This window comes from Nocardia yamanashiensis NBRC 100130, assembly GCF_001613325.1.
Lineage (GTDB): Bacteria > Actinomycetota > Actinomycetes > Mycobacteriales > Mycobacteriaceae > Nocardia > Nocardia yamanashiensis.
This window is the reverse complement of record NZ_BDCD01000011.1, coordinates 340,966-397,944: the sequence shown is the minus strand read 5'-3', so window position 1 is coordinate 397,944 and position 56,979 is coordinate 340,966. Positions and strand designations below refer to the sequence as shown.

Here is a 56,979-nt window from a genome sequence, read left to right as displayed (position 1 = left end):
GACCTCATCGCCTCCGGCCGGTCCGAGGACGCGGCGGCCAGCGCCCTGGATCACGTCGTCGCCGGACGCGAAATGAGCATCGCCCTCGCCGAAACCTGGTCCACCGGCGATCTCGATCCGGAGGCCATCGCCAAGGGCAGGCGACGGCGGCGTCCCGAAACCCCTTCCCCGACAGTCCATTCGGCCACCGAATAGGCCGGATCATTCACCCAGCACGGTGATATCGGCGCGTTCGCGGCACACTTCGCGAATGGCGCGCAGTCCCGCGGCGATCACCGGATGGCCGCCCGACCCACGCCGCACCACGGTCAGATGGCGGCGCACCGGCACGTGGTCCCCGTGCAGCGGTACCCGCACGACCGCGAAATCCGCTGGGAGATAGGCCAGCCGGGAGATCAGGCTGACTCCGAACCCGTGCGCGACCATGGCGGCCACGCCGATGAAATCCACCGACCGGCCGGTTATGCGGGGCGTGAATCCGGCGGCGGCGCACGCGGCCGTCACCACCCGGTGGTGGGTGATCCGCTCCGGACCGCTGATCCACCCCTCCAGCGACGCATCGGCGAGCGTCACACCGGCCCGGCTCGCCAGTGGATGACCGGCCGGGACGAGCAGATCCTGCGGTTCGTCCAGCAGCGGAAGTTGCTCGAACCGCACATCATCGGGCGACGGCGACCCGGGCGCGGGCAGCACCACGCCGATATCGCTGTCCCCCGCGAGCAGCAGATCGAAACAGTGACGGCTCTCGTCCTCCACGAGTTCCACCGTGAGCAGCGGATTCCCATCGCGCAGCCGCGCGGCGGCGGACACCACCAGGGCGGCCAGCGCCGTCGGCATGGCGCTGATCCGCAAGGTCCCGGCCATCCCCGCCCGATAGCCGGCGAGCTCGGCCCGCGCCCGTTCCGATTGCGCGGCCAGCAGATCCGCGTGCCGGAGCAGCGCGTGCGCGGCCGCGGTCAGCCGCACCCGCCGCCCGACCGGAATCAGCAACTCGACATCGAGTTCCTGGGCCAGCCCGCGCAATTGCTGCGAGACCGTCGACGGCGTCAGATGCAGCACCCCGGCCGCCGCCGTCACGGTCCCGTACTCGCGGAGTACCCGCAGCGTCTGCAAACGCGGATCGATCATGTGGAGATTCCGAACGATTCTCTCCGGGATTATTCGATGGACCCAGCCTAGCCGTCCGGCGAAGACTACGAATATGCCCGGAACCCAACCCCTTTGCCCGAACTGCGGCTGGCCCGCCGACGAACCGTTCGAGACGCTCTCCCGCCACCGCACCTCGGAGGGCACGGTCATCTACCACCGCTGCGCCTGCGGCGCCATCCGAATCCGATTGACCCCGAACAGGTTCCAGGGCGACGCCGGCGACCTCTCGGCGGCGACGCGGAAACCGCGCGGGTGAACCGGCGCTCAGGAGCCCGGATCGGATTCCGGTGCGGCGGGCGGCTCGCTGCGGCGGACGAGGCGCAGGGTGGCCGCGCCGACCCGGTCGATCTCGTTCTGCTGCCGCCGCTTCCGCGCTTCGGTCCGCACCAGCGCGGCCTCGCTGCGATCGAGGCGGGCGGCGCTGGCGACCAGGGCCTCGCGCGCGCGGGCGATCGCTTCCTGTGAGCGCTGCCCGGTCGTCGGAACGACGACACCGGCCACCCGGGCCTGGTGGTCCAGCCGCTGTTCCCGGTCGTTCAGTTGCAGCTCGCGGTCGTCGGCATCGGCCTCGCGGCGATCGGCCGCCCGTTCCCGGGTACTCGCGGCGATATCGCGGTTGTCGGCGATCCGCTCGCGCGCGTCGGCCTCGGCCTCGCGCAGATCGGCCAGTTCCTCGCGGGCGTCGGCATCGGACGCGCGCAGCTCGAACCGTACTTCCCGTTCGTCGGCCGCGGCCTCGCGCAGCGCCAGCGCCGTCTCACGCCGCCCCAGCTCGTCGATCCGGCGCGCGAACCGGCCTCGGGGTCCCCCGTCGTGATCTTCCGACCGCTCGGCATCCATAGTTCATGATTGCACTCCGCGCCGGTGCCGGGCCACGCTCGCAGCCGGGGGCAGAGCGCTGCCGAAGCGAACGGGGCGGCCCGTCGTACGGACCGCCCCGGTTCGAATCGCCTACTGCTTGGGGAACTTCAGCTTCGACAGGTCGAAACCTTCCAGCCCCGGCGGGAGTTCGTTGAGACCCGCGGGCAGATTCGAGATATCGGGCATACCGGCCGGCATACCGCCGGGGAGCCCGGGCATCCCCGGGAAACCGCCGCGCATCTTCGGCGGGGTCGGCCCGCGCCCGCCCTTCTTGCCCTTCTTGCCTTTGCCCTTGCCCTTGTTGGCGCGCGCGCCAGGCATGCCGAACTGGCGGCTCATCATGCCCATCATCTTCTTGGCTTCGAAGAAGCGGTCGACAAGCTGATTGACGTCGGTGACGCTGACGCCGGAGCCATTGGCGATGCGCAGGCGGCGGGAAGCGTTGATGATCTTGGGGTTATCGCGCTCGGCGGGCGTCATACCGCGGATGATGGCCTGCACCCGGTCCAGCTGCTTGTCGTCGACCTGGGCCAGCACGTCCTTCATCTGGCCCGCGCCCGGCAGCATGCCGAGCAGATTGCCGATGGGACCCATCTTGCGAATCGCCAGCATCTGCTCGAGGAAGTCCTCGAGGGTGAGCTCGCCGGAGCCGATCTTGCGGGCGGCTTCCTCGGCCTGCTTGGCGTCGTAGACCTGCTCGGCCTGCTCGATCAGGGTGAGCAGATCGCCCATGCCGAGGATGCGCGAGGCCATGCGGTCGGGATGGAAGACGTCGAAGTCTTCCAGCTTCTCGCCGGTGGACGCGAAAAGGATGGGCTGGCCGGTGATCTCACGCACCGACAGCGCCGCGCCACCGCGGGCATCGCCGTCGAGCTTGGTGAGCACGACGCCGGTGAAGCCGACGCCGTCGCGGAACGCCTCGGCGGTGGAGACCGCGTCCTGGCCGATCATGGCGTCGAGGACGAACAGGGTCTCGTCGGGGTTGACGGCATCGCGGATGCCCGCGGCCTGCGCCATCAGTTCGGCGTCGATGCCCAAGCGGCCGGCGGTGTCGACGATGACCACGTCGTACTGCTTCTGCTTGGCCTCTTCGATACCGGCGCGCGCCACATCGACCGGATCGGACGCGGAGATGCCGAGCGGATTGTCGCCGCCGCCGATGGAAGTGCCGGGGTGCGGGGCGAAAACGGGCACGCCCGCACGCTCACCGACCACCTGCAGCTGGGTGACCGCGCCGGGACGCTGCAGGTCACATGCGACGAGCAGCGGCGTATGCCCTTGCCCCTTCAGCCATTTCGCGAGCTTGCCCGCGAGCGTGGTCTTACCGGCGCCCTGCAGACCGGCCAGCATGATGACGGTCGGCGGGTTCTTGGCGTACTGCAGCCGCCGCGTCTCGCCACCGAGAATCGTGACCAGCTCGTCGTTGACGATCTTGACGACCTGCTGCGCCGGATTCAGCGCCTGGGAGACCTCGGCGCCCTTGGCGCGGTCCTTGACGCGGGCGATGAAACTGCGCACCACGGGCAGCGCCACGTCGGCTTCGAGCAGGGCGAGCCGGATCTCACGGGCGGTGGCATCGATATCCGCCGGTGACAGGCGTCCCTTCCCGCGCAGATCCTTGAGGGCACCGGCCAACCGGTCGGAAAGGGATTCGAACACCGATGCTCCTACATCTCGAGGGACGTCACTCGAGATACCAGGGTAGTGGGCCGCGCGAGTCGATGGCACGCCGACCACCGTCACCTGCGGCCGAGCGGTTCATTCCAGGCGGGGACCGGGCCGGGCGGCGGGCCGGCGCAGATCGTGCTGTTCGGTCTGCACCATCCAGACGGCTTCGCGTGCGGTGAGCCCGAGTTCGAGGGCGAGACCGTCCAATACGGCCCATTCGACATCGGTCGGCGGCGCGCCCGCGACGGTCGAGGCGATGGTCATGGCGGTCACCGCCTGCTGACCCGACAGGGTGCGGCCCGGCAGCCAGGACACCACCCACCGGTCGCCGCCGACGCAGCGGGCGATGTGCTGAGTCAGATCGCTCGTCATCATGGACGCGGATACGACTTCGATTGCCACCGACTGCTCCCCTCATGCTCGCGACCACTCTTATTTTTCGGGCCGTTGCAGGCCCAATCGCGAATACTAGGGTGTGATGCCAATCACTTGACCGGTATTTCAGCAAATTGCTCGCAACGATCGGATTAACTGGCAAACACATGGTTTGCCAGTTAATCCAGCTTCATGGCGACCGGTCAGAAAACCGTGGTCTAACCGATTTCTGTGTCCGATTCGGGCGTTTTCTTCGGTTGTTGCGGAGGCACCACCGCGAGCACCGCCGCCGCGATTTCGGCTCGCCTTTCCGGCGTGTCGGCGGCCCCGAGATCGAGGCAGAAAGTGTCCATGACGGCCGTGCCCAAGGTGACGACTTTCGCCCAGCACACATTCGCGCCGGATTCGGCGAGCGCGGCGGCCAGCCGGGACAGCAAACCGATCCGGTCCTCGGCGCGCAATTCCAGCAGCACCCGGCCGGGTTCGCTGGTCTCGGACCAGAGCACCCGCGGCTGCGCCCGCGCGTACGGACTGGGCTGAGCGCCGCCCTGTTCGCGTTCCTTGCGCGCCAGCACCGAGACCAGATCCAGATCGCCATTGATGGCCCGGATCAATTCCTGCCGCAGCAACCCCGGATCGGGCGGATTTCCGAAGCGCGGCGCGACCACGAAGGTATCGATGGCCGAGTCCCCGACACTCGCCAGATCCGCGGAAAGCACGCGCAGCGAATGCAGCGCGAGCACACCGGCCGCATCGGAAAGCAGGCCCGGATTGTCCGGCGCGACAATGGTGACCACGTGGTTGTAACGCCCCTCCCCGGGTTTCAACTCCACGTGCACGCCGCCGTTTTCCGCCCGCTCGCGTAATTCGTCCGGAATCGGTTCGGGTTCGGGCAATTCGTCACCGGCCATGGTGATCCGGCAGCGCCGCACCAGATCTCCGATGAGCGAGGCTTTCCAGTCGTTCCAGACGCCGGGCCCGGTGGCCAGGGAATCGGCTTCGGCGAGCGCGTGCAGCAGATCCAGCAATTGCGCGTCGCCGTCCAGGGCCTCGACCACCATTTTCACGGTGTCGTTATCGGTGATGTCGCGGCGGGTGGCGGTATCGGGCAGCAGCAGATGCTGGCGCACCATCGTGGACAGGGTCTGCACGTCCGAGGGCCACAGCCCGAGCCGGCGCCCGATGGACACCGCGAGTTCCGCGCCCACCACGCTGTGATCCTCGGTGCGCCCCTTGCCGATATCGTGCAGCAGCGCGCCCAGCAGCAGCAGATCCGGGCGGGCGACCCGGGTGGACAGCGCGCTGGCCTGCGCCACGGTCTCCATGAGATGGCGGTCCACGGTCCAGGTGTGCATGGCGTCGCGCGGCGGAAGATCGCGCACCACACCCCATTCCGGGAACAGCCGCCCCCACAGCCCGGTGCGATCCAGGGCTTCGATGGCGTCGATGGTGCCGCGGCCCGCGCCCAGCAGGACCAGCAGGTCGTTGAGGGCGTCCTTGGGCCACGGCTCGCGTAGTTCCGGCGCGTCCTCCGAGAGCCGGTTCAAAGTCGTTGCCGACATGGGCAATCCGGTCTGCGCCGAGGCCGCGGCCACCCGCAGGATCAAGCCCGGGTCGCGCTGCGGGCGGGCATCCCTCGCGAGCACCACCTCGCCGGCATGTTCGACCACCCCCTCATCGAGTGGTCGCCGTACCGGCATGCGGCGCAAGCGCGCGAGCCCGCGCCGCGGCAGCGCGTTGGCGGCGGTCCGCAGACCGACGTCGGTGGAGTAGCTGACCGTGCGCGCCGCATCGCTGAGCGTGCGCGCCAGGTCGAACCGATCTCCCAGGCGCAGGGCCGCCCCGATCTCGTCGGCGTCCTGCGCGCGCAACTGATCGCGGGCCCGGCCCGCGACCCGATGCAATTCGGTGCGCACGTCCAGCAGGCGGCGATGCGCCAGCTTCAGCCCGCCGCCGGGCACATCCGGACCGAGCCCCGGCATGGCGTCGGTCAGTTGTGCGATGGCGAGGGCATCCAGCAGCTGGATGTCGCGCAGTCCGCCGCGCCCGTTCTTGAGATCGGGCTCGGCGCGGTGGGCGACGTCTCCGCTACGCCGCCACCGGGTTTCGGTCTGCGCGATGAGCGCGTCGAACCGGGAGCGGATCCCGGTCCGCCAGTCCCGCCGCACCCCGGAGACGAGGAGATTGCTCAGTCCCTCGTCGCCGACGATGTGCCGGGCCTCGAGCATGCCCAGCGCGGCGGTCAGATCGTCCGCGGCGACGCGCAGCGCCTGGGGCACCGTGCGCACGCTGTGGTCGAGCTTGATGTGGGCGTCCCACAGCGGATACCAGAGCTGATCGGCGACCTCGGCGACCCGTTTCGGATCGACGTCGTCGTAGAGCAGCACCAGATCCAGATCGGAGTAGGGCAGCATCTCCCGGCGGCCCAGACCGCCGACCGCCACGATGGCCAGGCCGCTGTCGGCGGTGATGCCGACCTCGTGTCCCTTGGTGGTGAGCCACAATTCGTAGAGATCCACCATGGCCTGGCGTAGCGCCTCGGTGTCGAGCCGGGCGCCGCGGCCGTTGCCGCCGATCCCGCCCGCTTCCTCGAGCAGCTGGTTGCGGGCCCGGATCAGATCCGAAGCTCCGTTGGAGACTTTCGCGCCGTTGGCGACTTTGTCGTCGCGTTCTTGCTGGAAACCCACAACCCACCTCTGTGTTTGATTTGCCCTCCGCTTCGCTCCGGGCGGGTTCGCGGCCTCTATGTCCCGTTCTTCCCTCCCTCCGCTCCTCCGCTTCGCTCCCCCGCTCCACTCAGTCCAGAACGGGACGGCCGCGAACCTTTGGGGTTTCTCGAAACCGAGCGGCAAATGTATTTACTTGTCAGCGAGACTGCGACGGCCCCGCCCCATCCGGTTTTGCGTGTCCGGCGGGAGCGGGGCCGCCGCTCGATCGATCCTCTTTAGAGGGCGTCGGACCCACGTTCACCGGTGCGAACCCGGATGACGGCTTCGACCGGGGTGACCCAGACCTTGCCGTCGCCGATCTTGCCGGTGCGCGCGGCCTCGACGATCACCTCGACGACCTTCTCGACGGAGGCGTCGTCCACGACCACCTCGACCCGGACCTTCGGGACGAAGTCGACCGAGTACTCGGCGCCGCGGTAGACCTCGGTGTGGCCCTTCTGGCGTCCGTAACCCTGGACCTCGCTGACGGTCATGCCGAGCACGCCCGCCTGCTCCAGCCCGGACTTGACGTCCTCGAGCGTGAACGGTTTGACGATTGCAGTAACCAGTTTCATGCGTCATGCCTCCTTGACGGCGGCGGTGCGCGCCGCACCACCCACAGCAGCGAAATCGTATGCCGATTCCGCGTGCTCGGACTCGTCCATCCCCACGAACTCCGCTTCTTCGTCCGCGCGCAGCCCGATGGTGAACTTGATGGCGAGGGCGATGATCAGGGTCGCGATGCCCGAGAAGGCAAGTACCGCACCGGCTCCCACCGCCTGCTTGATCAGCTGATCGAAGCCGCCACCGTAGAACAGGCCCTTGACCGCCGCCGGGGCCTCCGGCGCGGCGACCAGGCCGACCATCAGGGTGCCCGCGATACCGCCGACGAGGTGCACGCCGACCACGTCGAGCGAATCGTCGAAGCCGAACTTGAACTTGAGGCCGACCGCCAGGGCGCACAGCACACCCGCGACCACGCCGATGGCCAGCGCGCCGACCACGTTCACCGAGGAGCAGGACGGGGTGATGGCGACCAGACCGGCCACGATGCCCGAGGCGGCGCCGAGGGAGGTGGCGTGTCCGTCGCGGATCTTCTCGACCAGCAGCCAGGCCAGCATGGCGGCGCCGGTGGCGATGGTGGTGGTGATGAAGGTGGCGCCCGCGATGCCGTTGGAGCCGACCGCGGAACCGGCGTTGAAGCCGTACCAGCCGAACCACAGCAGACCGGCGCCGAGCATCACGAACGGCAGGTTGTGCGGGCGCATCGGGGTGGTCGGCCAGCCCTTGCGCTTGCCGAGCACGATGGCCAGGACCAGGCCGGCGATACCGGCGTTGATGTGGACCGCGGTACCACCCGCGAAGTCGATGGCCTTGAGCTTGTTGGCGATCCAGCCGCCGTGCTCGCCGGTGATGCCGTCGAAGGCGAAGACCCAGTGCGCGACCGGGAAGTAGACCACGGTGACCCACACGGCCGCGAAGAGCAGCCAGGAGCCGAACTTCAGGCGGTCGGCGACCGCACCCGAGATGAGGGCGACCGTGATGATCGCGAACATGAGCTGGAAGGCCACGAAGACCGTGGCGGGAATGGTTCCGGCCAGCGGGATTTCGACCTTGACCGAAGCGTCGGCTGCGCTGGTCAGGTAGGTACCGCCGAACAGGTCCTTCAGTCCGAAGTACTGCGCGGGATCACCGAACAGGTTCGACTTGTCGTCGCCGAACGCCATGGAGAAGCCGTACAGCACCCAGATGACCGTGACCACGCCCATGGAGGCAATGCTCATCATGATCATGTTCAGCACGTTCTTCGAGCGGACCATGCCGCCGTAGAAGAATGCCAAACCCGGTGTCATCAAAAGCACGAGTGCTGAACTGGCCAGCATCCATGCGGTGTCTCCGGCGTCGGGTGCGCCGATTACGGGGAACGCCACCTCAATTTCCTCCTCATCTCGGGCTCCGCCTTACCGGCGATAACGAGCCTGCAATGAGGTTCCTCAGTCGGTGTTTCATCCGTGAGCCTGCGGCGTTTCACCTAGGTGAACGGATGAGATTGCACTGTTGCAGTCACGTTTCCGAACCCGCACCGATGTTTCGTCCATGTTGTGAGGTAGATCTTGTTCACCCGTATTCAAGCAGGTGAGAGGCGATTATCCGAGGAGGGCGTCGACGAACGCGCCGGGCTCGAACGGAGCTAGATCATCCGCGCCCTCGCCCAAACCGACCAGTTTTACGGGAACGCCGAGCTGCTCCTGGACCTGAAACACGATGCCGCCCTTGGCGGTACCGTCCAGCTTCGTCAGAGCAACACCGGTGATATCGACGACGTCCGCGAATACCTTGGCCTGCATCAGACCGTTCTGTCCAACCGTGGCGTCCAGCACCAGGATGACCTCGTCGACCGGAGCCTTCTTCTCCACCACGCGCTTCACCTTGCCGAGCTCGTCCATCAGGCCGGTCTTGGTGTGCAGGCGGCCGGCGGTGTCCACCAGCACCACGTCCACGCCGCGATCGATGCCGGCGCTCACCGCGTCGAACGCGACGGCGGCCGGATCCGCGCCTTCCTTGCCGCGCACGGTCTCCGCGCCGACCCGCTCGCCCCAGGTCTGCAGCTGATCGGCGGCCGCGGCACGGAAAGTGTCGGCGGCGCCGAGCAGCACGCGGCGGCCGTCGGCGACCAGCACGCGCGCCAATTTGCCGGTGGTGGTGGTCTTTCCGGTGCCGTTCACCCCGACAACCAGGGTCACCGACGGGCGGTCCTGATGCGGGAGCACGCGGATGGAGCGGTCCAGTTCGGGGCGCAGGGCCTCGATCAGCACGTCGCGCAGGACTTCTCGCGCCTCCGCGGCGGTGCGGACGCTGCGGGCGGCCATCTCCTCGCGCAGGCGCTCGACCACGGCGGCGGTGGAGGCGGTGCCGAGATCGGCCATGACGAGGGTGTCCTCGATCTCCTCCCACGAGTCCTCGTCCAGATCGCCACCGCCGAGCAGGCCCAGCAGGGACTTGCCGACGGCGTTCTGGGAACGGGACAGGCGGCCGCGCAGACGGGTCAGGCGGCCGGTGGTGGGGTCGATCTCGGGAACCACCGGGGCGGGGGCGACCTCGGCCGGAGCTGCGGTCTCGGCCGGAGCCGGAGCGGCCTCGGCGGGCGCGATGGTGGCCGCGGCCGCGGATTCCTCGGCGGACGGCACGGTTTCGGCGGGCGCGGGTTCGGCGGGCGCGACCGGGGCTTCCGGCGCGACGACCTCCTCGATCACGACCGCTTCGGCCACGACCTCCCCGGCCGGGGTCTCGACGACGACTTCCTCGACCGTGACTTCCTCGACCACGGGGGCCGGTGCGGCTTCGCCTGTGACTGCGGCCGCGTCCGCCTCGACCGGCGGGCGCTCGGGCCCGAGTTCCGGTTCGGGCAGGCGGACGTCGTGAATGCTGCGCTTGCCGGAGTCGCGCGGGACGGCCGCGTCGTCGCCGACGTGCGGCTGGCCCTCGTCGTCGGTGCGCTCGACGGGCACCGGCTCGGGCTTCGGCTTGGGTTTGGGCAGCGTGGCGGCCCCGCCGCCCTCGCTGAAGCTGAATCCCCCGCCCGCCGTATACCCGCCCGACCGGTCGGTGAGTTCCGGCTGCTCGGGAGCGGCCGGGGTGAGCGAGATACGGCGGCGCTTGTACAGGACGAATCCGGATACGAACGCCACCAGCAGCACCGCGGCGATCGCGGCGATGAGGATCCAAGCTTGTGCAGTCACGTGCCCCATCCTTTCAGAACCCTCCGAGTTGCCGGTTTCACACACCTACCGACGAGTTTCGGAGCAGTGTCGTCTAACACACATCGGGTACGCATAGGCTATGGACACGCCGGAGCAAGCCGACTCATTCGGGACAACGACCGACCGGTTTGCTCAACATCGCACCACAGTGCGGAAGGAGCGGCGAATGCGACACCGAGACAATAGGATCGGCGACGTGACCGATCGAAATGTGCTTGGGGGACCGCTGGAGGAGTGTGGCACCGATCCTCTCACCGGCTTCTACCGGGACGGATGCTGCAGCACCGGCCCCGAAGATCTTGGCAGCCACACCGTGTGCACCGTCGTCACGGCGGAATTCCTGGAGCATCAGAAGTCGATCGGCAATGACCTGATCACCCCGCGCCCGGAGAACAACTTCCCCGGCTTACAACCCGGCGACCGCTGGTGCGTGGTGGCCGTGCGCTGGCTGCACGCCCACGAGGACGGCGTGGCGGCACCCGTGGTGCTGGCCGCCACCCACGAGAACGCCCTCGAGGTGGTGCCCATGGAAACGCTGCGCAAGTACGCGGTCGACGTCCCGGACGACGTCAGCGACCTGCTGTAGACACACGCCACCCGGCGAAAACGGATCGCGAGCAACCGATGCGGTGGGGCATCGCACGCGATCGCAGGGGATGCGGAGCACCAGTACTGCTCACGAATCGGGCGTCAGCGTGCGCGGAAACGCCGTGCACGCGGCCGGAACGCACTGGATGCGGCCGAGTCACGCGCGCCCGATGCCGGCCACCGCCGATCATGCTGTCACGCAGGGCGATCGGCGAAGCAGCGGCCGAGACCATCAGCGGGAACGCGGTGCGGAAACCACGCGCGACGGGTTTTGCGAGTACGCACCGGCATTGTTCGCTGCGTCGGCGTGCGCCGAGCGGGTGGATTCCTCGACGAGGGCACTTCAACGAGGCCTGCAGGGTGGCGGGCCGCACCAAGCCGCTCACGAGCGCGACAGGACGCGGATCGCGGTGTCGCGCAGGGTGATCGCGAGGCGGGAGCCGGGGACGATGAGCAGGCCCGCGGTGCGGAAGCCGCGGACGGCTGGCTTTGCCAGGGCGCGTTGCCGCTGTTCGTAGCGTGCGAGGGCGCCGGCCGGGTCGCCGGGTGTGCTCGTGAGTTCCTCGGCGAGGGTGTGTGCGCCTGCGATGGCGAGGCTGGAGCCGTCGCCGAACAGGGACAGGCTGGAGCCGGCGTCGCCGAGGAGGGTGACGCGGCCTTTCGTCCAGTGCGGCAATGAGACTCGGCTGACGGCGTCGAAGTAGAGGTCTTCGGCGGCGCGGACCTGGTCCAGTAGCTCGCCGAATATTCCGGTGCGACCGTCGAAAGCGTCGAGGACCAGGGACTTGTGCTGGGCGGTGTCGCGGTAGTCGTAGTCCGGTACGGCGGGTGAGCGGAACATGAAGGCGGCGAGGGGTTTTCCGCCCGCCGGATGGACCGAGACAGACCGGCCGGGCTCGTTGTACATGACCACTTCGCGGTCGCCGCCGAAAATCCGGTCCACCGGCAGCGTGGCCACGTACATGCCCATGTGCCGCACGAAGTCCCGTTCGTCGCCGAAGACCAGGCGGCGCACCGCCGAATGCAGGCCGTCCGCGCCGATCACGTAGTCGAAGCGCTCCGGCGCGGCATGCTCGAAGGTGACATCCACGCCGGCTTCGTCCTGCGTGATACCGGAAATGCTGTCGCCCCAGTACATCCGGGCCCGCCCCTTGGCGGACTCGAGCAGGATGGCCGCCAGTTCGGCGCGCGCCAGCTCGACTTCGCCGCCCTCCCCGGCGCGCCCGCGCGTGGTGCGCATCGAGGCTTTGCGCCGTCCGGTGGCATCGACGAAGGTCAGCCGGTCTACATGGGTTGCCGCCGCGCGCAATTCGGGCATGATGCCCATCGCCTCGACGACCGGCAGCGCCGCGCCGCGCACGTCGATCGGGTTCCCGCTGGAGCGCTGCCCGGCGGCGCGTTCCACCACGGTCACGTCGAAACCGTTGCGCCCCAGCCAGTACGCCAGTGTCGAGCCCCCGATACCGGCTCCCGAAATCAATACCGATGCGTTCATGTCCATCACCTCGCGGCCTAAGTGGACGAATTTCGTCCGCTTAGGCCGATGCTACGCTAAGCGGAAGAATTTCGTCCACTTATTCTTTTCGGAGGTTTCGGAGGTGAGGAACACGGCCGAGCAGCTGCGCGCCGACGCCCGCGGCAATCGGGATCAGATCCTGCGCGCCGCCCTGGAGGTGTTCTGCGAACGCGGCACCCAGGTGCCGATGAAGGACATCGCCGACCGCGCGGGGGTGGGGGTCGGCACGCTGTATCGCCGCTTCCCCGACCGCGAATCGCTGATCATCGCGACCTCGCTCGCGCATCTGGAGATGGTGGCCGAACTGGTCGCCGCCGCCTGGCGGACCGAACCCACCGCGTGGGCGGCGCTGGGCCGCATCCTGCGGGAAGGCGCGCGGCTCCGGCTCGGCGCCCAGGCGACGGCCCTGGAACCCGCCACCCACCTGATGGTGCAGGCCGATCCCGTGGTGATCGAGCAGCGCGGTCAGCTGCTGGAACTGGTCGGCCGGATGATCGCGCAGGCGCAAGCCGACGGCGATCTGCGCGCCGACTTCGGCGTCCCGGATGTGGAGGCGCTGATGACCCTGGAGATCTTCGTCCGCAAGGCGGAGACCTACGAGCAGGCCGTGGATCGGGTGGTGAGCCTCGTGCTCGACGGCCTACGGCCGCCGCAAGGCCCGTCCGGCGGCGGGAGCGAGTAGTTCGCGGCGTCCGGCTCCGGCACCAGGGCGGCGAACTTGTTGTCCAGCAGCACGATCTGCGCCGTTCTATCCGCTCGAACGCCAGCAACGCCGCCCGGCTACGGTGCCGGGCGGCGTTGCTCCGAGCTGATCAGCGCTCGGTGCGCAGGGTCCAAATCTGCGCGGCGGCCATCGCGGCGGTGAAGGCGGCGATGAACAGGATGCCCGCGGTGCCGAGCGCGGTCGGGTGCAGCCAGCCCGCGGCGAGGGTCACCAGGCTGTCCACGGTCCAGAAGATATTGAGCCCCACGATGATCGCGGCCGGGCGGCGCGGGATCACCCGGCGGGTGGCGACCACCAGCACGCCGACGGCATAGGCGATGAAGAACACGCCGGTGGCGAGCAGCACCTCGAAGGACAGTCCGAGCGGTTCGTCCAGCACCGCGGCCAGGGCGGTGATGGCCACGCCGGACAGCAGGGTGGCGATGCCGTCGGCCTCGTAGGCCAGGCGCAGCGGGGTCATACCGGCGATGGTGCGGGCGGTGGAAGCGGTGGTGGCGGTCATCGGAATCGGTTCCTTCCTTCGGTGATTCGTGCTGCTCCGAAGGTGGCCCGGACGGCGCTGCCGACACCACGCCAAGTCCTGCCGATTACTGCCAACCGCTGGTCACAGCGTTTTCCCGAGTCAGGAACGCACGCTGTCGAGGCTCGAACGCAGTTGCGCGGCAATGAGCTTCGCTGCCGCGTTCTGCCAATTGTGCAGGGTCCGTTCGGGCACCTGATCGACGAACCAGGACAGCGCCTTGCGCGCCACCGGATCCAAGTCGGTGCGTTTGGTGCGGACGCTGTAGGGGCGGATGCCGGCCACGTAGTAGAAGTAGACCGAGTTGTAGTGCCGCCATTCCTCGCTGGTGCCGAAATCCGCTCCGGTGCGCGGTTTCAGGGCGGCGATGCTCTCGCTCAGCAGCGCCTTGAGTTCGGTGGCGCGGTCCAGCGGGCCGACCGGGGCGCGGTTCCGCAACCGGCTGTCGATGGCGGGCAGATCGACCAGCGGACTGGACACCAGCTTTCCCAGATCGGCGTAATGGCTGAGCGCGCGCCGGGTGAGCCGCGCGAATTCGTCCTCGCCGAGCGCCGCCAGCCCGCTGTCGATGTCCTTGCGCGGCAGCGCGTCCGCCGCCTCCCGTAGTTCGGTGCGCGCGTCGCGCAGTTCCGGAGCCGAGGCGAAGGCCAGCCGGTCCGCGCCGGCCTGGAGCGGCGCGTTCAGCACCTGTAATGCGATCGCCGCCCCGATGGCCCCGAAGAGCAAGGCCACCAGTGCGGTCCGCTCCCCCGTCAGCACGATGGCGACCGCCGCCTGCCCGCCGAACACCGCGGCGGTGGCCGCCGACACCAGCAGCGACCGCGTCATATCGGCTTGCAGCGCTTCGCCTTCGTCGAACGCGTCCAGCACCGCGATGCCGATGCCGAGCAGCACCAGATCGACCGCGACCCCGGACAGCATGGCGGTGCGCGGCAGCACATTGAAGCCGACCAGGATGAGCGCCGCGCTCAGCCCGAACATGAGCGCGCCGACGGTGAGCAGTCCGGCCACCGAGCGCCGGGCGTCGTCGGCCCATTCGGAATGCTGGCCGAGAATGGCGAGCAGGGAGCCGAGCAGCACCAGAATCATCAGTGTGCCCAGCAGATACGCGACCGGCATGAGCCCCGCCGCGGCCGGCATGGCCAGCGCCACGAACACCGGGATGAGCACCAGCCGCCACAGTCGATCCAGCCGGTCGGACCAGCGCTCGGGCAGCAATCGCAGCAGCACGCCGCTCCAGGCCAGCGCGGGCACACAGACCAGCACGATCCGCAATCCGTCGAACCATTCCGCATCCGCGGCCAGCGCGTCGGCGATCACCGCCACCGCATAAGCGAGCAAACCGGCTCCGGCCCTGCACAGCACCGGTTTCCGCGTATCTCGCGCCAGCAGATACAACCCGAGCCACCAAGCAACACCGAAAGCCACCGCCGAAACCCACACCACGGTGGGAGCCTAACGCCGCACCCCTGGAATTCCGTCACCCATCGCAGGTCACGAATTCATTTCCCTATCAGCAGTTTTCGATCACGGCCAGGGGAGAGTGGCGGCGGCGGTGGGCTTTCTGACGGCAGGCGGGCGAGCAATAGCGGGCCGGACGCCCGGCGCCGCCGGGGCGGAGCGGCGTCGCGCACACCGGGCAGTGGGCGGCGGGCGTAACGGAACCGCCCGCACTTTCGTTACGCGCCGCGACGGAACTTCCGTCTTTCGTCACGCGCGTCCCGGCCGGCTCGGCGCGCAGCGCGTCCAGCACCAACTGCGCCCCGCGCGCCAGCCCCGCAGCGTTCGGCCGCAGCCGTTGAATCACAACGCATCCGGTGAACAGCTCCAGCACATCGGCGACGTCGATATCCGCCCGCACGGCCCCCTGGCCCTGCGCCGCCACCAGCAACGCCGTCAAGGCCCGATGGAACCGCTCCCCCGCTTCGCGCATCAATTCCCGTGGCCAGCCGTCTTTTTCGAGGATGTCGCACAGCCCTTGATTACGCGGCGTCGACATCACCACCTCCGTGCAGAACGCGAAGAACGCCACCCCCGCGTCCGGCGCACCCCCGAACCCGACCGCCAGCGCGGTCAGCCGATCCAGCCGCTGCTGCATCACCGCTTCCAAAAGCGCCGTCTTACTCGGGAAATGCCGATGCACCGTCCCCGCACCGACCCCCGCTCGCCGCGCGATCTCCGCCAGCGAAACCCCCGTCCCCTCCTCCGCCAGCGCCCGCTGCGCCGCCGCCAGCACCAGCGCCCGATTCCGCCGCGCATCCACCCGCTCCGCCGCACCGGCCCGCCCCGCCGCCCCGGCACCAGAACCGAACGCGGCCTTGGACATTCGCACCTCACCAGATGTGTTCTCCGACAGTCGGCCGGCAGCACGCGACACATCCGACACCCGGCGTTCAGCGGCATCCTGCATCCGGCGTTCAGCGGCGGCACGCGACGCGGCCGGTACTCGGCGTTCAGTGGCAGCCCGCGCCGACATCGCTGCTGGTGAGCTGGTGACGGGAGTCAATATCGTCGCCGTCGGCAGGTCGGTCTCGGACCGCTCGGGCGAGGCATCCGTGACGGGCCCGGGTGCACGACGTGACGGGCGGCCGGTTCGGAGTGCGCGGCTCGACGGCAGCGCGGCTGCGGCATCGCCCGGGGCGGGTGGGGTGGATCGCATTGCGCGCGAGCTCGTTTCGTTACGGCGTTCGTTTCCGGTGGTGGCGACCCGGATGGTGGGCGGCATAGCGTCCGGATACGGGTCGACCGACCCGAATACTACCGAAGAGACGGAGCGAGCATGTCTGCTCAGAGTGATCTGGTGCTGGTGACCGGAGCTACCGGCAAGCAGGGCGGGGCGACTGCCCGGCAGTTGCTGGCCGCCGGGCGGCCGGTGCGGGCGCTGGTGCGCGATCCGGAATCCGCTGCCGCGCAGGAGCTCCGCGCGGCCGGGGCGGAATTGGCCGTCGGGGACTTCGACGACGCGGCGTCGCTGGAAGCCGCGCTCACCGGTGTGGCCGCACTGTTCCTGGTGCCGCCCGTCGAATACCGCGCCGCCGGCTGGAATACGGATACCGAAGCCGAGCGCGGCGAACGCACCGTCGCCGTCGCGCGGGCGGCGGGTGTGCGGCAGATCGTCTTCACCGGCGTTGCCTCGTTCGAGCAACAGGGCGAATGGGGTTCGCAGGGCAAGCGCCGCATCGAAGAGGCGGTCCGGGCCAGCGGATTGCAGTGGACGATTCTGCGACCGGTCCGATTCATGGAGAACTATCTCCTGGACGGTTCACCGGTGGACGGTATCCGCGCGGGCGGCGTGCACTTCCACATCTTCCCGGCGGATCGCCCGTTGCAGGTGATCGCCATCGACGACATCGCCGCCATCGCGGTGCTGGCGTTCGACGATCCGGCTCGATTCCACGGCCGCACTCTGGAACTGGCCGGCGACGACCGGACTCCCGCCGACGCCGCGGCCGCGATCAGCGCGGTCACCGGCCACGACATCCGCTACCGGGAAGCGACCGAAGCGGAGGCGGAAGCGCTGGGTGGGCAGATCGGCACCATTTGGCGACTGACTCGCGCCGGGGAGGGCTGGCACGCGAATATCGCGGAAGTGCGCGAAATCCTCCCGAGTTTGCGCACGCTAGACGACTGGCTGGCGGAGTCGGGAGCGGCGCGAATCAAGGCGGTGCTGGAGGCATAGCGAGCAGTGGAGTTTTGCTCCACTTTCAGCTCCTTTCAATCAGTTTTCCGACGAAAGGGGGTCGAAAGTGGAGCAAAACTCTGATCACCGGGCGGCTTACGTACCGCTAGCAGGCGTTCCACAGCCGCCAGGCGCTCCACTATCGGGAGGCGGGCAATGATGTTGCGCACCGACATTCCCAGGCGGGTCTTCGGCACCATAAGGCGCAAATTGGGGCCGATCCGATGTTTGCGGGCGACGAGGGGGCGGTGCGACCGCTCGTAGCGGAGGAAGGCACTGGCGAAATCGCCTGCGGCCGCCGCCAATTCGGCAGCCAGGCGGTAGGCGCCGACTATCGCCAGCTCGGCGCCGGCCCCGGAGACGGGTGAAGCGCAGTAGGCGGCGTCGCCGACCAGGACGATGCGCCCCTTCGACCAGGCGTCCATACGCACCTGGGCGAGAGCATCGAAGTACAGTTCGGGATCGTCGAGCGCACCGGCGAGCAATTCCTTCACCTGCCAACCGCTTTCCACACCGAAATGCTCTTGCAGCAGCTGACGCGCCGATTCGCGATCACGATGGTCGTACTCGCGCTCGGGACTGCGGAACATGAAGTACGCCTTGGCTTGCGGATGTGCACCGGAGCGGTAGATGCCCGCCATACTGCCCGGCTGCGGATTGTGCATGGTCACCCAGCGGTCGGGTCCGAGTGCCGCGTCCGCATTGCCGAATGCGAAGTAATGCCCTAAGAAGTGGACGAATTCGTTCTCGGGGCCGAAGGCGAGCCGCCGGACCGACGAGTGCAGTCCTTCGGCTCCGACGACGAGGTCGAACCGCTCGGGCGGGCTGTTCTCGAACGTCACGGTGACGCCGTCGGCATCCTGCCCGAGCGCGGTAATGGAGTCGCCGAAGCGGAATTCGACTGCGGCGGAGGTGGCTTCATGGAGGAGCCGCACCAGGTCGCCGCGCATGATCTCGACTTCGGTGCTGTCGTACTTGTCGCGCACGGCTTGCATATCGATACGGGCGAGTTCGGCGTCCGTGTTGTCCACGAACCGCATGCCCGCGACATCGGTTGCGGCCGCGCGGATCTCGCTCAGCAACCCCATCCGTTCCACGATGTCGACGGCTTCGTCCCGAATGTCAACACCCTGCCCGCCGGTGCGGATGCTCGCCGCGCGTTCGACGACGGTGGGCCGGAATCCGTCGCGGGCCAGCCAGTACGCCAGGGTCAGTCCGGCGATACCCGCTCCGGCGACGAGAATCCGTTCGTTCTTCATGACCACTCCCCATGTGTCTCATAATTTCTGACCATTGGTCAGCGATGAGAACGTAAGTCACTGACCACCGGTCAGTCAAGGGGTTAGGATCGGACGCGTGACCGACGATTCGCGCGCCCGCATCCTGGCGACCGCTCTGGCCCTGTTCGCCGAGCGCGGCTTCCACGCCGTCTCCGTGCGCGAGATCGCGACGCAGGTGGGATTGACGAAAACGGCGGTGCTGTACCACTTTCCGAGCAAGACCGATATCGTCGCAGCGCTGGTGGAGCCGCTGCTCACCGATTCGGAAGCGCTGCTCGAGACAGTGCGCGATCTACCCGATGCGGATGCCCGCCGCTGGGGACTGGTGACCGGCCTGCTCGACGTCTGGCTCGCACACGGGCAATTGCTCCGTATGCACATGCACGATCAGGCGCTGTCCGAGGACAGCGCCACCTATCTGCGACTACGCGATTTCGCCCTGGCCGCGCAGGACCTGATCGCCGGTCCCGGAGCCGATTTCACCGCCCGCGTCCGCGCCGCCCAGGTCTATGCCGCGCTCAGCGACCCGATCACCATCTTCGCCGACCACCCGCCCGCACAGCTGCGCGCGGCGGTACTGGACGGTGTGCAGCGCATATTGGGCAGCGCCGCACCGGACCGGTCACACCATCGACCCCCCGCGACGAACCCCCAGATCACCCCGCCCGGCCGCGGCCGCCCCGCCGCCGTCACCGCCACCATGGCCGAATCCGCCCGCCGCATGCGGGATTCGGGCGAGTACACCATGGCCGAGATCGCCACCGAACTGGGCGTCTCCCGCGCCACGCTGTATCGCCATCTCACCGAACCGAACGAATGAGACAGCGAACCGCTGTCTCGAAAGCCCGATTTTCGAGACAACGGTGGGGTCGCGTCAGTTCAGTGCGCCGTCGTAGTCCGGCAGTTTGAACGTGCGCTCGGCATGGCCGCCGGCGAGATCCGATGCGCTGTTGCCGATATTGGCGACGATGGTGTAGCCCAGGCTTTCGATCTCGGTGCGCGCACCGGTCTTGTACGTCTCCAAAGCGGTCGCGCCCGCCGACCCGGTGGTGAGCCCGCCGCCGTACAGCTTGTCGACGCTGTACCCGACCGAGGTCAGATTGATCTGGGTGTAGATGTTCATGAGCGACGGCCGCCCGGTGACGAAAATGATTGCCGCGCCCTGGCTCTTGGCCCACTGGGTGAGCGCCAGCACCGGCGCGATGGCGGGCGTGATGGGGGCCGGGTTGTAGCTGGTCTCGAGCGAGGTGTTGTCGATATCCAGCACGATGGCCGGCTTGCCGCTGGCGGGCAGGCGGGTGGCCAGGTAGGTCTTGGCCTCGTTGATCACGGTGGTGACGTCGGCGATCCACTGGCTGTAGGACGGCTTGCTGCCGCCGCCGGACAGCGACGAGGAGCCGGAACCGCCCGAACCGGAAGCGGATCCGGTGCCGCCGGACAGCGAGGAGGAACCGGTGTCGGCGAGGGCGGTGGCCGGCACGGCCAGGGCGACGGTGATTCCGAGGGCAACACCTGCGATAGAGCGTCTCATGACTCCGGGACGCTAGCCGCCGCTTACCTCTTACGTGATCATGTTTCAAATTATTCCCGTTGAGCGGGAACCGGTTTGCCCTAGGCGGACGCCCCCACCAGATTCTCCCCGCGCAGGCGCTGCGAGATGACCTGGGTGATGCCGTCGCCGCGCATGCTCACGCCGTACAGCGCGTCGGCGATCTCCATGGTCGGCTTCTGGTGGGTGATGACGATCAGCTGGCTCTTCTCGCGCAGCTGCTCGAACAGGCCGATGAGCCGGCGCAGATTGGTGTCGTCCAGCGCCGCCTCGACCTCGTCCATCACGTAGAACGGCGAAGGCCGGGCGCGGAAGATGCTGACCAGCAGGGCGACCGCGGTCAGCGACTTCTCGCCACCGGACAGCAGCGAGAGCCGCTTGACCTTCTTGCCCGGCGGGCGCGCCTCGACTTCCACGCCGGTGGTGAGCATATCGGCCGGATTGGTGAGCAGCAGCCGGCCTTCGCCGCCGGGGAAGAGCTTGCCGAAGACGCCGACGAATTCGCGTTCCACGTCCTCGTAGGCTTCGGTGAACACCTGCAGGATGCGGGCGTCGACCTCGGCGACCACGTCCAGCAGGTCCTGGCGGGCCTTCTTGACGTCCTCGAGCTGGGTGGCCAGGAAGTTGTAGCGCTCCTCCAGGGCCGCGAACTCTTCCAGCGCGAGCGGATTCACCTTGCCGAGCGTGGTGAGGTCCTTCTCGGCGCGTTTGGCGCGGCGCTCCTGGGTGGTGCGGTCGTAGGGCATGGGCTGCGGTTCGCGGACGTCCTCGCCGCGTTCGCGGGCCTGCTCGTACTCCATCATCTCCAGCGCGGTGGGCGGCATGGGGACGTCGGGGCCGTATTCGGCGATGAGGTCTTCCAGTGCGACGCCGAAGGTTTCGGCGATGGTGGTCTCCAGCTGTTCGATGCGCAGCGCCGCTTGGGCGCGGGCCACCTCGTCGCGGTGCACGGCCTCGGTGAACTGGGTGAGCTGGGCGGTGAGCAGCCGGGCGCGTTCCTTGGTCTGATCCACCTGGGCCGCGAATTCGGTACGGCGGCGCACCAATTCGTCGCGCCGGGCGGCGGCCTGGGCGACCACCTGTTCCAGCTGATCGGCGACCTTCTCGGCCGATTTCGCGACCACCGCGGCGACTTCGGAAGCCTGCTTGCGGGCGACCAGGGCGCGTTCGGCGCGGGCGCGGGTCTCGCGTTCGGCGCGGGCGGCGCGGCGCAGCGAATCGGCTTTGCCGCGTACCGATTCCGCGCGTTCCTCGGCGGTGCGCACCGCGAGCCGGGCCTCCACCTCCATGGTGCGCGCCTCGGCCAGCGCGGCGGCGGCGTCCTCGCGCATGAGGGCGGCGGCTTCGGTGCCGGCGGATTCCGAATCCCCGCCGGCCTGTTCGAGTTCCGCGTTCCGCAGCCGCTCCTCGAGCTCGCGGAGTTTCCCGAGCGTCTCCTCGCGGCCCGCCTCGGTTTGATCGCGCTGCGCGATCAATCGGTCGCATTCGCGCTGCGCATTGCGCGCCGCCTGCCCGAGCCGGCCCAGCCGGTCGTAGATGGCGACCAGCGCCTGATCGGATTCGTGCAGCGCCAGCAGCGCGTGATCGACCGCTTCCTTGCGATCGGTCTGCTCGGCCAGCGCACCCGCCAGCGCCGCCTCGACCTCGTCGGCGGTGCGCTGCCAGGACGCCAATTCGTCCTTGGCGGCATCGATCTCGGCTTGCACCTCGAGCTGGCTGGGTGCGCGATCGGAACCGCCGAGCACCCAGCCGCTGCCGGTGACGTCGCCTTCGCGGGTGACCACGCGTAGCTCGGGGCGCGCGGCGATGACGGCGGCGGCCGCGGCTAGGTCGTCGGCGACGGCGATACCCGCGGTGAGGGCCGCGATCGCGCCGCGCAGGTGTTCCGGGCTGTCGACGACATCCGCCAGCCACCGCGCGCCGCCCGGCAACGGTCCGCCCGCGCGAAGCTGATCCGCCTGCCCGCCGAAGCCGTTCGCGCTCACCGAATCCGGCGTTCCGCCCGCGGCCCCGGACGAATCAGCGCCCGGGTTTCCGAGCGGCTTCGCCTGCGCGCCGAAACCGTTCGCGCCCAGCGAATCCGGCGAGCCATTCGAGGATCCGGCCGTGAAAGCGGACGAACCCGCCGCGCCGCCATGGGGGTGGCGTGCGCCGCCGTAGACCAGCGCGACGCGGCCGCCGTCGGCTTCCTTCAGCGCGCGCACGGCGGCGTGGGCGGAGGGGCCGGTGTCGGCGGCGACGGCATCGGCGAGGGGGCCCAATGCCGCTGCGACGGCGGCTTCGAAACCGCCGTGCACTCGGATCAATCCGGACAGCGGGCCGAGCAGGCCGTCGGTGCGGTGTTCGAGGAGCCAGGCCGCGCCGTCCTTGCGGGCCAGGTTCATGGAGAGAGCTTCGATGCGGGCGGTCAGTGAAGCGACGCGCTTACCGGCCTCACGGTCCTTCTCACGGAGTTCGGTGACGCGCTGGTCGGCGAGTGCGAGGGCCTGGGCGGCGTGCTCGTACTGGTGGTCGAGCCCTTCCTCACCCGCGTCCAATTCGCCCAATTCGCCCTGGACGGACTCGAATTCCTCGTCGGCGGCCGCACCGCGCGCCCGCGATTCGGCGATGGAGGCGGTGATGCGGGCAATCTCGCCGTCCACGGACTGCGCGCGAATGCGCAGGCTGTCGACCTGACCGGAGAGCCGCGCCAGCCCTTCCCGGCGATCAGCGATGGCGCGCACGGCGGCCAGATGCGCCTGCTCGGCGGCCTTGGCGGCCTGTTCGCGTTCGTGCAGCGCCTCGCGTGCGGATTCCAGGGTCTCGGCGGCGATCTCCACCGCGGCCAGGAGTTCCTCTTCCTCGGCCTCGACCCGGTCGGCTTCGCGTTCCAGCTGTTCCGGATCGCGGCCCATGCCCGCGGGCTGTTCGATGGTCAGGTTCCGGGCGCGGTCGCGCGCGATCCGGATGGTGGCGTTGACGCGTTCGGTGAGCGCGGACAGCTGGAACCAGGTCTGCGCGGCCGCTTCCGCGCTGGGCGTCAGCCGTGCGAGTTCGAATTCCTGCTGGGCCAGCGCGGCATTCGCGGCATCGAGTTCGGCCTGCACATTGACCTGCTGTTCGCGTGCGTACGCCTCTTTGCTCTGCTGGCTCTGCAGATCGTTGCGCCGCGACACCAGATCGTCGGCGGCCAGTCGCAGCCGCGCGTCCCGCAGTTCCGATTGCACGGTGGCCGCGCGCCGCGCCACTTCGGCTTGGCGGCCGAGCGGTTTGAGCTGCCTGCGCAATTCGGTGGTGAGGTCGGTGAGGCGGGCCAGATTGGACTGCATGGCGTCCAGCTTGCGGACGGCCTTCTCCTTGCGCCGCCGGTGTTTGAGCACGCCCGCGGCCTCTTCGATGAACGCGCGCCGGTCCTCGGGCCGCGATTCGAGAATGGCCGAGAGCCGGCCCTGGCCGACGATGACGTGCATTTCGCGGCCGATGCCGGAGTCGCTCAACAGCTCCTGCACGTCCATCAGGCGGCAGGAGTTGCCGTTGATCTCGTATTCGCCCGCGCCGTCGCGGAACATGCGCCGGGTGATGGACACCTCGGCGTAGTCGATGGGCAGCGCGCCGTCGGAGTTGTCGATGGTCAGCGTCACCTCGGCGCGGCCCAGCGCGGCACGACCGGCGGTGCCGGCGAAGATGACGTCCTCCATCTTGCCGCCCCGCAACGCTTTCGCGCCCTGCTCGCCCATCACCCAGGTGAGCGCGTCGACGACGTTCGACTTGCCCGACCCGTTGGGACCGACCACACAGGTGATGCCCGGCTCGAGCCGCAGGGTCGTCGCGGACGCGAAGGACTTGAACCCCTTCAGCGTCAGACTCTTCAGGTGCACAGTCGGCCAGGTTACCCGGTCAGCCCGGATTGCCGAAGGTATGCCGGGGTTCGCGTCCCCCGCCGTTGGCGTCGCCGATGACGATCGGGGCGTCCGGACCGAACGCCAGGCCCAGTTGCGGGCGTCCGTCGGCGCCGAAATACATGGGTTGCGCCCGTACGCTGCGGCCCGCCCACCCGGTGTTCGGTTCGAGCCGGGCGTGATAGGTGATCCAGGGCTGACCGTCCACGGTCAGGAACCCGTTGTGTCCCGGTGCGATCGCGCCCGGCCCGCCCGGCAGTACCGGCCCGCCCGATTTGGTCCACGCGCCTGGATCCAGCGGATCCCCGCCCCGGGCCAGTTCCAGCATGCCCAGCCGATAGGTGTCGTCGAAGCTCGCATTGGCCGAGAAGCTGACGAACAAGCGCCCGTCCGGCGCGATCAGCGGTTCGGGTCCTTCATTGATCAGCAGATCGGCGTCATTGGGCACCGTCTCCCAAGCCGCGGTCGGCGTCGCGATATGCACCGCCTCGCCCACCGGCGTCATCGGATCCGACATCTTCACCACGCAAATGTCCTGCACCCGTGTGTCGTTCGGGTCTTTCAAGCAGGACCAGAGGTAGTACTCCTCCCCCGCGTATCGCATATGCACCCCGTCGATGGCCCATCCGCCCGGCAATTCCATCCGCCCGAGATATTCGTACGGCCCCGTGGGATCGTCCCCGGTGGACCGCAACGCATACATCCGATGGCTCTCGTTGCGGTCGTCCTCCTGCCCCGCGAAGTAGATCCACCACCGCTCCCCGATGCGCTGCAATTCCGGAGCCCAGATCTTGGTGCAGGCCGGAGCCGGGCACGCGGCGTGCTCCCACACCACCTTCGGTTCGCTCTCCCCCAGCCCGCCCAAGGTCGCCGAACTCCGGACCACAATATTGTCGTCGTTGTAGAAATCCCCCTGCACCAGATGAAACCGCCCCTGGTAATAGGCGATGCTCGGATCGGCCCCCGCCGCCAGCACCGGATTGGCGAACTCCTCGCGATGCGGCTCGTACGCCCCCGCATCCGACGCACCGACCGTGGTCCCCACACCCAGCACCGCCGCACCGACCAGTCCGAGCACTCCCCGCCAGCCCATCGCCACCGCCTCCAGCAAACGTCGAGAATTCAGTCTCGGCAGTCCTGGACGCAAGTTCAATCACCCCGGGAAAAGGCCAGCACTCCACGGCGATTCGCCGCTCACCGCACGGCGACGGCCCGGACCAGCCGGCACAGGTCGACGGGCGCCAGGCCGTCGGTGCGCCGCCAGAGCGCCGGGTCGACGGCATCGCGCTGGGAGACGTGTTCGACCACGTCGAATCCGTGCCGGTGCAGCAGCGCGGTGAGGGTGTCGGGGGTGAAGAAGCTCAGCCACGGTTCGCCCTGTTCGGCGGTGGCGGCCAGTGCGACGTCGGCGTAGGCGGTCCCGGACGCGTCGCGCAGGGCGGGCGGCAGGGCATATTCCATGACGAGTTCGCTGCCGGCGGGGAAATGGAAGAGACCGGCCAGGGTGCGGCCGACGGCGGCTTCGGTCAGGTACATGCTCACGCCGAGCCAGCTGATCAGAGCCGGATGCTCGGGATCGAGGCCGTGCGCCATCAATTCCTGTGTGAGGTTGTCGGTTTCGAAATCCACGCCCACGAATTCGACATGATCCGTGGGAATTCCCGCGGATGCCAGCAATTCCCGCTTCCATTCCTGGGTCGCGGGATGGTCGACCTCGTACACGGCCGGCCGACCGAGCCCGGGTGACCGATAGCCGAAGGTGTCCAGGCCCGCCCCGAGGATCACGTATTGCGAGAAGCCTTCCCGCAAGCGGCCTTCGGCATAGCGGCTGCGTGCATTGACCTGCGCACGGGTGCCGCGCAGGATGAGATGTTCGCCGTATCGCCGGTGATATCCGATGAGTTCCTCGGCCTGGTCCCCCAGCAGCCGCGCCGCCACGGTGTCCTCGAACAGGTACGGCTCGCGGTCCACGATCAGGTGCGCGGCGCGTCCGGCGGCCGCCATCATCGCGGTCCTGCTGGGCTGCTGATCCATCGAATTCTCCTCCGAAAAACGGTCAGGAAAATCGATGTTAGACAAAAGAATTCATGCTCGCCTTCACCATATCACACGAAAATCAATTCCCGATAACGGAATTCGAGCGCGCGCGACAGGTCAGCGGGTGCGGTATCGCTTGTGGGCGCCTGATTCCCAGCCCATGACGACGCGGAAGGCCAGGACGGCGCCCCAGGGGCCGATTACCCAGAGGGGCCAGGGGTAGGTGAATTCGCCTGTGGCGATGGAGATGGCGGCCCAGATGAAGAGGGTGAGGAGGCCGACGCCGAACCAGGCGGAGCCCTCGATTTGCTGCCAGATGGGGAATCGGGGCGGTTTGCCTTGGGGGGCCGGGGATTTCGAGAGTTTGGGCAGGTCTTTCAGGACCAGGGTCAGGTCTTCGCGGGTGGGGGTGGCGTAGACCTGGGCGACCCGTTCGTTGTACTCGGTGAGGTCCAGGCGGCCGTCGGTCAGGTGGCGGCCGAGCAGGTCGGCGACCTGGGCGCGTTCGGCGTCGGAGGCGCGGGTGCCGGTGGCGATGTCCATGTCGATCTCCTCCTCGGAGATATTCCATTGTGGAACGTGTGAATTCAGTGTCTTACTTCCACTGTGGAATGCCAAGGGCGGGACCGGATCGAGCAAGTGAAGGCGGGTGCCAGCACATTTGCCAGCAGGGGCGATACGGTGAGATGGTTAGGGTCGGTTCTCGTACAAGGAGTCTTCGTGGATCTGGACTGGTCGCCCGACGATCTGGCGTTTCGGGATGAGGTACGCGCTTTTCTCGACGAAAAGTTAACCCCGGGTCTGCGCCGGGCCGGGCAGTTGGCGACGAGCGTCTACCCGGACCACGAAGCCAGCATGGAATGGCAGCACATCCTGCACGAGCGCGGCTGGGCCGCACCGGCCTGGCCGGTGAAGTACGGCGGGTGCAAATGGAGCCTGACCCAGCACTACATCTTCAGCCGTGAGTGCACCCTGGCCGGCGCGCCGAACCTGTCGCCCATGGGCATCCGGATGGTCTCGCACGCCATCATGGCGTTCGGCACCGAGGAGCAGAAGAACTTCTTCCTGCCGGGCATCCTGACCGGCGAAGTGTTCTTCTGCCAGGGCTATTCGGAGCCGGAGGCGGGCTCGGATCTGGCCTCGCTGGCCATGGCCGCGGTCGCCGACGGTGAGGATCTCATCGTCACCGGCTCCAAGATCTGGACCACCCATGCCGCCGAAGCCAATTGGATCTTCGCGCTGGTGCGCACCTCCAAGCAGGCCAAGAAGCAGCAGGGCATCACCTTCCTGCTCATCGATATGCGCACCCCGGGCATCGAGATCCGGCCGCTGGTCATGACCTCCGGCGAGCAGGTGCAGAACCAGGTGTTCTTCGATCAGGTGCGGGTGCCCAAGGCCAATGTGCTGGGGCAGATCGACGACGGCTGGACGGTCGCCAAGTACCTGCTCAACTTCGAGCGCGGCGGCGGCGCGGCGGCCCCGGCGCTGCAGGTGATGGCCGAGGAGCTGGCGCAGGTCGCGCGGACCCAGCCGGGGCCGAACGGCGGCGCGCTGATCGACGATCCGGCCTTCGCCGCCAAACTGGCCGATGCCCGGGTGCGCGCGGATGTGCTGGAAATTCTCGAATACCGCACCCTCGCACTGGTTTCCAGCGGCAAGGACCCGGGCCCGGCGGCCTCCACCATCAAGATCCTGGGCACCGAGCTGAGCCAGGCGCTCACCGAACTGGCCCTGGAAGCCGCCGGTCCGCGCGGCCGCGCCTACCAGCCGCACGCCACCATGCCCGGCGGCCCGATCGCCGACTTCACGGTCCCCGCCGACGGTTTCGTCTCCGGCGCGGAATGGCAGGCGGTCGCCCCGCTGCGGTACTTCAACGACCGCGCCGGTTCGATCTACGCCGGCAGCAATGAAATTCAGCGCAACATCATCGCCAAAGCCACCCTGGGACTGTAGCCATGGACTTCACTTTCACCGCCGAACAAGAACTCCTCCGCGATACCGTCACCGAGTTCCTGGCCGCCCGCTACGACCTGGAGGCCAGCCGCCGCGCGGCCCGCGTCGGCGCGGGCTGGCAGCCGGAATTCTGGCGCGCCTTGGCCGACGAGGTCGGGATTCTCGGTGCGGCCCTGCCGGAATCGGCGGGCGGCATCGGGGGCGGACCGGTCGAGACGATGATCATCGCCGAGGCGCTGGGCGGCGCGCTCGTGGTGGAACCGTACGTGGACACCGTCGTGGTCGGCGGCGGACTGCTGCGCCGCGCGAGCGGCAAACGCGCCGAGGACCTGCTGGCCGGTATCGCCGCCGGTGAGGTCGTCACCGCCTTCGCCGCCCTGGAAGCCCAGTCCGGCTACGACTTCCGCAATGTCGAGACCACCGCCCGCCGCGACGGCGACGACTGGATCCTGGACGGCGTCAAGACGGTGGTCACCTCGGCCCCGATCGCCACCCAGCTGCTGGTCACCGCCCGTATCGAGAACTCCGGCGGCACCGCCCTTTTCGTCGTCGACTTCGATGCCGCCGCCCCGCCGGCCGGCCTGACCGCGAACCCGTTCCGCACCATCGACGAACGCCCGGCCGCAGACCTCACCTTCGCCGGGGTCCGCGTCCCCGCCGACGCGCTGCTGCTGGAGCAGGCCGACGAGGCCATCGCCGCCACCCTGGACGAGGCCATCGCCGCGGTGTGCGCCGAAGCCGTCGGCGGTATGCGCAAGGTCCTCGCGGACACCGTCGAATACACCAAGCAGCGTCAGCAGTTCGGCGTCCCCATCGCCAGCTTCCAGGCCCTGCAGCACCGCATGGTCGACATGCTCCTGGAACTCGAACAGGCCGTCGCCGCAACCTATCTGATCACCCTCAAACTCGATGCCGCCCCCGCCGACCGCGCCCGCGCCGCCTCCGCCGCCAAGGCCACCATCGGCCGCGCGGCCCGCAAGATCGGCCAGGAATCGGTCCAGTTGCACGGCGCCATGGGCATGACCGAAGAACTCGCCATCGGCCACTTCTTCAAACGCCTGACCGCCGTCCAATACGAGTTCGGCACCACCGACCAGCACCTCACCCGCTACGCGGCCCTCACCCGCCCGTAGCCCCATACCGGACCAGGGGCGGTAAAACCGGCCGTGTGCCGCGGGATCTCACCGATCCCGCGGCACACGGCCGTTCGCGTCACCGCCGATGATGCCGTCCCCCACTCGCCACCGGCACCCGCCCAGCACTCCCCCGTTCAACCACCCGCCCGACCTCACTCGCCCGCGCCGCCTGCCGCACCGCCAACACCAGAACCAGCACCAACGCCGGCCCCATCACGAAGAACAGCACACCCAGCGCAATCAAAACCACAGCTCCCACGCCCGGATTATCGTCCCCTACGCCCGCTTTCGCACAATTGCGGCAATCGCCCGGCTCACGTGCGCGAGCTCAGGGCAGACCCGGCCATGACACGTCAGCGGGCGAGAGTGAGTTCGACCAGAGGCACCTCGTCGATGCCGACGCCGGTCGCCTGTTCGATCACACCGCTGAGTTCGCGATAGGCGGCGGGGTGGGCACGGCGGTATTCGGCCAGCACGGATTTCGATTCCTCGGCCGTCAGGGTTCGCGCGGTGGCGGGGACATGATTGCGGAAGCCGATGCTCACGCGGCAGGCCGGATGGGCGCGCAGGTTGCGGTACCACTGGGCGGCCGAGCCGAAACCGGAAGCGATGACGACGGTTTCGGGAGTCGGGCGAGCGACGGTTTCGAGGACCACGTAGCGGGGGCGCCCGGATTTGCGGCCCAGGTGTTCCAGTAGGAGCAGGCGGCCGGCGAAGAGGAACCCGAGGCGGGAGCGGAAGAGTCCGATGGGGGCGCGCACGAACCAGCGGGTGCGGAGCAGCCGGGCACCCAATTGGGCGGTGGACATCTTTCGATCGTAGGACGACGTGAAACGGGGCGACGCCGGGGCTGTGACCGAGCGCACAGCGCCGGGGCCGTTACGGGAGGATGGGCTGTCTCGTCCAAGGGGTATCAGCACAACGAGAGCGGAAGGACGAAGCTCATGGCACGCATGAATCTGGCCGAGGTTGCGCCCGAGGTGTACAAGGGTTGGCTGGCCGCGGAGGTGGCTATTCGGCGGGGGCCGCTGGATGCCACGGTGCGGGAGCTGGTGAAGATCCGGGTTTCGCAGATCAACGGGTGCTTGTTCTGCATCGACATGCATACGACCGAGGCGCGGAAGGAAGGCGAGACCGAGCAGCGGATCTACCACCTCAATGCCTGGCGGGAGTCGGCGCTGTTCAGTGAGGCGGAGCGGGCGGCGCTCGAATATGCCGAGCAGGCCACGGAGTTGGGGCCGCACGGGGTGAGCGACGACGCCTGGGCCGCGGTGGAGAAGCATTTCGACGAGGGGCAGCGGGGCGGGCTGGTGGCGATCACCGCGCAGATCAATATGTGGAACCGGCTGGGTGTGCCGCTGCGGATGGAACCGCTGCCGCACTGATTTCCGCGCCGCCGCCCCCGGCAATGGCGTTGACAGCCCGGCCGAGCTGTGGCTGGCTGACGGGTATGCGGGTGGCGGCGGTCGGGGATCTGCACATGCGGGATGCCGTGCGCGGACGGTTCCGGGACGCGTTCCTGGGGCTGGCCGAGCATGCGGAGGTGCTGCTGCTGGCGGGCGATCTCACCAACAGCGGCACGCTGCGGGAGGCGCAGCTGCTGTGCGACGAGGTGCGCGGGCTGCCGGTGCCGGTGGTGGGCGTGCTGGGCAATCACGACCATGACCGGCGGCTCGGGTATCGAATCGCGGTGCTGCTGAGCGAGATCGGCGTGACCATGCTCGACGGCGACGCGATCACCCTGGAACACAAGGGATTCCGGCTCGGCATCGCCGGGGTGATGGGTGGCGGCGGCGGATTCCCCGGCTACCCCGGCACTCCCGACGAAGGCAGCCCCGAGCATCGGGAACGTCACCGCCGCGGCCCCGTGGACGCGCTCCGCCTGCACGCCGCGCTGGACACCCTCGACTGCGACATGCGGATCGCGCTAACGCATTTCGCGCCCGTGGTGGACACGCTGCGGGGCGAGCCGCCCAAGATCTACGCGGGGCTGGGCTGCCAGGAACTCGCCACGGCCATCGACGCGGGCGGGGCGGAACTGGCCGTGCACGGTCACGCGCACAATGGCGCCGAGTTCGGCCGCACCCCCGGAGGCGTTGCGGTGCGCAATGTTTCGCACACCGTGATCGGCGCCCCCTACCGGGTGTATGAACTGCCCCGCTGACCCGCCCCGCGCGGCCCGGACTATGATTTTTGACGCAATCCTGTCTTGTGGTGTGCCGGGAAGTCTGGTCGGCCGATTCGAAACCTCGAATCGTAGGGTCCGACCTGGGAGTTCCGATGCCGCGCCGCTATTCGATCTTGACGTATTCTCTTCGCGTGATACCCCGGCGCGCCGCCGTATCCTGCACGTATGCGTGCAGCACAGATGGCCGAGGAATACCCGGTGATCGATATGGATTGCGATGCGATGGACGCCGCGCGACTGCTGGCCGAGCATCGGCTACCGGGCATTCTGGTCACCGCGGCGGACGGTTCCCCGCAGGCCGTGCTGCCCGCCTCGCAGGTGGTGCTGTTCATCGTGCCGAAGTACGTACAGGACGATCCCTCCTTGGCCGGGGTGCTGAACGAGACCATGTGCGGTCAGGTGGCGAAACGCTTGCAGGGCAAGAAGGTCCGCGATGTCATTCCGGAACGGCTGAGCGAGATCCCGGCCGCGAAGGCCGACGACAATATCGTCGAGGTGGCCGCGCTCATGGCCAAGTACAAGTCGCCGCTGGTCGCGGTGCAGGACGGCAAACGGCTGCTCGGCGTGATCACCTCCTCGCGGCTGCTGGAAGTGGCGCTGAACAACTGAGCCCGCCGGGGCGTCCGGCATGACCGCCACCGCGATCGCGGTGCTCGTCTTCACCGCGTCCTACGTGCTGATCGCCACCGAACGCGTCCACAAGACCACCGCCGCGCTGTGCGGCGCCGGCATCATCCTGCTGCTCGGCATCGAGAGCGCCGACGACGCCTTCTATTCGCAGGACACCGGCGTCGACTGGGGCGTCATCTTCCTGCTGCTCGGCATGATGATCATCGTCGGCGTGCTGCGCCAGACCGGCGTCTTCGAATACGTGGCCGTCTGGGCGGCCAAGCGCGCCAAGGGTTCCGCGCTGCGCGTGATGATCCTGCTGGTGCTGATCACCGCCACCGCGTCGGGCTTCCTCGACAATGTCACCACCGTGCTGCTCATCGCGCCGGTCACCATGCTGGTGTGCGAACGCCTGGAGGTGCCGCCCGCGCCGTTCCTCATCGCCGAGGTGCTGGCCTCCAATATCGGCGGCGCGTCCACCCTGATCGGGGATCCGCCCAACATCATCATCGGCAGCCGGGCCGGCCTGTCGTTCAACGATTTCGTGCTGAACATGTCGCCGATCGTGCTGATCGCGCTGCTGGTGTTCACGCTGCTGCTGCCGCGCCTGTTCCGGGGCGCGTTCGACGTGGATCCGGCGCGCGCGGCCGACATCATGCTGCTCGACGAGCGCGAGGCCATCCGCGATCCGCGTCTGCTGATCAAATGCGGGGTGGTGCTGGCCGCCGTCTTCGCCGGCTTCTTCGGCCACGGCGTGTTCGGATTGGAACCGGCGGTGGTGGCGCTGCTCGGTGCGGGCGTACTGGTGCTGATCTCCGGTCTGCCGCAACGGGATTACCTGTCGTCGGTGGAATGGGAGACGCTGCTGTTCTTCGCGGGCCTGTTCGTCATGATCGGCGCGCTGGTGAAAACCGGTGTGATCGAACGGCTCGCGCGCGCGGCCACCGAACTCACCGGCGGCGACGCCCTGATCGCCACCATGCTGATCCTGGTGGTGTCGGCCGTCCTGTCCGGGGTGATCGACAATATTCCGTACGTGGCGACCATGAGCCCGCTGGTTGCCGATCTGGTCGCCACCATCGACGATCCGGCACAGAGTGACGCGCTGTGGTGGGCGCTGGCGATCGGCGCGGACTTCGGCGGCAATCTGACCGCCGTCGGCGCCAGCGCGAATGTGGTGATGCTGGGGATCGCCCGGCGGTCGGACCATCCCATCTCGTTCTGGGAGTTCACCCGCAAGGGCGCGATCGTGACCGCGGTGACCGTCGCGGTGGCCGCGCCGTATCTCTGGCTACGCTATTTCGTACTGGCCTGACCCGTCCGAAAACCCGCACTGACCGCGACATAGGCCACATTACGGTCAAGATCTCCGCGCGGATTGGGTAATTTCGAGCAACCGATACGAGAATGGTCGCCGCCATGTTCATATCCAGCACCGCGCAGCCCTCGCCGCCGACTCCGGAGCGCGTCCCCGCCGACGCCCCGGCGTCCGATTCGGGCCGCTCGGCCGCCTATCGGCTGGATCTGGACGGTTTGCGCGGGGTCGCCATCGCCCTGGTGGTGGCGTTCCACATCTGGTTCGGCCGGGTCTCCGGCGGCGTGGACGTATTCCTGGTGCTGTCCGGTTTCTTCTTCACCGGAATGTTGCTGCGCCGCGCCGAGCACGGCCCGGTCGGTGTGTCGGCGACCGTGCGCCGCACCCTGCGCCGCCTGCTGCCTGCGATGGTGGTGGTGCTGGCCGCCGTGGTCGTCGCCACCGTCGTACTGCTCCCCCACACCCGCTGGTCCGATATCGCGGGCCAGACCGTGGCCTCGCTGTTCTACTACCAGAACTGGTATCTGGCCCTGTCCTGGTCGGACTACCTGGCCGCCGACCCGTCCGTCAGCCCGCTGCAACACCTCTGGTCGATGTCGGTGCAGGGCCAGATGTACCTGGCCCTGTTGCTGATCATCGCGGGCGTCACCTGGCTGTGCCGCCGCGCCGGACGCGCCGGCGCCTGGCGTATCGCCCCCGTATACCGGGTCTGGCGGCACACCGGCACCCTCGGCATGATCCGCTGGTGCCTGACCGTGCTGTTCGGCGTGCTGGCGCTCACCTCGTTCTGGTATGCGGCCGAAGGGGTTTCGACCCAGCAGGGCTGGAACTACTACGACACCTTCGCCCGCGCCTGGGAGCCGCTCACCGGTGCGCTGCTGGCGCTGGCGGTCCCGCATCTGCGGCTGCCGAAGCTCGCGCGCGAAGCGCTGGCCTGGATCGGCATCGCCGCCATCGTGGCCTGCGGCTGGCTCGTGCACGGCGCGATGGTCTTCCCCGGCCCGGCCGCGCTCCTCCCGGTCGGCGCGACCGCGGCGCTGATCGCGTCCGGCGCGGGCCTGACCACCGCCGCGCAGCCCACCGTGAACCGGCTGCTGGCCGCCGCGCCGGTGGTGTCGCTGGGCGGCTTCGCCTACGCGCTCTACCTGTGGCACTGGCCGATTCTCATCTTCTATCTGGGCGAACGGCACGAACGCGAGGCCGGGGCGCTGGGCGGGCTGCTCATCATCGTGGTCTCGCTGGCGCTGGCCTACCTCACCCATCGCTTCGTGGAGGAGCCGCTGCGGCTGCGCTCCCGGCCTGCCGCGCCCGCCCGCGCCCGGCTGCTGACCGGCGTGGCGGTGTCGACGGTGGGCGTGCTGGTGCTCGGTTCGGCCATCGCCTGGCAGTGGAGCAACAGCGCCAAGGCGCATGCCGTCGGCGAACTGGATCCCGCCAAATACCCTGGCGCGGAGGCGCTCACCGAGGGCGCGCTGGTGCCGCGCGCGGTCATGCGCCCCACCATCGAGGAGGCGCCCGCCGATATCGCCTACCCGACCCGGGACGGCTGTATCGCCGATTTCGACACCCGCTCGGTGATCACCTGCGAATACGGTGACAAGAACGCGCACCGCACCCTGGCGGTGGTCGGCAATTCCCATGCCGAGCACTGGATTCCGGCGCTGCAGATCCTCGGCGAGCAGTACCGGTTCAAGATCGTCGTCTATCTCAAGATGGGCTGCCCGCTGACCGTGGCCGAGGAACCCATGTACAAGGGCCAGCAGAATCCGGACTGCAAGGACTGGTCGCGCGAGGTCATCGACCGGCTCGGCACCGAACGCCCCGACTGGGTCTTCACCACCGGCACCCGTCCCGCCGACAGCGGCGGCGACGAGACCCCGCAGGACTATCTCGATGTCTGGCAGGAGCTTTCGAGCGAGGGCCTGAACGTGATCACCATCCGGGACACGCCCTGGTTGCGCCGCAACGGCATTCGCTACCGCGCCATCGACTGCCTGGCCTCGGGCGGCAATCGCGTCAGCTGCGGCCTGAAACGCCCCGAAGCGCTGTCCGCGGTGAATCCCGCACTGGCCCCGGCGTCTTCGTTCCCGCACGTGCACGTCATCGATTTGAACGATGCCGTTTGCGAGCCGGACGTCTGCGCGGTGGTCGAGGGCAATATTCTCGTGTATCACGATGAACACCACCTGACCGCGAGCTATTCGCGATCGCTCGCCCCGGAACTGGGGCGACGGCTGCAGCCGATCCTCGGCTGGTGGTAGGCATCCGATAGGGAACCGACACAATAGAATTCGGGGGTTCGGTGGAAGATTTTCCACTCGATAACGTGCTGGGGATCACGGCTATCGCGGTGTCGCTGATGGCGTTCTTCTGGGAATTCCTGCTGGTGGGCGCAAGCGGCTCGGCTACCGGGTACAGATGGACACGCCCGTCACCGGTGAGATCGAGTCGGTGTTCCCGGGCGTGCTGCCGCAGTTGCGGCCCGACGGCGGGGCGGCCGCACCGGATCTGCACGATCTGTCGGTGGTGCTGGTGCGCATCGAGAACAGCGGCCGGTCGAATATCGACGCCTCGGATTACGCCGCGCCCGACCATGATCCGGTCGGTCTGCACATTCATTTCCCGGACCGGCGGGTCATCGGCATGGCGGTCAACGAGCTCAGCGACGACGCGCTCGGCGACAGCCTGCGGCCGGGCAGCGGCATCGGGGCACGGGAGGACGGGCCGCATCGGGTCGGCATTATCGATCTGCCCAAGGTGCCGTTGAATCGCAAGGACCACTACAAGATCCTGGCCATTCTGCAGCGCACCGGCGGTACTGGGGACGCGCCCGCACCGGCCGTCCGAGTCAAGATCAAGGGCGGGCGGGTCGCCGAAACCACCAGCAATACCGGGCTTTCGCGCCGGGTGCTGGCGCTCATCTGCTTCCTCGCCGCGGTGGTGACGGTGCAGTTCGTCATGGCGCTGAACACCGACACCACCCGGGCCGATACCGATTGCGTGGCAGGCACTCTCACCCTGGTCGGCTCCACCGCCTTCGAGCCCGCCGTCCGCGAGGCCGCGAACTCCTATCGCAAGCACTGCGAGAAAGCGAACTTCACCTTCGAATTCGACGGCAGCGAACGCGGTCTCGCCCGGGTGGACACCGACGGCAAGGGCGATCCGGGTCTGCTGGCCATCACCGACGGCTCCAAAGGGGCGGGCTTCCCGAACCTGAAACCCCGCGCCCTGGCCCTGTCCGCGTTCACCATGATCGTGCACCCCGGCATCACCCTGCCAGACCTGAGCGTCCAGCAGCTGCGTGACCTGTACGCGGGCCGGGTGGCCAACTGGTCCCAGCTCGGCGGACCGGATCAGGCGGTGCGGGTGGTGCATCGATCGCTCGGCTCCGGCAGCCGGGATGCCTTCCGAGCGCGCATCTTCGGCGACGAGCAGCCCCCTGCGCTGCCCACCGACCTGTGCCGCAACATCCAGCAGACGAATCCGCCCGGCCCGGCGTTCTGTGAGGTACCGGTCACGAAGGACGTGCTCAAGGCGGTCGCAGAGCTGCCGGGAGCCATCGGATACAGCGAATACTCCGATGCGGTGAAGGCTTCCGGCGTCAAGACGATCACCATCGGCGGGCACGGCGCCAGCCGGGAAGAAGTGCTGGCCCGCGCCTACCCGTTCTGGAGCGTCGAATACGCCTACAGCTACGGCGAACTCCCCGCCGATTCGCTGGCCGCGGCCTTCCTGCGCTACCTCACGGACAAGGCCGGGAAGGACGTGCTGCGCTCGTACGGGAACGCCCCGTGCGGCGAGCTGCCCGACCCGACCTCGTGTACGCCCGGCAGGTAGCTCAGCCCTGGACCGGGAACTTGCCGTCCAGATCGAGGTTCAGTTCGACCACATTGACCCGGGGCTGTCCGAAGAAGCCGAGATCGCGGCCGTAGCTGTGCGCGTCGACCAGCGCGCGCACCTGGTCCTCGGAGATATGACGGGCCTTGGCGACGCGGGCGATCTGGATATCCGCGTACTCCGGGGAGATGTTCGGATCCAGGCCGCTGCCGCTGGCGGTCACCGCGTCGGCGGGCACGGCCGAGACGGCCGGCGCGTCACCGCGGATCGGCACGATACGGCCCAGCGAGTAGTCCTCGCCCTCCGCCGCGCATTCGACCTTCACGCCCTTGTACTCGGGAATGAACGGGGTCGTGGTCACCGAGCAGAACTCGTTGACGCTCACCACCTTCGCCGGACGCTCGACCTCGCCGTCGGCCGCGCGCGGGCCGATGACCGACAGCACCGCGCCCACTCCGCCGGGGGTGCAGAACGGCCGGCCGCCGTCCACGCCCTCGAGCTCGCCGATGGCCTTGCTGCGGGCGCACACGGTGGTCAGCAGCGCGGTCTTGCCGGGTGCGCTGTCCACCAAGGACTCCGGGCCGAGATTGCTCGCACCGGAAGCCGTCGGGTCGTAACCGCCGCTGCCCGCCGCCGACGGCCGGCTCTGGAAGTACCGCGTCAGCGCCTTGCCGTCGGCGTCGGTGAACGACTGCCCGATCAGGCTGGACCCGACGACCTTGCCGTCCCGCTCGATGAGCGAACCGTCCGCCTTGTCCTTCAGTCCCGGCAGCTGCGCCACCGCGAAAACCGCCACCGGATAGACGATTCCGGTGATCACCGTGAGCACCAGCAGCGCGCGCAGGGCGGCCACGTGTTGCCTGATCCAAGTTGACATGCGCATTTCAGGACATCCCGGGGAGGAATTGGACGACGAGGTCGATCAGCTTGATGCCGATGAACGGGGCGATGATGCCGCCCACGCCGTACACGGACAGGTTGCGGCTCAACAGCTTCGACGCCGCCGCCGGCTTGTAGGCCACACCGCGCAGCGCCAGCGGAATCAGCGCCACGATGACCAGGGCGTTGAAGATGACCGCGGACAGAATCGCCGACTGCGGGCTGTGCAGCCGCATGATGTTCAGCAGATCCAGACCGGGGTACAGGGCCACGAACAGCGCCGGAATGATGGCGAAGTACTTGGCGATGTCATTGGCGATGGAGAACGTGGTCAACGCGCCACGGGTGATCAGCAACTGCTTGCCGATCTCGACGATCTCGATGAGCTTGGTCGGATCCGAATCCAGATCGACCATATTGCCCGCCTCTTTCGCGGCGGACGTGCCGGTGTTCATGGCCACGCCGACATCGGCCTGCGCGAGCGCGGGCGCGTCATTGGTGCCGTCGCCGGTCATGGCGACCAGGCGGCCGCCGGCCTGCTCCTTCTTGATCAGCGCCAGCTTGTCCTCGGGGGTGGCCTCCGCGAGGAAGTCGTCCACGCCCGCCTCGTCGGCGATCGCCTTGGCGGTCAAGGGATTGTCGCCGGTGATCATGACGGTGCGGATGCCCATGCGGCGCATCTCGTCGAAACGCTCCCGCATGCCCTGCTTCACCACATCCTTGAGATGGATGACGCCGAGCAGCCGGGCGGTGCCGTCCTTGACCTCCGCGACCACCAGCGGGGTGCCGCCGGACGCGGAAATGCCGTCCACGGCCGCGCCGACCTCGACCGGCACCGAACCGCCCTGCGAGCGCACCCATTCGGTGACGGCGCTGGCCGCACCCTTGCGGAGCTGATGCTTGCCGGCCAGGTCCACGCCCGACATCCGGGTCTGGGCGGTGAATTCCACCCAGGTCGCGCCGGTCAGCTCGCCGGGGGTGCGCTCACGCTTGTTGTGGGCCTGCTTGGCGTACACCACGATGGAGCGGCCCTCGGGGGTCTCGTCCGCGAGGCTGGAAAGCTGTGCGGCGTCGGCCAATTCGTCGGCGCTCACGCCCGGCATCGGCACGAAGTCCGCGGCCTGGCGATTGCCCAGGGTGATGGTGCCGGTCTTGTCCAGCAGCAGCGTGTTGACGTCACCGGCGGCCTCGACCGCGCGGCCCGACATGGCCAGCACATTGCGTTGCACCAAGCGATCCATCCCGGCGATGCCGATGGCCGACAGCAGCGCGCCGATGGTCGTCGGGATCAGGCAGACCAGCAGGGACACCATCACGATGCCGCTGATGCCGTCGTTGGTGAGCGAAATGCTGTCCGGCACACCGGGCAGGCTCACCTTGGAGTAGATGGCGAGCGGCTGCAAGGTGACCACCGCGAACACGAAGATGATGGTCAGCGCGGCCAGCAGGATGTTCAGCGCGATCTCGTTCGGCGTCTTCTGCCGCGAGGCGCCCTCGACCAGCGCGATCATCTTGTCGATGAACGAGCCGCCCGGTTCCTGGGTGATCCGCACCACGACCCGGTCCGACAGCACCGTGGTGCCGCCGGTGACCGCGGAACGGTCGCCGCCGGATTCGCGGATCACCGGCGCGGATTCACCGGTGATGGCCGATTCGTCCACGGACGCGATGCCTTCCACGACATCGCCGTCACCCGGAATGACCTGCCCGGCCTCGACCACGACATAGTCGCCGCGCTGCAGATCCGGTGCGGCCACGCTCTGCTCGACCACCCGCGCGCCCGGCGACCAGTCCACCAGTTTGCGGGCGACGGTATCGGTCTTGGCCTTGCGCAGGGTATCGGCCTGCGCCTTGCCCCGGCCCTCGGCCACGGCTTCGGCGAGATTGGCGAAAAGCACGGTGGCCCAAAGCCATACGACGATCGCCCAGCCGAAAAAGCTCGGATCGGCGACGGCCAGGATGGTCGACCAGACCGCGCCGAGTTCCACGATCAGCATGACCGGATTGCGCCACAGCGAGCGCGGGTCCAGCTTCTTGAAGGCGTCCGGCAGCGATTTCAGCAGCAGCTGCGGGTCGAACAGGCCGCTCGATACCCGCCCCTGCACCGGCGCTTCCGGCGCCGCGTTTTCCATGGTGGGAGCAGACATTTCAGTGAATTCCTTCGGCGAGCGGCCCGAGCGCCAGCGCGGGCAGGAAGGTCAGGGCGACCAGGATGACGGTCACGCCGACGACCATGCCGACGAACTGCGGGCGATGGGTCGGGAGCGTGCCGATCGACTCCGGAGTACTGCCCTGCTGGGCGAGCGAACCGGCCAATGCGAGCACGAAGATGATCGGCAGGAAACGGCCGAACAGCATGGCCAGGCCGAGCGCGGTGTTGTACCACTCGGTATTGCCGGTCAGACCGGCGAAGGCCGAGCCGTTGTTGTTGGCGGCGGAAGTGAAGGCGTACAACACTTCCGACAGGCCGTGCGGGCCGCTGTTCAGCATGCCCGCGCGCTGCCCCGGCATGGCCATGGCGGTCGCGGTGCCGATCAGCACCACCAGCGGCGAGATCAGGAAGTAGGACGCCGCGAGCTTGATCTCGCGCGGCGTGATCTTCTTGCCCAGGTACTCCGGCGTGCGGCCGACCATCAGGCCCGCCACGAAGACGGTGATGACCGCGAGGATCAGCATGCCGTAGAGACCGGATCCGGTGCCGCCCGGCGCGACCTCGCCCAGCTGCATATTGAACATGGTCATCATGCCGCCGAGGCTGGTGTACGAGTCGTGGAAGGAATCCACCGCACCGGTCGAGGTCAGCGTGGTCGCGGTCGCGAAGGTCGCCGAATTCGATACGCCGAAGCGGGTTTCCACGCCCTCCATGGACGCGCCGATGGCGGTCGGCACCGTGCCGTGGTGCTGCAACTGGAACAGATTGGTCAGCATCAGGCTGAGAATCGCCAGCACGCCCATTACCGACACGATGGCGTAGCCCTGCTTCTTCGAACCGACCATGCGGCCGAAGGTGCGCGGCAGCGAGAACGAGATCACCAGCAGCAGGAAGATCTCGATCCAGTTGGTCCAGGTGGTCGGGTTCTCGAACGGGTGCGCGGAGTTGGCGTTGTAGAAGCCGCCGCCATTGGTGCCGAGTTCCTTGATGACCTCCTGGCTGGCCACCGGCCCGCCCGGAATGGTCTGCTGCGCACCGGCGACCGTCTCGGCGACCTGGCTGTGCAGCTGGAAGTTCTGGATGGCGCCGCCCGCGACCAGCACGATGGCCGACACGAAGGCGATCGGCAGCAGGATGCGGATGGATCCCCTCACCAGATCCACCCAGAAATTGCCCAGATCACCGGTGTGCCGGCGCGCGAACCCGCGCACCAGGGCCACCGCCACCGCGATGCCCACCGCCGCGGACACGAAGTTCTGCACCGCGAGCCCGGCCATCTGCACCAGGTGACCCTGGGTCGATTCACCGGAGTAGTTCTGCCAGTTCGTGTTCGTCACGAAGCTGACCGCGGTGTTCCAGGCCAGCGCCGGGGTCATCTCGGTCGCCGGATCGTTCAGGTGCAGCGGCAGTTTGCCCTGAATCAGCTGGAAGAAGAAAAGGAACAGGATGCTGACCGCCGAGAAGGCCAGCACGCTGCGGGCGTACACCGCCCAGGTCATCTCCACGCCCGGCTTCACACCGATCACGCGATAGATGACGCGCTCGGCGCGCGAATGCTTCTCGCTGCTGTAGACGCGGTACATGTAATCGCCGAGCGGCACATGCACCACGGCCAGCGCGATGATCAGGGCCGCCGCGAAGACGATCCCCGCTGTAGTCGTGCTCACTCAGAACCTCTCCGGGAACAACAGCGCCGCAATCAGATAGACGGCGACGCCAACGGCCAGCACCAGACCGATAACGTTCTGCGTCACAACCGCTCCACCCCGCGCTGGATCAAGCCGAGCAGGGCGAAGAGCGCCACCGTCAGCACCGTGAACACCACGACGGACATTTCGAAACCTCTCTACTTCGGTGCCGCATCGCAAGATGCGCCGGAGCGAGTCAAGCGCCCGATCGGGCCGATTCCGAGGTTCTTTACGGCTTCTTAGCGTTGCGCACGACCGCCTTGACACTCCGCTTACGAGATTTCCCGGAGCGTCGCTGCGATCTCGTCAAGGACGCCCGGCTCTCCGTAAAGAAACCGTCAGGACCGGGCGCTCCCGTCTTTACGGCGGTAGACAGAACAGGCCCGGACGCGCGCACCGACTCGCCTGCCCGGGCCCCACTACCGGTGCGAACAAGGAGAAGGCCGTGCCCGACTTAGCGGTCACATTGATGGTGATTGTCGGCTTCGTGGCTGCCGCGCTGTTGCTGCGCGCGCTGTCCGCCGCCGAGGCGAATCGTGACCGCGCCCGCGCGGCCGAGCCCGGCTTCCGCGCGCTACCCGCGATGATGGACGAGTGAAACGCGGCCAACTACGCATCTATCTGGGCGCTGCCCCCGGTGTGGGCAAGACGTTCTCGATGCTCTCGGAGGCACACCGGCGGCTCGAACGCGGACGCGATGTGGTCGCGGCCGTGGTCGAGACGCACGGGCGGGCCAAGACCGCGGAAATGCTGGGCGGGATCGAGCGGATTCCGCCGAAGCTGGTGGAGTATCGCGGGACCACCATGCCCGAACTGGATGTGGACGCGGTGCTGCGGCGGCGGCCGGCGGTGGTGCTGGTGGATGAGCTGGCGCACACCAATGTGCCCGGGGGTAGGCACGAGAAGCGCTGGCAGGATGTGCACGACATCCTGGACGCGGGCATCGACGTGATCTCCACGGTGAACGTGCAGCACCTGGAGAGCTTGAACGATGTGGTGCAGCAGATCACGGGTGTGGTGCAGCGGGAAACCGTGCCGGACTGGGTGGTTCGCGAAGCCGATCAGGTCGAGCTGGTGGACATCACGCCGGAAGCGTTGCGGCGCAGGCTTTCCCACGGCAACGTGTATGCCGCCGACCGGGCGGACGCGGCGCTGCGCAATTACTTCCGGCCCGGGAATCTGACCGCGCTGCGCGAGCTGGCGCTGTTGTGGCTGGCCGATCAGGTCGATGCCGCGCTCGCCAAATACCGTGCCGACCACAAGATCACCGATACCTGGGAGGCCCGGGAACGGGTCGTGGTGGCGGTGACCGGCGGGCCGGAATCGGAGACCATCGTGCGGCGGGCTAGCCGGATCGCGGCCAAGTCCAGCGCGGAACTCATCGTGGTGCACGTGGTGCGCGGGGACGGGCTGGCCGGGGTGTCGGCGCAGCGGCTGGCCCGGCTGCGCGATCTGGCCACCGGCCTGGACGCCAGCCTGCATACTGTCACCGGTGACGACGTGCCCACGGCGCTATTGGATTTCGCGCGCCAGGTGAACGCCACCCAGCTGGTGCTCGGCACCTCGCGGCGCTCCCGCTGGGCGCGCGTGCTCGACGAGGGCATCGGCGCGGCGGTGGTGCAGGAGTCGGGGAAGATCGACGTGCACATGGTCACCCACGAGGAATCCAATCCCGGCTTCCGCTGGTCCTCCCTCGCCCCGCGCGAACGCCTGCTCGGCTCCTGGCTCGCCGCCCTGGTGGTGCCGTCCGCGATCTGCGGGGTGCTGCTGTGGCTGGATCGCTGGCTGGACCTGGGCGGCGAGAGCGCGGTGTTCTTCATCGGCGTCATCTGCGTCTCGCTGCTCGGCGGCGTGGCGCCGGCCGCACTGTCCGCGCTGCTCTCCGGCATCCTGCTGAACTGGTACTTCACCGCGCCGCGGCACAGCCTCACCATCGCCGAACTCGACAACTTCATGACCATCGTGGTGCTGCTGGTGGTGGCCGTCGCGGTGGCGGCGCTGGTGGATGTGGCCGCCAAGCGAACCCGCGAGGCGCGCAAGGCATCCCGGCAGGCCGAACTGCTCACCCTGTTCGCGGGCGCGGTCCTGCACGGCGCGGACCTGCCCGCGCTGCTGGAGCGGGCGCGCGAGACCTACAACCAGACCTCGGTCAGCCTGATCACCGACCACGAGGTGATCGCCTCCGTCGGCGACCGGCCGGCGACCCAGGTGTGCGATGCCGAGACCGCGCTGGAAGCCGGTGACGATATGCACTGGCTGCTGCTGTGCGGCCATCCCCTCACCGCCGCCGACCGGCTGGTGCTCGGCGCGGTGGCGAATCAGGCCGCGGGCATGGTGCATCAGCAGCGTCTGCGCGCGGAAGCCAGTGCGGCGCAGGCGGTCCTGGAGGCCGACAAGCTGCGCCGCGCCCTGTTGTCGGCGGTCAGCCACGACCTGCGCACGCCCCTGGCCGCCGCCAAGGCCGCCGTGTCCAGCCTGCGCAGCGACGATGTCGAGTTCTCGCCCGAGGACACCGCCGAACTGCTGGAGACCATCGAGGAATCGGTGGATCAGCTGACCGCGCTGGTCGGCAACCTGCTCGATTCCTCCCGGCTGGCGGTGGGCGTCATCCAGCCGCAGATGCGGCGGGTCTACCTGGACGAGGTGGTGCATCACGCGCTGATGAGCATGGGCACCCGCGGGTTGCGGCGCAGCGCCATGGACCGGGTGAAGGTCGATGTGGACGCGGTCTCGGTGACCGCTGATCCGGGCCTGCTGGAGCGGGTGCTGGCCAACCTCATCGACAATGCGATTCGCTACTCCCCCAGCGAATCCACCGTCCGGGTGGCGGCCGAGAACACCGGCAAGCGCGTGGCCGTCACCGTGGTCGACACCGGTCCGGGCGTGCCGACCGGCCTGGAGGACCAGCTCTTCGAACCGTTCCAGCGGCTCGGCGATCGCGACAATTCCACCGGTGTCGGCCTCGGGCTGTCGGTGGTCCGCGGTTTCGTGGATGCCATGGGCGGCACCGTGCACGCCGAACCCACCCCCGGCGGTGGCCTGACAATGGTCATCGACCTACCGGCCGGCAACGAACAGGAGTCCGAGTGAGCAATCCGGCGGCAGCGCCGATCAAAGTCCTGGTCGTCGATGACGAACCACAGATTCTGCGCGCCCTGCGGATCAATCTGTCGGTCCGCGGCTACGAGGTGACCACCGCCGCCAATGGCGCGGCCGCCCTGCGCGCCGCCGCCGAGAAGCACCCGGACGTGGTGGTGCTCGATCTCGGCCTGCCCGATATGGACGGCATCGAGGTGCTGGCGGGCCTGCGCGGCTGGACCACCACCCCCGTGATCGTGCTGTCCGCCCGCACCGACTCCTCGGACAAGGTCGAGGCCCTCGACGCCGGCGCCGACGACTACGTCACCAAACCCTTCGGCATGGACGAACTGCTGGCCCGCCTGCGCGCCGCCGTCCGCCGCTCGGCCACCACCACCGAGACCGCCGAACCGGTCGTCGAAACGCCGTCCTTCACAGTGGATCTCGCGGCCAAGCAGGTTACCCGGCACGGCAAGACCGTCCACCTCACCCCCACCGAATGGGGCATGCTGGAAATGCTGGTGCGCAATCGCGGCAAGCTGGTCGGCCGCCGCGAACTGCTGCGCGAGGTGTGGGGTCCGGCGTATGCCACCGAAACCCACTATCTGCGCGTCTATCTGGCCCAGCTGCGCCGCAAGCTCGAGGACGATCCCTCGAACCCGAAGCATCTGCTCACCGAGGCCGGTATGGGCTATCGCTTCCAGGCCTGAAAGCCTCAGCGGGACAGGCGGATCGGCAGGGATTTCAGGCCGTTGTTGAGGTTCGAGCGGATGCGGCGGGATTCGCCGGTCTGCTCGATATCCGGGAACAGGTTGAGCAGTTCCTCGAAGAAGATGCGGCCTTCCAGGCGGGCCAGGTGCACGCCCAGGCAGAAGTGCTGGGCCAGGCCGAAGGACAGGTGCGGATTGGGATTTCGCCGGATGTCGAAGGTCTGCGAGTCGGCGAAGACGTCCTCGTCGCGATTGGCGGAGGTGTACCACATGGCCACCTTGTCGCCGGATTTGATGGGGACGCCGTTGATTTCGGTGTCGGCGGTGGCGGTGCGCCGGAAGTAGTGCAGCGGGTTGGCGTAGCGCAGGATCTCCTCGACCGCACCGGGGATGAGGGCCGGGTGCTCGCGCAGCGCCCGCAGCTGGTCCGGATGCTGGAGCAGCAGTTCCAGGCCGGAGGAGAGCATAGTCTTGGTGGTGTCGTTGCCGGCCGTCACCAGCTGGGTGAAGAAGCTGCCGAACTCCAAGTCCGACATGGGGTTGCCGCCGAAATTGCCGGCCAGGATGAGCGAGGTGAGATCGGCGGCGGGCGGTTCGGTGCGGCGGCGCATGGCGAACTGGATGGCGTAGATGGCCATCTTGGTGACCTCGGCGGTGGCGTCGAAATCGCCGACCAGGTCCGGATCCTGCTGGCTCACCGACTGTTCCGCCCACTGCCGCAGGCTGGGCCAGTCCTCGGCCGGAATGCCGAACAGGCCGCCGACCACCTGGCTGGGCAGTACGCCGGCGATATCGTGCACGAATTCGACGTCGCCGTCGGCGGTTTCGAGCAGCGCCCGGGTGAGTTCGCGGATGCGGTCGGCCATCTCGCCGACCACGCGGGCCTTGAAATGCTCAGCGAGGGGCTTGCGGTAGTCGGTGTGGCGCGGCGGGTCCATCATGAGCAGCATGTTGCGGGTCTGCTCCAGCCGTTCCGGGGGCTGGTTCTCCAGGATGACGCCCTCGCGTTCGGCGGAGAACAGCACCGGATTGCGCGCCACGTGCGCCACATCGGCGTGTTTGAGGATCGCCCAGTAGCCGGGTTCGCCGGGCATGTCCTGCCAGTACACCGGCTGGGTGCTCCGCAGTTCGGTGAAGATCTCGTGGATCGGACCGTCGACATACAGCTGCGGATCGTAGATGTCCTTGACCGTGCTCACGGCCCACCTCGGTATTCACTTGCGCGTGTTCGTCTGCCGAATCCGACGCTAGAGACCGGTCGTGGTTCGCGCGGGGGTTCGGGCGAACCGTCTCAGTGAATGGACACCGCGTCAGTGAGTAGACATGGCGGACAGCGTCATAGGTACGGGTCGGCGATCTCCCGCAGCCGGGTCAGGGCTTCGCGCAACTGCCCCATGCGTTTCGGGCCCAGGTGCGCGGCCCATTCGTCCTGGATCGAGGCGGCGATGCGGTTCGAGAAATCGGCCATGGCCTGGCCGCGCGCGCTGAGCTTGACCAGGCGGGCGCGGCCGTCGGTGGGGTCGGGCACGCGCTCCACATAACCGGCCCGCTCCATCTGATCGACCAGGAAGCCCGCGGTCTGCTTGGTGATGCGCGCGCGCTCGGCGAGCTCGGTCAGCCGGGTGCCGTCCGGATCGATCTGCGCGGCCAGCCGGCCCTGCGCGAGGGTGATGTCGCCGTGCCCGGATTCGGCCAGGGCATCGAAGATCCGGGTCTCCATGGACCGGTGGGCGATCATCATCAGCAGGCCCACGTTCATCTCATCGGCGGCCATTCCACTCCTTGACGATAGTCAGACTCTCTGACTATATTAGTCAGACACGCTGACTAATCCTACGGGAGGCACCCGATGTCGGCACCCACCAAATGCCCCGTCGAACTCTTCGTCGACCCGGCCTGCCCCTACACCTGGATCGCCTATCGCTGGCTCGGTGAAGTCGCCCGGCAGCGGCCCCTCGAACTCCGGCTGCGGCTGATGAGCCTGGCGCGCTTGAACCGAGGCCGCGAACTACCCCGTGACCAGCACCGGCAGATCCGCCGGGCCACCGACGTCACCCGCATCGCCGCCGCGGTCGATCAGCTCTACGGTGCGGAGTCGCTGCGCGACTTCTACAGCGCCACCGCGGGATTCCTGTTCACCCCGGAGCACACCGATGTGGTGCTGCGCGGGCGCGCCGACCCGCGACCGTGGTCGGAACTGCTCGACAAGGCCGTCGCCGCCGGGCTTTTCGAAGCCGGACTGCCCGCCGCCCTCACCGCCGCGAGCCGCACCGACCGCTACGACCCGGGACTGCACGCCAGCCACGACGCGGCCATCGCCGCGGTCGGGACCGATGTGGGCACACCCGTGCTGTGCATCGACGGGCACGCCTGCTTCGGGCCGGTGCTCGCCTCGGTGCCGCGCGGAGCCGCCGCGCTGGCGCTGTTCGACTCCGTGCGCACCCTGTCCGCCTATCCGGACTTCTTCGAGCTCAAGCGAACTCGGCGTCCGGTGCTCGACTTCCATTGACTTCCCCGGAGGTAACCGTCATGGACCGCGAAACAAGCTGGCAGGTGATAGCACAGCAGCGGCTCGCCATCGCCGACCTGCTCGACACCCTCACGCCCGAGGAGTGGGAGACGCCGTCGCTGTGCGGGGGCTGGACGGTGCGCACGGTCGCCGCCCACGTCGCCGGAACGCCCATCGCGCCGCCGCTGATCGCGCTGGTGCCGTTCATGATCCGGGCACGCGGCAACTACAACCGCCTGGTCGACATCCTGACCCAGCATTTCGCCGAACAACCCGGGTTCGACCCGGCAGCGCTACTGCGCGAGCACGCGGCGTCACGAAAACTGCCGAAGCTCACCAACTATCGCAATATCGTGATGGACACCATCGTGCACGGACAAGACATCGCCATCCCCCTCGGCCGCACCCTGCCCGTCACCCCCGAGGCCGCAGCCGCCGGCGCCGACCGTGCCGTGGAAGTGGCACTCCCACTCTGGAAACGCCACCGACTCGACGGCCTGCGCCTGGTCGCCACCGACACCGAGTGGACCCACGGCACCGGCGCGGAAATCCGCGGCCCGATGCTCGCCCTGCTGCTCCTGATCACCTGCCGCCCAGCCGGATTCGATGGGGTGACCGGACCCGGCACAGAAATCCTGGCCGCACGACTGCGCCCCGCGCCCACGCGCTCCGACTCACCGCCTCGCTGACTCGCTGAGAGCGCGGCCGGCCGGTCCGATGACTCCCGGAGGGGTGGCGTCATCGGACCGGCCAGTGCGTAGGCCGGGTCGCCGGGCTCCGTGCGCAGGCTATCGGCGACGATGGGACCTATGCCCGTAGCAGCCATCGTCTTCGATATGGACGGCGTACTCATCGACACCGAACCGATCTGGGAGGAGGTGCGGCGCGGTTACATCGACGAGCTCGGTGGCCGCTGGCTGTCCGACACCCAGGACCGCCTGATGGGCATGAGCACCGCTGAATGGGCCGAGTACCTCAGCGCCGATCTGCTCGACGGCAAGCGCACCCCCGACCAGGTGGCCGACGACGTCATCACCCGCATGGCCGCCCGCTACGCGGACCACCTCCCCCTCATGCCCGACGCCGCCGACACGGTCCGCCGCCTCGGCGCGGCCTATCCCCTCGGCCTGGCCAGCTCCTCCCCGCGCCGCCTCATCGATGTCGTCCTCGACCACATGGGCGTGCGAAACCTGTTCCGCACCACCGTCTCCACCGAAGAGGTCGAACGCGGCAAACCCGCCCCGGACGGCTACCTCGCCGCCGCGGCCGGTCTCGGCATCGACCCGTCCGCCTGCGTAGCGATCGAAGACTCCAGCAACGGCCTGCGCTCCGCCGCCGCGGCCGGCATGACCGTCATCGCCGTCCCTCATCCGCGCTACCCACCCGCCGCCGACGCGCTGGCCCTGGCCGCCCTCGTGGCGGACAACGGGCTGAAGTCCCTCACGCCCGAGGTCATAGCCGACCTGGTGCCCTGAGCCTGCTCTCGACCATCGCCCACCGAGCACCAGCTCTTGTCGGGTTCGGGGCGTCGGCCGCTTTCGGTGGGTGTGAGCTGGGCTACCGCCGCGGAATTCGGCCGTCGGCAAGGGCGTTCCGGTACAGGCGGCGGGGCAGCAGGTTCCGTCGCTGGTCCGGTTCGCCGGTGACGTCCGCTATGTACGGATGACCCTCGTGCCGGTCGCATCGAGCAAATGGGAGGATCGTGGCTATGTCCGAGCAGACCGCCGCACCGCAGACCGCCGCACCCGCCGTATCCGCCGAACCGGTGGAATTGTGGGCCGAGCGCACCGGGACTCGCGCCTACACCGGCCGCAACAATCGCGGCGGCGAGGTGCTCATCGCCTCGCAGGGCGTGCCGGGCGCGTTCACTCCGGGTGAGCTGCTGAAGATCGCGCTCGCGGGGTGCACCGGGCTCAGCGCCGACTTCACGCTGTCGCGCAAGCTGGGCGACAGCTTCGATGCCACCGTGCGGGTTTCCGGCGACGCCGATCGCGAGAACGAGGTGTACCCGGAGCTGAACGAGGTCCTGGAGCTGGATCTCAGCGAGCTGGACGAGGCGACCCGGGAGCGGCTGATGGTCGCGGCGCAGCGGTCCATCGACCGGGTGTGCACCGTGGGGCGGACGCTGAAGGCCGGCACCACCGTCAATCTGACCTTCAAGATCGACGAATGACGGGCGGCCCGGTGCGGCTCAGCGCCTGGGTGCACGGAACCGTCCAAGGGGTTGGTTTCCGCTGGTGGACGCGGTCGCGAGCCCTCGAACTCGGGCTCACCGGGTACGCGCGCAACCATCGCGACGGCCGGGTGCACGTGATCGCCGAAGGCGCGCGGGCGGACTGCGAATCCTTGCTCACCCTGCTACGTTCCGGGAATACTCCGGGGCGGGTGGATCTGGTTGTGGAAGACTGGGGCACCCCACAGGGCGGAATGAGCGGATTCGAGGAGCGTTAGTGCGCGGAGAGTTCAAGGAGTCGATCGTTGGCCGTTGAACGCTTCGGCGGTAAACCGGACGATCCGAACCGCCCCTCCGAAAACGGTCCCGCCGAGGACGATTCGCGCATCAGCGCCGCGGACACCGGGCCCACCGAAACCGAGCACAAGCCGCCGGAAGAGGCGACGCCGAGCGCTCCGGCACCGGCCGCGCCCGGCACGCCGCCGGCCGGCGCGCCCACCACTCCGGGCGTCGCCACACCCGGCGCCCCAGGCTTCGCCACACCGACCGAGCCGATCCCGGGCATGCCCGGCATACCGACCGCGCCGCTGCCCGGCCTGCCGACTCCCGTGCCCCCGCCCGCACCCCGGCGCGGCAGCATGTCGCGTCAGGAGGCCGGGATCACCCAGCCGCGTCCGCCCACGGTGGCCGAGGCCCGCACCCGGGACAAGGCCCGCAAGCGCGCCGAGGAGCAGGAACGCGCGGAAGCCGAAGCGGCCCAGGCCAAGAAGAAGAAACGCAAGAAGCTGCTGATCGGCGGCATCGCGGTGGTCGGCGTGGCCGGCCTGGTCGGCGGCGGCTACCTCGCCTACAGCGCGCTCACCGCGCCCGAGGTCACCGCCTACTGCACCATCATCGCCCAGAAGGGGCAGGTGGTCAGCCTCGGCAACGGCCAGACCATCACCGCCGACCACGACGATCAGGAGATCATCGTGCCGGACGACAACTGCCAGAAGGCCACGGCCTCGGGCACTTCCGGCACGTATCACGGCGGCGGCATCTACATCTTCAACGGCGGCCAGTACCGGTACTACTACGGCGGCGGCAGCAACACCGTCGGCAAGGCGCCCAGCGGCGGCACGACGGTGAAACCGAAGGGCGCGAGCATCACCACCAAGAGCGGCACCACCATCCAGCGCGGCGGGCTCGGCTCCAAGTCGAGCGGCAGCGGGTCGTAATGCGACGCATCCGCAGCACTCCCCGCGCGGGCTGGCAGCAGATCATCGAAAGCCAAGGGCTGGTGTACGGTTCGCCCGGCCGCGACGCCTCCGGGCAGCCGCGCCCGTACTGGGACGAATCGGTGCACTACGAGTTCGACATGGCCGAGATCCTGGCCCTGGAAGCCCAGGTCGAGGTGCTGCACTCGATGTGCCTGCACGCCGTCGAGCAGATCGTGGTCACCGAGCGCTTCGCCGATTTCGGTCTGCCGCAATGGAGTTGGGAACCCATCGCCAATTCCTGGAAGCGCTCCGACCCGCACGTGTACGGCCGCTTCGACCTGCGCTACGACGGCCGCGGTCCGGCGAAACTGCTGGAGTACAACGCCGATACGCCCACCTCCCTGCTGGAGGCGGCGATCGTGCAGTGGCACTGGCTGACCGACACGCACCCGGACGACGATCAGTGGAATTCGTTGCACGAGAAGCTGGTCGAACGCTGGGGCGAGATACGCGACCTGCTGCCGACGGCGGAACTGCACTTCACCTGGTCCGGCGCGGACGCCAGCGGCGAGGACAACGTCACCACCGCGTACATGCAGGAGACCGCCGCCGAAGCCGGGTTCGACACCGTCGCGCTGCCCATCGAGGAGATCGGGTTCGACACGGAGCTGGAACGTTTCGTGGATCTGGCCGAGGCGCCCATCGACTCCATCTTCAAGCTCTACCCGTGGGAATGGGTCCTCGACGACGACTTCGGCAAGCGCGTGGTCGGCTCACTGCCGCAGTCCATGTGGCTGGAACCGCTGTGGAAGACCCTGCTCTCCAACAAGGCCCTGCTCGCGGTCATGTGGGAGATGTATCCGGGACACCCCAACCTGCTGCCCACCTACCTCGACGATCCGCACGAGCTGACCGAGTACATTCGCAAGCCGAAGCTGGGCCGCGAGGGCGCGAACATGACCATTGTGGGCGCGGGCCTGGAAACCGCCACCGGCGGCGTGTACGGCGCCGAGGGCTACGTCTACCAATTGCTGGACCCGCTACCGGAATTCGACGGCATGCGGCCGGTGCTCGGCGCCTGGATCGTCGGCGACACCTCCGCCGGGCTCGGCATCCGCGAAACCGCCGGGCTCATCACCGATGACGGGGCGGCCTTCGTCCCGCACCGCATCCCGCAGTCCTGACCCCGCGACCCCCACCTACTACCAGTTCGACCCACCACCCTGGAGGACCAAGAATGACCACCACTCTCGCGCTCGAAGCGGGGTACTGGAGTTCGCTCGGCCGTGGCGTAGGCGCGATCCTCCTCTACGCGCTGGTGGGCCTGGTGCTCATGCTCGTCGGCTTCTTCGCCGTCGACCTCACCACGCCCGGCAGCCTGCGGAGCCTGGTCGCGCAGGGGCTGCCCAACGCGGTCGTGGTGAGCGCGGCGGGCATGCTGTCGATGGCGTTCATCGTGGTGCTGGCCATCTACTCCTCGGCGGGCAAGCTCGGCGAGGGCCTGATCGCCGCCGCCGTGTACGGCCTGGTCGGCATTGTGGCGCAGGTGGTCTCGGTGCGCGTGCTCGAGCTCGTCTTCGGCATCGATATCGGCGCCGTGCTGCACAAGCCGCAGTTCACCACCGAGGCCCTGGTCGTCGCCGCCGCGCACTTCGCCCTCGGGCTCGTGGTCGCGGTCGCCATTCTCTGAAACGAGCGCACGGCCCGCTCCCGGCCGGAGCGGGCCGCTGTTTCCTCTCCAGCCGGATTCAGCGGATCCGGCTGTACTTGATGAACGCCACGCCGTCCTCGAACACGCGGCTGGTCAGCACGCGGAAGCGGGCGGCGTCGGGCAGGCGGGCGCATTCGCCGAACAGCGGCCGCCCCTTGCCCAGCACGATCGGGTAGAGCTTCAGGAAGACCTGGTCGATCTCCGGCAGCAGCTCCTGCGCCAGCTCCCCGCCGCCGCACAGCCAGATGCCGAGCCCCTTCTCCCGCTTGAGCTCTCGCACCCGCGCCAGCGGATCGCTCGAAATGAGCTCCACATCCGACGCGGGGGCCTCGGGCAGCGTGGTGGAGACCACGAACTGCCGCAGATGCGAATAGGGGCTCGACGTTCCCGTCCGCACCCCGAAATCGTGCGTCTTGCGGCCCATGATCACGGTGTCGAAATTGTGGCTGGGTTTGTCCACCCCGAGTGCTTCGCGCACCTTGGTCGGCAGCGTCTCGGGATACTGCGCGATGATTGCCGGACCGTGATCACCCCCGACGGGGAAGAAATCCACCGAACCCTCGTCGGTAGCAATGAACCCGTCGATCGTCGCCGCGACGTAGTAGGTCAGTTTGCGCATCAGTTCCTCCGGCCGGCATCACCCGATGCCGCTGTGAAAACGGTAGCGCGTCAAGCCCTTCAGTAGGGAGGCTCCGATCGGACGTACCGGTGACCGGATCAGCCGCGCGGGCGCGGCTGGCACCTCGGGCAGGAGAACGACGAGCGGTTCATGAACTTCTCCCGCACCATGGGAGCCCCGCAGCGCCGGCACGGTTCGTGTTCGCGGCCGTAGGCGTTGAGCGAGCGCTCGAAGTAGCCGGACTGGCCGTTGACATTGACGTACAGGGCGTCGAACGAGGTGCCGCCGGCCAGCAGCGCCTCCCCCATCACGTGCTGGGTCTCGACCAGCAGGTTGTGCAGCGCGGGCTTGGTGAGCTTGGCGGCCGGGCGCTCGCCGTGGATCTTCGCCCGCCACAGCGCCTCGTCGGCGTAGATATTGCCGACGCCGGACACCACGGTCTGATCCAGTAGCAGCCGCTTGATCTCGGATTGCTTGCCGCGCAAGGTCTTCACCACGCGATCGGCGTCGAACAACGGATCCAGCGGGTCGCGGGCGATATGCGCCGCCGATTCCGGCACCCAGGTGCCGTCCACCTCGACCAGATCCGACAGCATCCAGCCGCCGAAGGTGCGCTGATCCACGAAACGCAGTTCGCTGCCGTCGTCGAGCCGAGCGATGATGTGCGCGTGCTTCTCGAGCGGAGCGTCGGCCGGCTGCACCAGCATCTGCCCGCTCATGCCCAGATGCACGACGAGTGAAGTATCGGGCTCATCGAAGGTGAGCCACAGGAACTTGCCCCGCCGATTCGCGGATTCGACACGCAGACCGGTCAGGCGGGCGGCGAGATCGTCACCGCCGAGAATATGCCGCCGCACCGAACGTTCGTGCTTGACGGCGATCGAATCGACGACGCGGCCCACCACATGTTCGGCGAGCCCGCGCCGTACGACTTCGACTTCGGGGAGTTCCGGCATCCGGCCCTAGCTCTTGGCCGAATCCGCACCCTCGGACGCGTTCTCGGCGTTCAACGCCTGATACGCAGCGCCCGCGGCTTTCTGTTCCGCTTCCTTCTTGGAGCGGCCCACCCCCTGGCCGTAACCCTTCCCGCCGATCACCGCGGTGGCGGTGAACTCCTTGTCGTGGTCGGGTCCGGTGGAGGTGATCTCGTAGGCCGGCACGCCGATGCCACGCTCGGCGGTCAGCTCCTGGAGACTGGTCTTCCAATCGAGCCCGGCGCCCATGCGGGGACCGCGCTCGAGCAGTGCGGCGAACAGCCGCAGCACCACGCTGCGGGCGACTTCGATGCCGTGCTGCAGATGCACGGCGCCCAGCAGCGATTCCATGCCGTCGGCGAGAATGCTCGGCTTGTCCCGGCCGCCGGTGAGCTCTTCGCCCTTGCCGAGCAGCAGGTGACGGCCGAGGCCGCCCTCGCCCAGCCCGCGCGCGACCTCGGCGAGCGCGTGCATGTTCACCACGCTCGCGCGCAGCTTCGCCAGCTCACCCTCGGATTTGTCGGGATGCTCCAGGTAGAGACGTTCGGTGATGCTCAGACCGAGCACCGAATCGCCCAGGAACTCCAGGCGCTCGTTGGTGGGGAGGCCACCGTTCTCATAGGCGTACGACCGGTGTGTCAGCGCCAGGCGCAACAGATCCGGTCGTACGTCTACGCCGAGCGCCTCGAGCAGGCTGGCGTGGTCTGCTGCGTCACCCACGGCGGGGATGTCGGCAGCGTCCTTGCTGGCGGTCACGTCGGTGAGAATCGGGCGGATCAGACCGCCGCGGTGACCTGACGGCCCTTGTAGGTGCCGCAGGACGGGCACGCGATGTGCGGGAGGGTCTGCTGACCGCAGGCCCGGTTCGGGCAGGTGATCAGGGTCGGCGCGGCGGCCTTCCACTGGCTACGCCGTGCGTGGGTGTTGGCACGAGACATCCGGCGCTTCGGAACGGCCACGACTAGTTCTCCTCTGAATCTGTTTCGGCTGACTGTTTTGGCAGCGTGCCATTGGCACCCGTACCAGGGGATTCGACCGCGAAATTCGCGAGCCCGGCCCAGCGAGGGTCAAGTATCTCATGGGAGTGGCCGGATTCCGCAATCGCCATCCGTATGCCGCATTCCGGGCACAGTCCCGCGCAGTCCTCCTCGCACAGCGGCTGCAGAGGCAGTTCCATGCCGACGGAGTCGATGATCACCGGTTCCAGATCGATGGTGTCCTCGATCAGGCGCGGGATCTCGTCTTCCTCGGTGGTCTGCTCGGTAGCGCTGTCCGGGTAGGCGAAAAGCTCGGTGAGCTGCAGCTCGATCTCGTCGGTGAAAGGCTCCAGGCAGCGCGTGCACTCGCCCTCGATGGGCGCGGTCACGGTGCCGGTGACGAGTACACCCTCGGATACCGACTGCAATGTCAGATCCAGCTCGACCTGCGCACCAACGGGAATCGCGACCAGATCCAGGCCGATCTTCTCCTTGGTGGTGACGGTGCGGCGCAGATCCTTCATCGATCCCGGGGCACGTCCCAGACTGCGCACATCCAGCACGAAATCCGCGTCGGTCGGTACATGACGACGACGCGAACCGGAACCGGAATCAGCGGGCATCTAGGTAATCACCTCGGGGTAAGGGTGGAATGGGCAACCGATCCAGGATACCGAAACGGTCCGGTCTCCCCCAAACCGCCCGCAGCCCGGCGTGAGCCGGGCTGCGGGGCAAAGGGTTCGGTGGCGCTAGCGGCGGAACTCGGCGGCGTAATCCGGCACGCTCGTACCGGATCGCACCTGGTGCCGGCCGCGGCCGATGATGCGCAGGGTGCTCTGCAGGGTCTCCTCGAAGTCGGCCAGCTTGCCGTCCACGTAGTCGTCGCATTCGGCGCGCAGGCGATCGGAGTCGGCCTGGGCGGTGTCGATGAGCCGGGCGGATTCGACGTGCGCGGCGCGAACCACCTCGGTCTGCGAGA

General features: G+C 68.3%; 57 protein-coding genes (2 of these 57 cut by a window edge). 25 read left to right on the top strand and 32 right to left on the bottom strand.

Annotation, left to right across the window (positions count from 1 at the left end; genetic code table 11):
* Window positions 1–195: the 3' end of a GntR family transcriptional regulator gene (locus NY1_RS12465; RefSeq protein WP_233434301.1), read on the top strand. 540 nt of this gene lie to the left of the window's left edge; the window shows 195 of its 735 coding nt (coding positions 541–735); its start codon lies off the left edge, out of view; it ends in the stop codon at window positions 193–195.
* 6 nt (window positions 196–201) lie between these two features.
* Here NY1_RS12465 and NY1_RS12460 read toward each other — a convergent pair whose 3' ends face one another.
* A complete protein-coding gene (locus NY1_RS12460) occupies window positions 202–1,128 on the bottom strand; it encodes a LysR family transcriptional regulator (RefSeq protein ID WP_067711313.1) in 927 nt (308 codons plus the stop codon).
* Window positions 1,129–1,201: 73 nt separating this feature from the next.
* Between NY1_RS12460 and NY1_RS42790 the strand changes: the two genes are divergently transcribed.
* Window positions 1,202–1,405 (top strand): hypothetical protein, encoded by a 204-nt coding sequence (locus NY1_RS42790; RefSeq protein ID WP_067711311.1) that lies wholly within the window; start codon window positions 1,202–1,204, stop codon window positions 1,403–1,405.
* Window positions 1,406–1,413: 8 nt separating this feature from the next.
* Here the strand turns inward: NY1_RS42790 and NY1_RS12450 are convergent, their stop codons facing one another.
* The 7 genes from NY1_RS12450 to ftsY all read right to left on the bottom strand — a co-directional run bounded on the left by NY1_RS12450 (window position 1,414) and on the right by ftsY (window position 10,510).
* Window positions 1,414–1,989, bottom strand: coding sequence for a hypothetical protein (locus NY1_RS12450; protein ID WP_067711309.1), 576 nt, complete (start codon window positions 1,987–1,989; stop codon window positions 1,414–1,416).
* A gap of 111 nt (window positions 1,990–2,100) precedes the next feature.
* Window positions 2,101–3,669: a signal recognition particle protein gene (gene ffh, locus NY1_RS12445; RefSeq protein WP_067711307.1), complete on the bottom strand. Its 1,569-nt coding sequence runs from the start codon at window positions 3,667–3,669 to the stop codon at window positions 2,101–2,103.
* Between the two features lie 99 nt (window positions 3,670–3,768).
* Window positions 3,769–4,080 carry a hypothetical protein gene (locus NY1_RS12440; protein WP_233037272.1) on the bottom strand — a complete coding sequence of 104 codons (312 nt, stop codon included), beginning with the start codon at window positions 4,078–4,080 and terminating at the stop codon, window positions 3,769–3,771.
* A gap of 191 nt (window positions 4,081–4,271) precedes the next feature.
* On the bottom strand, window positions 4,272–6,740 hold the full coding sequence (locus NY1_RS12435) for a [protein-PII] uridylyltransferase (RefSeq protein ID WP_174567177.1): 2,469 nt from the start codon (window positions 6,738–6,740) through the stop codon (window positions 4,272–4,274).
* A gap of 257 nt (window positions 6,741–6,997) precedes the next feature.
* Window positions 6,998–7,336, bottom strand: coding sequence for a P-II family nitrogen regulator (locus NY1_RS12430; RefSeq protein ID WP_067711303.1), 339 nt, complete (start codon window positions 7,334–7,336; stop codon window positions 6,998–7,000).
* Window positions 7,337–7,339: 3 nt separating this feature from the next.
* Window positions 7,340–8,644: an ammonium transporter gene (locus tag NY1_RS12425; protein WP_174567181.1), complete on the bottom strand. Its 1,305-nt coding sequence runs from the start codon at window positions 8,642–8,644 to the stop codon at window positions 7,340–7,342.
* A 264-nt stretch (window positions 8,645–8,908) separates the two neighbouring features.
* The gene (gene ftsY, locus NY1_RS12420) at window positions 8,909–10,510 is read right to left on the bottom strand and encodes a signal recognition particle-docking protein FtsY (RefSeq protein ID WP_439956008.1); all 1,602 of its coding nucleotides are present in this window, start codon (window positions 10,508–10,510) and stop codon (window positions 8,909–8,911) included.
* 208 nt (window positions 10,511–10,718) lie between these two features.
* On the opposite strand from ftsY, the gene NY1_RS12415 reads away from it, so the two are divergent.
* Window positions 10,719–11,108, top strand: a complete 390-nt coding sequence (locus NY1_RS12415; protein ID WP_067711299.1) for a DUF2237 family protein — start codon at window positions 10,719–10,721, stop codon at window positions 11,106–11,108.
* Between the two features lie 384 nt (window positions 11,109–11,492).
* Here the strand turns inward: NY1_RS12415 and NY1_RS12410 are convergent, their stop codons facing one another.
* A complete protein-coding gene (locus NY1_RS12410) occupies window positions 11,493–12,605 on the bottom strand; it encodes an FAD-dependent monooxygenase (RefSeq protein WP_067711577.1) in 1,113 nt (370 codons plus the stop codon).
* A gap of 103 nt (window positions 12,606–12,708) precedes the next feature.
* Between NY1_RS12410 and NY1_RS12405 the strand changes: the two genes are divergently transcribed.
* Window positions 12,709–13,308 (top strand): TetR/AcrR family transcriptional regulator, encoded by a 600-nt coding sequence (locus tag NY1_RS12405; RefSeq protein WP_067711297.1) that lies wholly within the window; start codon window positions 12,709–12,711, stop codon window positions 13,306–13,308.
* A gap of 130 nt (window positions 13,309–13,438) precedes the next feature.
* Here the strand turns inward: NY1_RS12405 and NY1_RS12400 are convergent, their stop codons facing one another.
* The 3 genes from NY1_RS12400 to NY1_RS12390 all read right to left on the bottom strand — a co-directional run bounded on the left by NY1_RS12400 (window position 13,439) and on the right by NY1_RS12390 (window position 16,196).
* Complete coding sequence (locus NY1_RS12400) at window positions 13,439–13,852, bottom strand: hypothetical protein (protein WP_067711295.1); 414 nt, start codon at window positions 13,850–13,852, stop codon at window positions 13,439–13,441.
* Between the two features lie 120 nt (window positions 13,853–13,972).
* Window positions 13,973–15,316 carry a hypothetical protein gene (locus NY1_RS12395; protein ID WP_067711294.1) on the bottom strand — a complete coding sequence of 448 codons (1,344 nt, stop codon included), beginning with the start codon at window positions 15,314–15,316 and terminating at the stop codon, window positions 13,973–13,975.
* Between the two features lie 67 nt (window positions 15,317–15,383).
* Window positions 15,384–16,196, bottom strand: coding sequence for a TetR/AcrR family transcriptional regulator (locus NY1_RS12390; protein WP_067711292.1), 813 nt, complete (start codon window positions 16,194–16,196; stop codon window positions 15,384–15,386).
* Between the two features lie 453 nt (window positions 16,197–16,649).
* Between NY1_RS12390 and NY1_RS12385 the strand changes: the two genes are divergently transcribed.
* Window positions 16,650–17,549, top strand: coding sequence for an NmrA family NAD(P)-binding protein (locus NY1_RS12385; protein WP_067711290.1), 900 nt, complete (start codon window positions 16,650–16,652; stop codon window positions 17,547–17,549).
* A 35-nt stretch (window positions 17,550–17,584) separates the two neighbouring features.
* On the opposite strand, the gene NY1_RS12380 is transcribed toward NY1_RS12385, so the two are convergent.
* Window positions 17,585–18,808 carry an FAD-dependent monooxygenase gene (locus NY1_RS12380; RefSeq protein WP_067711288.1) on the bottom strand — a complete coding sequence of 408 codons (1,224 nt, stop codon included), beginning with the start codon at window positions 18,806–18,808 and terminating at the stop codon, window positions 17,585–17,587.
* A gap of 97 nt (window positions 18,809–18,905) precedes the next feature.
* Here NY1_RS12380 and NY1_RS12375 point away from each other — a divergent pair, with 97 nt between their 5' ends.
* Complete coding sequence (locus NY1_RS12375) at window positions 18,906–19,649, top strand: TetR family transcriptional regulator (protein ID WP_067711287.1); 744 nt, start codon at window positions 18,906–18,908, stop codon at window positions 19,647–19,649.
* A 54-nt stretch (window positions 19,650–19,703) separates the two neighbouring features.
* Here NY1_RS12375 and NY1_RS12370 read toward each other — a convergent pair whose 3' ends face one another.
* The 5 genes from NY1_RS12370 to NY1_RS12350 form a co-directional block, all read right to left on the bottom strand.
* Window positions 19,704–20,360, bottom strand: coding sequence for an HAD family acid phosphatase (locus tag NY1_RS12370; protein WP_067711285.1), 657 nt, complete (start codon window positions 20,358–20,360; stop codon window positions 19,704–19,706).
* 80 nt (window positions 20,361–20,440) lie between these two features.
* Complete coding sequence (locus NY1_RS12365) at window positions 20,441–24,235, bottom strand: AAA family ATPase (protein ID WP_067711283.1); 3,795 nt, start codon at window positions 24,233–24,235, stop codon at window positions 20,441–20,443.
* Between the two features lie 19 nt (window positions 24,236–24,254).
* Complete coding sequence (locus tag NY1_RS12360) at window positions 24,255–25,349, bottom strand: glycoside hydrolase family 43 protein (RefSeq protein WP_157762167.1); 1,095 nt, start codon at window positions 25,347–25,349, stop codon at window positions 24,255–24,257.
* Window positions 25,350–25,450: 101 nt separating this feature from the next.
* A complete protein-coding gene (locus tag NY1_RS12355) occupies window positions 25,451–26,290 on the bottom strand; it encodes a class I SAM-dependent methyltransferase (protein WP_218028348.1) in 840 nt (279 codons plus the stop codon).
* Window positions 26,291–26,410: 120 nt separating this feature from the next.
* A complete protein-coding gene (locus tag NY1_RS12350) occupies window positions 26,411–26,836 on the bottom strand; it encodes a DUF1707 SHOCT-like domain-containing protein (protein ID WP_067711279.1) in 426 nt (141 codons plus the stop codon).
* 177 nt (window positions 26,837–27,013) lie between these two features.
* Here NY1_RS12350 and NY1_RS12345 point away from each other — a divergent pair, with 177 nt between their 5' ends.
* Window positions 27,014–28,246 carry an acyl-CoA dehydrogenase family protein gene (locus tag NY1_RS12345; protein ID WP_067711277.1) on the top strand — a complete coding sequence of 411 codons (1,233 nt, stop codon included), beginning with the start codon at window positions 27,014–27,016 and terminating at the stop codon, window positions 28,244–28,246.
* Between the two features lie 2 nt (window positions 28,247–28,248).
* Window positions 28,249–29,379: an acyl-CoA dehydrogenase family protein gene (locus NY1_RS12340; protein ID WP_067711275.1), complete on the top strand. Its 1,131-nt coding sequence runs from the start codon at window positions 28,249–28,251 to the stop codon at window positions 29,377–29,379.
* Window positions 29,380–29,458: 79 nt separating this feature from the next.
* Here NY1_RS12340 and NY1_RS12335 read toward each other — a convergent pair whose 3' ends face one another.
* Entirely contained in the window at window positions 29,459–29,641 is a 183-nt protein-coding gene (locus NY1_RS12335) for a hypothetical protein (RefSeq protein WP_067711273.1), read from the bottom strand.
* Window positions 29,642–29,735: 94 nt separating this feature from the next.
* Window positions 29,736–30,191, bottom strand: coding sequence for a nitroreductase family deazaflavin-dependent oxidoreductase (locus NY1_RS12330; RefSeq protein ID WP_067711272.1), 456 nt, complete (start codon window positions 30,189–30,191; stop codon window positions 29,736–29,738).
* 135 nt (window positions 30,192–30,326) lie between these two features.
* Between NY1_RS12330 and NY1_RS12325 the strand changes: the two genes are divergently transcribed.
* The 6 genes from NY1_RS12325 to NY1_RS12300 all read left to right on the top strand — a co-directional run bounded on the left by NY1_RS12325 (window position 30,327) and on the right by NY1_RS12300 (window position 37,331).
* A complete protein-coding gene (locus tag NY1_RS12325) occupies window positions 30,327–30,767 on the top strand; it encodes a carboxymuconolactone decarboxylase family protein (protein ID WP_067711270.1) in 441 nt (146 codons plus the stop codon).
* Between the two features lie 23 nt (window positions 30,768–30,790).
* Window positions 30,791–31,546, top strand: coding sequence for a metallophosphoesterase family protein (locus NY1_RS12320; RefSeq protein ID WP_174567176.1), 756 nt, complete (start codon window positions 30,791–30,793; stop codon window positions 31,544–31,546).
* Window positions 31,547–31,735: 189 nt separating this feature from the next.
* Complete coding sequence (locus NY1_RS12315) at window positions 31,736–32,179, top strand: CBS domain-containing protein (RefSeq protein WP_067711266.1); 444 nt, start codon at window positions 31,736–31,738, stop codon at window positions 32,177–32,179.
* A gap of 19 nt (window positions 32,180–32,198) precedes the next feature.
* Window positions 32,199–33,494 (top strand): ArsB/NhaD family transporter, encoded by a 1,296-nt coding sequence (locus NY1_RS12310; RefSeq protein ID WP_067711264.1) that lies wholly within the window; start codon window positions 32,199–32,201, stop codon window positions 33,492–33,494.
* A 104-nt stretch (window positions 33,495–33,598) separates the two neighbouring features.
* Window positions 33,599–35,755 carry an acyltransferase family protein gene (locus tag NY1_RS12305; RefSeq protein WP_067711571.1) on the top strand — a complete coding sequence of 719 codons (2,157 nt, stop codon included), beginning with the start codon at window positions 33,599–33,601 and terminating at the stop codon, window positions 35,753–35,755.
* 157 nt (window positions 35,756–35,912) lie between these two features.
* Entirely contained in the window at window positions 35,913–37,331 is a 1,419-nt protein-coding gene (locus tag NY1_RS12300; RefSeq protein ID WP_233434300.1) for a substrate-binding domain-containing protein, read from the top strand.
* A 1-nt stretch (window position 37,332) separates the two neighbouring features.
* Here NY1_RS12300 and NY1_RS12295 read toward each other — a convergent pair whose 3' ends face one another.
* The 4 genes from NY1_RS12295 to kdpF are packed head-to-tail and all read right to left on the bottom strand — an operon-like array spanning window position 37,333 to window position 42,116.
* Window positions 37,333–38,214, bottom strand: a complete 882-nt coding sequence (locus NY1_RS12295) for a potassium-transporting ATPase subunit C (RefSeq protein ID WP_067711262.1) — start codon at window positions 38,212–38,214, stop codon at window positions 37,333–37,335.
* 1 nt (window position 38,215) lies between these two features.
* Window positions 38,216–40,357, bottom strand: coding sequence for a potassium-transporting ATPase subunit KdpB (kdpB, locus tag NY1_RS12290; protein WP_067711260.1), 2,142 nt, complete (start codon window positions 40,355–40,357; stop codon window positions 38,216–38,218).
* Window position 40,358: 1 nt separating this feature from the next.
* The gene (kdpA, locus tag NY1_RS12285) at window positions 40,359–42,029 is read right to left on the bottom strand and encodes a potassium-transporting ATPase subunit KdpA (protein WP_067711257.1); all 1,671 of its coding nucleotides are present in this window, start codon (window positions 42,027–42,029) and stop codon (window positions 40,359–40,361) included.
* Window positions 42,030–42,116: a K(+)-transporting ATPase subunit F gene (gene kdpF / locus NY1_RS44500; RefSeq protein ID WP_267888410.1), complete on the bottom strand. Its 87-nt coding sequence runs from the start codon at window positions 42,114–42,116 to the stop codon at window positions 42,030–42,032.
* A 379-nt stretch (window positions 42,117–42,495) separates the two neighbouring features.
* On the opposite strand from kdpF, the gene NY1_RS42785 reads away from it, so the two are divergent.
* Genes NY1_RS42785 through NY1_RS12270 form a run of 3 tightly spaced genes read left to right on the top strand, consistent with a single transcriptional unit; the run spans window position 42,496 to window position 45,838 of the window.
* On the top strand, window positions 42,496–42,648 hold the full coding sequence (locus NY1_RS42785) for a hypothetical protein (RefSeq protein ID WP_157762165.1): 153 nt from the start codon (window positions 42,496–42,498) through the stop codon (window positions 42,646–42,648).
* Window positions 42,645–45,140, top strand: a complete 2,496-nt coding sequence (locus tag NY1_RS12275; protein ID WP_067711255.1) for an ATP-binding protein — start codon at window positions 42,645–42,647, stop codon at window positions 45,138–45,140. The genes NY1_RS42785 and NY1_RS12275 overlap by 4 nt, the downstream gene beginning before the upstream one ends.
* Complete coding sequence (locus NY1_RS12270; protein ID WP_305778644.1) at window positions 45,137–45,838, top strand: response regulator; 702 nt, start codon at window positions 45,137–45,139, stop codon at window positions 45,836–45,838. The genes NY1_RS12275 and NY1_RS12270 overlap by 4 nt, the downstream gene beginning before the upstream one ends.
* Before the next feature lie 5 nt (window positions 45,839–45,843).
* On the opposite strand, the gene NY1_RS12265 is transcribed toward NY1_RS12270, so the two are convergent.
* On the bottom strand, window positions 45,844–47,037 hold the full coding sequence (locus NY1_RS12265; protein WP_067711253.1) for a cytochrome P450: 1,194 nt from the start codon (window positions 47,035–47,037) through the stop codon (window positions 45,844–45,846).
* 137 nt (window positions 47,038–47,174) lie between these two features.
* A complete protein-coding gene (locus NY1_RS12260; protein ID WP_067711251.1) occupies window positions 47,175–47,612 on the bottom strand; it encodes a MarR family winged helix-turn-helix transcriptional regulator in 438 nt (145 codons plus the stop codon).
* Window positions 47,613–47,687: 75 nt separating this feature from the next.
* Between NY1_RS12260 and NY1_RS12255 the strand changes: the two genes are divergently transcribed.
* The 8 genes from NY1_RS12255 to NY1_RS12220 all read left to right on the top strand — a co-directional run bounded on the left by NY1_RS12255 (window position 47,688) and on the right by NY1_RS12220 (window position 53,409).
* Window positions 47,688–48,347: a mycothiol-dependent nitroreductase Rv2466c family protein gene (locus NY1_RS12255; RefSeq protein ID WP_067711249.1), complete on the top strand. Its 660-nt coding sequence runs from the start codon at window positions 47,688–47,690 to the stop codon at window positions 48,345–48,347.
* Window positions 48,348–48,367: 20 nt separating this feature from the next.
* Complete coding sequence (locus NY1_RS12250) at window positions 48,368–49,036, top strand: maleylpyruvate isomerase family mycothiol-dependent enzyme (protein WP_067711248.1); 669 nt, start codon at window positions 48,368–48,370, stop codon at window positions 49,034–49,036.
* A 120-nt stretch (window positions 49,037–49,156) separates the two neighbouring features.
* Complete coding sequence (locus tag NY1_RS12245) at window positions 49,157–49,822, top strand: HAD family hydrolase (RefSeq protein ID WP_067711246.1); 666 nt, start codon at window positions 49,157–49,159, stop codon at window positions 49,820–49,822.
* Window positions 49,823–50,055: 233 nt separating this feature from the next.
* Entirely contained in the window at window positions 50,056–50,520 is a 465-nt protein-coding gene (locus tag NY1_RS12240; protein ID WP_067711245.1) for an OsmC family protein, read from the top strand.
* On the top strand, window positions 50,517–50,798 hold the full coding sequence (locus NY1_RS12235) for an acylphosphatase (protein ID WP_067711244.1): 282 nt from the start codon (window positions 50,517–50,519) through the stop codon (window positions 50,796–50,798). Before NY1_RS12240 ends, NY1_RS12235 begins: the two co-directional genes overlap by 4 nt.
* A 27-nt stretch (window positions 50,799–50,825) precedes the next feature.
* Window positions 50,826–51,737 carry a hypothetical protein gene (locus NY1_RS44495; RefSeq protein ID WP_233434299.1) on the top strand — a complete coding sequence of 304 codons (912 nt, stop codon included), beginning with the start codon at window positions 50,826–50,828 and terminating at the stop codon, window positions 51,735–51,737.
* Window positions 51,737–52,903 (top strand): glutathionylspermidine synthase family protein, encoded by a 1,167-nt coding sequence (locus tag NY1_RS12225; RefSeq protein ID WP_067711242.1) that lies wholly within the window; start codon window positions 51,737–51,739, stop codon window positions 52,901–52,903. The genes NY1_RS44495 and NY1_RS12225 overlap by 1 nt, the downstream gene beginning before the upstream one ends.
* A 53-nt stretch (window positions 52,904–52,956) precedes the next feature.
* Entirely contained in the window at window positions 52,957–53,409 is a 453-nt protein-coding gene (locus NY1_RS12220; protein WP_067711240.1) for a DUF350 domain-containing protein, read from the top strand.
* A gap of 58 nt (window positions 53,410–53,467) precedes the next feature.
* Here NY1_RS12220 and NY1_RS12215 read toward each other — a convergent pair whose 3' ends face one another.
* The 6 genes from NY1_RS12215 to NY1_RS12190 form a co-directional block, all read right to left on the bottom strand.
* Window positions 53,468–54,049 (bottom strand): dihydrofolate reductase family protein, encoded by a 582-nt coding sequence (locus NY1_RS12215; protein ID WP_067711238.1) that lies wholly within the window; start codon window positions 54,047–54,049, stop codon window positions 53,468–53,470.
* Window positions 54,050–54,147: 98 nt separating this feature from the next.
* Entirely contained in the window at window positions 54,148–55,005 is an 858-nt protein-coding gene (mutM, locus tag NY1_RS12210) for a bifunctional DNA-formamidopyrimidine glycosylase/DNA-(apurinic or apyrimidinic site) lyase (RefSeq protein ID WP_067711236.1), read from the bottom strand.
* A 6-nt stretch (window positions 55,006–55,011) separates the two neighbouring features.
* A complete protein-coding gene (rnc, locus tag NY1_RS12205; RefSeq protein ID WP_067711234.1) occupies window positions 55,012–55,779 on the bottom strand; it encodes a ribonuclease III in 768 nt (255 codons plus the stop codon).
* 20 nt (window positions 55,780–55,799) lie between these two features.
* The gene (gene rpmF / locus NY1_RS12200; protein WP_067711232.1) at window positions 55,800–55,982 is read right to left on the bottom strand and encodes a 50S ribosomal protein L32; all 183 of its coding nucleotides are present in this window, start codon (window positions 55,980–55,982) and stop codon (window positions 55,800–55,802) included.
* Between the two features lie 2 nt (window positions 55,983–55,984).
* Window positions 55,985–56,623, bottom strand: coding sequence for a YceD family protein (locus tag NY1_RS12195; RefSeq protein WP_067711230.1), 639 nt, complete (start codon window positions 56,621–56,623; stop codon window positions 55,985–55,987).
* A gap of 126 nt (window positions 56,624–56,749) precedes the next feature.
* Window positions 56,750–56,979: the 3' end of a DivIVA domain-containing protein gene (locus tag NY1_RS12190; protein ID WP_067711228.1), read on the bottom strand. The gene runs 517 nt beyond the window's last position; the window shows 230 of its 747 coding nt (coding positions 518–747); the start codon falls outside the window, past its right edge; it ends in the stop codon at window positions 56,750–56,752.

Coding starts and splice junctions, on each gene's coding strand:
- NY1_RS12460 (WP_067711313.1), bottom strand. CDS start 1,128: ATGATCGATCCGCGTTTGCAGACGCTGCGGGTACTCCGCGAGTACGGG.
- NY1_RS42790 (WP_067711311.1), top strand. CDS start 1,202: ATGCCCGGAACCCAACCCCTTTGCCCGAACTGCGGCTGGCCCGCCGAC.
- NY1_RS12450 (WP_067711309.1), bottom strand. CDS start 1,989: ATGGATGCCGAGCGGTCGGAAGATCACGACGGGGGACCCCGAGGCCGG.
- NY1_RS12430 (WP_067711303.1), bottom strand. CDS start 7,336: ATGAAACTGGTTACTGCAATCGTCAAACCGTTCACGCTCGAGGACGTC.
- NY1_RS12425 (WP_174567181.1), bottom strand. CDS start 8,644: ATGCTGGCCAGTTCAGCACTCGTGCTTTTGATGACACCGGGTTTGGCA.
- ftsY (WP_439956008.1), bottom strand. CDS start 10,510: ATGGGGCACGTGACTGCACAAGCTTGGATCCTCATCGCCGCGATCGCC.
- NY1_RS12410 (WP_067711577.1), bottom strand. CDS start 12,605: ATGAACGCATCGGTATTGATTTCGGGAGCCGGTATCGGGGGCTCGACA.
- NY1_RS12400 (WP_067711295.1), bottom strand. CDS start 13,852: ATGACCGCCACCACCGCTTCCACCGCCCGCACCATCGCCGGTATGACC.
- NY1_RS12390 (WP_067711292.1), bottom strand. CDS start 16,196: ATGTCCAAGGCCGCGTTCGGTTCTGGTGCCGGGGCGGCGGGGCGGGCC.
- NY1_RS12385 (WP_067711290.1), top strand. CDS start 16,650: ATGTCTGCTCAGAGTGATCTGGTGCTGGTGACCGGAGCTACCGGCAAG.
- NY1_RS12380 (WP_067711288.1), bottom strand. CDS start 18,808: ATGAAGAACGAACGGATTCTCGTCGCCGGAGCGGGTATCGCCGGACTG.
- NY1_RS12370 (WP_067711285.1), bottom strand. CDS start 20,360: ATGAGACGCTCTATCGCAGGTGTTGCCCTCGGAATCACCGTCGCCCTG.
- NY1_RS12360 (WP_157762167.1), bottom strand. CDS start 25,349: ATGGGCTGGCGGGGAGTGCTCGGACTGGTCGGTGCGGCGGTGCTGGGT.
- NY1_RS12355 (WP_218028348.1), bottom strand. CDS start 26,290: ATGGATCAGCAGCCCAGCAGGACCGCGATGATGGCGGCCGCCGGACGC.
- NY1_RS12350 (WP_067711279.1), bottom strand. CDS start 26,836: ATGGACATCGCCACCGGCACCCGCGCCTCCGACGCCGAACGCGCCCAG.
- NY1_RS12340 (WP_067711275.1), top strand. CDS start 28,249: ATGGACTTCACTTTCACCGCCGAACAAGAACTCCTCCGCGATACCGTC.
- NY1_RS12330 (WP_067711272.1), bottom strand. CDS start 30,191: ATGTCCACCGCCCAATTGGGTGCCCGGCTGCTCCGCACCCGCTGGTTC.
- NY1_RS12325 (WP_067711270.1), top strand. CDS start 30,327: ATGGCACGCATGAATCTGGCCGAGGTTGCGCCCGAGGTGTACAAGGGT.
- NY1_RS12320 (WP_174567176.1), top strand. CDS start 30,791: ATGGCGTTGACAGCCCGGCCGAGCTGTGGCTGGCTGACGGGTATGCGG.
- NY1_RS12315 (WP_067711266.1), top strand. CDS start 31,736: ATGCGTGCAGCACAGATGGCCGAGGAATACCCGGTGATCGATATGGAT.
- NY1_RS12310 (WP_067711264.1), top strand. CDS start 32,199: ATGACCGCCACCGCGATCGCGGTGCTCGTCTTCACCGCGTCCTACGTG.
- NY1_RS12305 (WP_067711571.1), top strand. CDS start 33,599: ATGTTCATATCCAGCACCGCGCAGCCCTCGCCGCCGACTCCGGAGCGC.
- NY1_RS12300 (WP_233434300.1), top strand. CDS start 35,913: ATGGACACGCCCGTCACCGGTGAGATCGAGTCGGTGTTCCCGGGCGTG.
- NY1_RS12295 (WP_067711262.1), bottom strand. CDS start 38,214: ATGCGCATGTCAACTTGGATCAGGCAACACGTGGCCGCCCTGCGCGCG.
- kdpB (WP_067711260.1), bottom strand. CDS start 40,357: ATGTCTGCTCCCACCATGGAAAACGCGGCGCCGGAAGCGCCGGTGCAG.
- NY1_RS12260 (WP_067711251.1), bottom strand. CDS start 47,612: ATGGCCGCCGATGAGATGAACGTGGGCCTGCTGATGATGATCGCCCAC.
- NY1_RS12255 (WP_067711249.1), top strand. CDS start 47,688: ATGTCGGCACCCACCAAATGCCCCGTCGAACTCTTCGTCGACCCGGCC.
- NY1_RS12250 (WP_067711248.1), top strand. CDS start 48,368: ATGGACCGCGAAACAAGCTGGCAGGTGATAGCACAGCAGCGGCTCGCC.
- NY1_RS12245 (WP_067711246.1), top strand. CDS start 49,157: ATGCCCGTAGCAGCCATCGTCTTCGATATGGACGGCGTACTCATCGAC.
- NY1_RS12240 (WP_067711245.1), top strand. CDS start 50,056: ATGTCCGAGCAGACCGCCGCACCGCAGACCGCCGCACCCGCCGTATCC.
- NY1_RS12235 (WP_067711244.1), top strand. CDS start 50,517: ATGACGGGCGGCCCGGTGCGGCTCAGCGCCTGGGTGCACGGAACCGTC.
- NY1_RS12225 (WP_067711242.1), top strand. CDS start 51,737: ATGCGACGCATCCGCAGCACTCCCCGCGCGGGCTGGCAGCAGATCATC.
- NY1_RS12220 (WP_067711240.1), top strand. CDS start 52,957: ATGACCACCACTCTCGCGCTCGAAGCGGGGTACTGGAGTTCGCTCGGC.
- NY1_RS12215 (WP_067711238.1), bottom strand. CDS start 54,049: ATGCGCAAACTGACCTACTACGTCGCGGCGACGATCGACGGGTTCATT.
- mutM (WP_067711236.1), bottom strand. CDS start 55,005: ATGCCGGAACTCCCCGAAGTCGAAGTCGTACGGCGCGGGCTCGCCGAA.
- NY1_RS12195 (WP_067711230.1), bottom strand. CDS start 56,623: ATGCCCGCTGATTCCGGTTCCGGTTCGCGTCGTCGTCATGTACCGACC.